Annotated in this window: 47 protein-coding genes, 5 tRNA genes and 3 pseudogenes (2 of these 55 cut by a window edge); 37 read left to right on the top strand and 18 right to left on the bottom strand. The window is 60.2% G+C overall.

Annotated features, from left to right (window positions below; all coding sequences use genetic code 11):
* The 3 genes from BBAG_RS05185 to BBAG_RS05175 all read right to left on the bottom strand — a co-directional run.
* Positions 1-642 carry the 5' portion of a metal ABC transporter permease gene (locus BBAG_RS05185; protein ID WP_003826765.1) on the bottom strand. 195 nt of this gene lie to the left of the window's left edge, so only the first 642 of its 837 coding nucleotides appear in the window; it begins with the start codon at positions 640-642; its stop codon lies beyond the left edge, outside the window.
* A gap of 85 nt (positions 643-727) precedes the next feature.
* Complete coding sequence (locus tag BBAG_RS05180; protein WP_033508388.1) at positions 728-1,579, bottom strand: ABC transporter ATP-binding protein; 852 nt, start codon at positions 1,577-1,579, stop codon at positions 728-730.
* Positions 1,580-1,780: 201 nt separating this feature from the next.
* Complete coding sequence (locus BBAG_RS05175; protein ID WP_033508386.1) at positions 1,781-2,929, bottom strand: metal ABC transporter solute-binding protein, Zn/Mn family; 1,149 nt, start codon at positions 2,927-2,929, stop codon at positions 1,781-1,783.
* 103 nt (positions 2,930-3,032) lie between these two features.
* On the opposite strand from BBAG_RS05175, the gene BBAG_RS05170 reads away from it, so the two are divergent.
* The 6 genes from BBAG_RS05170 (at position 3,033) to pyk (ending at position 11,632) form a co-directional block, all read left to right on the top strand.
* Positions 3,033-3,920, top strand: a complete 888-nt coding sequence (locus BBAG_RS05170; RefSeq protein ID WP_003826760.1) for a bifunctional methylenetetrahydrofolate dehydrogenase/methenyltetrahydrofolate cyclohydrolase — start codon at positions 3,033-3,035, stop codon at positions 3,918-3,920.
* A gap of 177 nt (positions 3,921-4,097) precedes the next feature.
* Positions 4,098-5,570: a 30S ribosomal protein S1 gene (gene rpsA, locus BBAG_RS05165; RefSeq protein WP_003826758.1), complete on the top strand. Its 1,473-nt coding sequence runs from the start codon at positions 4,098-4,100 to the stop codon at positions 5,568-5,570.
* A gap of 246 nt (positions 5,571-5,816) precedes the next feature.
* On the top strand, positions 5,817-6,431 hold the full coding sequence (coaE, locus tag BBAG_RS05160; RefSeq protein WP_003826755.1) for a dephospho-CoA kinase: 615 nt from the start codon (positions 5,817-5,819) through the stop codon (positions 6,429-6,431).
* 21 nt (positions 6,432-6,452) lie between these two features.
* Positions 6,453-8,564 carry an excinuclease ABC subunit UvrB gene (gene uvrB / locus BBAG_RS05155; RefSeq protein ID WP_003826753.1) on the top strand — a complete coding sequence of 704 codons (2,112 nt, stop codon included), beginning with the start codon at positions 6,453-6,455 and terminating at the stop codon, positions 8,562-8,564.
* Between the two features lie 91 nt (positions 8,565-8,655).
* Complete coding sequence (locus tag BBAG_RS05150; protein ID WP_033508384.1) at positions 8,656-9,639, top strand: TerC family protein; 984 nt, start codon at positions 8,656-8,658, stop codon at positions 9,637-9,639.
* 547 nt (positions 9,640-10,186) lie between these two features.
* On the top strand, positions 10,187-11,632 hold the full coding sequence (pyk, locus tag BBAG_RS05145) for a pyruvate kinase (RefSeq protein ID WP_003826750.1): 1,446 nt from the start codon (positions 10,187-10,189) through the stop codon (positions 11,630-11,632).
* A 205-nt stretch (positions 11,633-11,837) separates the two neighbouring features.
* Here the strand turns inward: pyk and BBAG_RS05140 are convergent, their stop codons facing one another.
* Positions 11,838-12,452: an NUDIX domain-containing protein gene (locus BBAG_RS05140; protein WP_033508382.1), complete on the bottom strand. Its 615-nt coding sequence runs from the start codon at positions 12,450-12,452 to the stop codon at positions 11,838-11,840.
* Between the two features lie 224 nt (positions 12,453-12,676).
* A tRNA-Leu gene (locus BBAG_RS05135) sits at positions 12,677-12,750 on the bottom strand.
* A 347-nt stretch (positions 12,751-13,097) separates the two neighbouring features.
* Here BBAG_RS05135 and BBAG_RS05130 point away from each other — a divergent pair.
* The 9 genes from BBAG_RS05130 to aroA all read left to right on the top strand — a co-directional run bounded on the left by BBAG_RS05130 (position 13,098) and on the right by aroA (position 27,022).
* Complete coding sequence (locus BBAG_RS05130; RefSeq protein WP_003826745.1) at positions 13,098-13,859, top strand: ANTAR domain-containing response regulator; 762 nt, start codon at positions 13,098-13,100, stop codon at positions 13,857-13,859.
* A 22-nt stretch (positions 13,860-13,881) separates the two neighbouring features.
* Complete coding sequence (gene polA, locus BBAG_RS05125; protein ID WP_003826744.1) at positions 13,882-16,830, top strand: DNA polymerase I; 2,949 nt, start codon at positions 13,882-13,884, stop codon at positions 16,828-16,830.
* Positions 16,831-16,959: 129 nt separating this feature from the next.
* Complete coding sequence (locus BBAG_RS05120; RefSeq protein WP_047750135.1) at positions 16,960-17,934, top strand: Nif3-like dinuclear metal center hexameric protein; 975 nt, start codon at positions 16,960-16,962, stop codon at positions 17,932-17,934.
* 128 nt (positions 17,935-18,062) lie between these two features.
* Complete coding sequence (locus BBAG_RS05115) at positions 18,063-18,632, top strand: NUDIX hydrolase (RefSeq protein ID WP_407921661.1); 570 nt, start codon at positions 18,063-18,065, stop codon at positions 18,630-18,632.
* 168 nt (positions 18,633-18,800) lie between these two features.
* Entirely contained in the window at positions 18,801-20,942 is a 2,142-nt protein-coding gene (glgX, locus tag BBAG_RS05110; RefSeq protein WP_156182685.1) for a glycogen debranching protein GlgX, read from the top strand.
* A gap of 521 nt (positions 20,943-21,463) precedes the next feature.
* Positions 21,464-22,627 carry a hypothetical protein gene (locus BBAG_RS05105; RefSeq protein WP_033508380.1) on the top strand — a complete coding sequence of 388 codons (1,164 nt, stop codon included), beginning with the start codon at positions 21,464-21,466 and terminating at the stop codon, positions 22,625-22,627.
* Between the two features lie 127 nt (positions 22,628-22,754).
* Positions 22,755-22,828, top strand: a tRNA-Pro gene (locus tag BBAG_RS05100).
* A gap of 165 nt (positions 22,829-22,993) precedes the next feature.
* Positions 22,994-25,156, top strand: a complete 2,163-nt coding sequence (locus tag BBAG_RS05095) for an elongation factor G (protein ID WP_033508451.1) — start codon at positions 22,994-22,996, stop codon at positions 25,154-25,156.
* A 525-nt stretch (positions 25,157-25,681) separates the two neighbouring features.
* On the top strand, positions 25,682-27,022 hold the full coding sequence (aroA, locus tag BBAG_RS05090) for a 3-phosphoshikimate 1-carboxyvinyltransferase (RefSeq protein ID WP_003826732.1): 1,341 nt from the start codon (positions 25,682-25,684) through the stop codon (positions 27,020-27,022).
* 526 nt (positions 27,023-27,548) lie between these two features.
* On the opposite strand, the gene BBAG_RS08485 is transcribed toward aroA, so the two are convergent.
* From BBAG_RS08485 to BBAG_RS08480, 3 genes are all read right to left on the bottom strand, one after another.
* Positions 27,549-27,845: a hypothetical protein gene (locus BBAG_RS08485; protein WP_152595294.1), complete on the bottom strand. Its 297-nt coding sequence runs from the start codon at positions 27,843-27,845 to the stop codon at positions 27,549-27,551.
* Between the two features lie 132 nt (positions 27,846-27,977).
* Positions 27,978-28,415, bottom strand: coding sequence for a restriction endonuclease subunit S (locus BBAG_RS05085; protein ID WP_003826730.1), 438 nt, complete (start codon positions 28,413-28,415; stop codon positions 27,978-27,980).
* Between the two features lie 54 nt (positions 28,416-28,469).
* Positions 28,470-28,571: a TetR family transcriptional regulator gene (locus BBAG_RS08480; protein ID WP_145885777.1), complete on the bottom strand. Its 102-nt coding sequence runs from the start codon at positions 28,569-28,571 to the stop codon at positions 28,470-28,472.
* 195 nt (positions 28,572-28,766) lie between these two features.
* Here BBAG_RS08480 and BBAG_RS05080 point away from each other — a divergent pair, with 195 nt between their 5' ends.
* The 6 genes from BBAG_RS05080 to BBAG_RS05055 are packed head-to-tail and all read left to right on the top strand — an operon-like array spanning position 28,767 to position 33,594.
* The gene (locus tag BBAG_RS05080) at positions 28,767-29,495 is read left to right on the top strand and encodes a lantibiotic protection ABC transporter ATP-binding protein (RefSeq protein WP_003826728.1); all 729 of its coding nucleotides are present in this window, start codon (positions 28,767-28,769) and stop codon (positions 29,493-29,495) included.
* Complete coding sequence (locus BBAG_RS05075; protein WP_003826727.1) at positions 29,492-30,262, top strand: ABC-2 family transporter permease; 771 nt, start codon at positions 29,492-29,494, stop codon at positions 30,260-30,262. Before BBAG_RS05080 ends, BBAG_RS05075 begins: the two co-directional genes overlap by 4 nt.
* Positions 30,262-31,077, top strand: coding sequence for an ABC-2 family transporter permease (locus tag BBAG_RS05070; RefSeq protein WP_047750127.1), 816 nt, complete (start codon positions 30,262-30,264; stop codon positions 31,075-31,077). Before BBAG_RS05075 ends, BBAG_RS05070 begins: the two co-directional genes overlap by 1 nt.
* 16 nt (positions 31,078-31,093) lie before the next feature.
* The gene (locus tag BBAG_RS05065) at positions 31,094-31,471 is read left to right on the top strand and encodes a hypothetical protein (RefSeq protein ID WP_152595267.1); all 378 of its coding nucleotides are present in this window, start codon (positions 31,094-31,096) and stop codon (positions 31,469-31,471) included.
* A 45-nt stretch (positions 31,472-31,516) separates the two neighbouring features.
* On the top strand, positions 31,517-32,179 hold the full coding sequence (locus BBAG_RS05060; protein WP_003826719.1) for a response regulator transcription factor: 663 nt from the start codon (positions 31,517-31,519) through the stop codon (positions 32,177-32,179).
* 26 nt (positions 32,180-32,205) lie between these two features.
* Positions 32,206-33,594 carry a sensor histidine kinase gene (locus BBAG_RS05055; protein ID WP_047750126.1) on the top strand — a complete coding sequence of 463 codons (1,389 nt, stop codon included), beginning with the start codon at positions 32,206-32,208 and terminating at the stop codon, positions 33,592-33,594.
* Between the two features lie 4 nt (positions 33,595-33,598).
* On the opposite strand, the gene BBAG_RS05050 is transcribed toward BBAG_RS05055, so the two are convergent.
* The 6 genes and pseudogenes from BBAG_RS05050 to guaA all read right to left on the bottom strand — a co-directional run bounded on the left by BBAG_RS05050 (position 33,599) and on the right by guaA (position 38,173).
* Positions 33,599-33,898 carry a hypothetical protein gene (locus BBAG_RS05050; RefSeq protein WP_033508078.1) on the bottom strand — a complete coding sequence of 100 codons (300 nt, stop codon included), beginning with the start codon at positions 33,896-33,898 and terminating at the stop codon, positions 33,599-33,601.
* An 80-nt stretch (positions 33,899-33,978) separates the two neighbouring features.
* Positions 33,979-34,614 carry a GyrI-like domain-containing protein gene (locus BBAG_RS05045; protein ID WP_003826709.1) on the bottom strand — a complete coding sequence of 212 codons (636 nt, stop codon included), beginning with the start codon at positions 34,612-34,614 and terminating at the stop codon, positions 33,979-33,981.
* A gap of 311 nt (positions 34,615-34,925) precedes the next feature.
* Complete coding sequence (locus BBAG_RS05040; RefSeq protein WP_275039870.1) at positions 34,926-35,471, bottom strand: IS3 family transposase; 546 nt, start codon at positions 35,469-35,471, stop codon at positions 34,926-34,928.
* A 41-nt stretch (positions 35,472-35,512) separates the two neighbouring features.
* Positions 35,513-35,791: pseudogene (locus BBAG_RS08855) on the bottom strand (IS3 family transposase); the annotation flags it as partial.
* Positions 35,792-35,820: 29 nt separating this feature from the next.
* The gene (locus BBAG_RS05035; protein WP_033508080.1) at positions 35,821-36,192 is read right to left on the bottom strand and encodes a hypothetical protein; all 372 of its coding nucleotides are present in this window, start codon (positions 36,190-36,192) and stop codon (positions 35,821-35,823) included.
* 418 nt (positions 36,193-36,610) lie between these two features.
* Positions 36,611-38,173 (bottom strand): glutamine-hydrolyzing GMP synthase, encoded by a 1,563-nt coding sequence (gene guaA / locus BBAG_RS05030; RefSeq protein WP_003826704.1) that lies wholly within the window; start codon positions 38,171-38,173, stop codon positions 36,611-36,613.
* Positions 38,174-38,808: 635 nt separating this feature from the next.
* On the opposite strand from guaA, the gene BBAG_RS05025 reads away from it, so the two are divergent.
* The 5 genes from BBAG_RS05025 (at position 38,809) to BBAG_RS05005 (ending at position 48,194) form a co-directional block, all read left to right on the top strand.
* A complete protein-coding gene (locus tag BBAG_RS05025; RefSeq protein WP_003826697.1) occupies positions 38,809-41,286 on the top strand; it encodes a phosphoketolase in 2,478 nt (825 codons plus the stop codon).
* Between the two features lie 176 nt (positions 41,287-41,462).
* Entirely contained in the window at positions 41,463-43,169 is a 1,707-nt protein-coding gene (gene pta / locus BBAG_RS05020; protein ID WP_003826696.1) for a phosphate acetyltransferase, read from the top strand.
* Between the two features lie 240 nt (positions 43,170-43,409).
* Positions 43,410-44,636: an acetate/propionate family kinase gene (locus BBAG_RS05015; protein WP_033508082.1), complete on the top strand. Its 1,227-nt coding sequence runs from the start codon at positions 43,410-43,412 to the stop codon at positions 44,634-44,636.
* A 380-nt stretch (positions 44,637-45,016) separates the two neighbouring features.
* A complete protein-coding gene (locus tag BBAG_RS05010) occupies positions 45,017-46,996 on the top strand; it encodes an acyltransferase family protein (RefSeq protein WP_282631456.1) in 1,980 nt (659 codons plus the stop codon).
* Positions 46,997-47,171: 175 nt separating this feature from the next.
* Positions 47,172-48,194, top strand: a complete 1,023-nt coding sequence (locus BBAG_RS05005) for a ribose-phosphate diphosphokinase (RefSeq protein ID WP_003826689.1) — start codon at positions 47,172-47,174, stop codon at positions 48,192-48,194.
* Positions 48,195-48,606: 412 nt separating this feature from the next.
* Here BBAG_RS05005 and BBAG_RS04995 read toward each other — a convergent pair.
* Positions 48,607-48,677: transfer RNA gene (locus tag BBAG_RS04995), tRNA-Gln, on the bottom strand.
* Between the two features lie 255 nt (positions 48,678-48,932).
* Between BBAG_RS04995 and BBAG_RS04990 the strand changes: the two genes are divergently transcribed.
* Entirely contained in the window at positions 48,933-49,538 is a 606-nt protein-coding gene (locus tag BBAG_RS04990) for an isochorismatase family protein (RefSeq protein ID WP_003826685.1), read from the top strand.
* A 22-nt stretch (positions 49,539-49,560) separates the two neighbouring features.
* Here the strand turns inward: BBAG_RS04990 and BBAG_RS04985 are convergent, their stop codons facing one another.
* The 3 genes from BBAG_RS04985 to BBAG_RS04975 all read right to left on the bottom strand — a co-directional run bounded on the left by BBAG_RS04985 (position 49,561) and on the right by BBAG_RS04975 (position 51,710).
* Positions 49,561-50,574, bottom strand: a complete 1,014-nt coding sequence (locus BBAG_RS04985; protein WP_033508084.1) for an aldo/keto reductase — start codon at positions 50,572-50,574, stop codon at positions 49,561-49,563.
* A 255-nt stretch (positions 50,575-50,829) separates the two neighbouring features.
* Positions 50,830-51,234: a GNAT family N-acetyltransferase gene (locus BBAG_RS04980; protein ID WP_003826681.1), complete on the bottom strand. Its 405-nt coding sequence runs from the start codon at positions 51,232-51,234 to the stop codon at positions 50,830-50,832.
* A 104-nt stretch (positions 51,235-51,338) separates the two neighbouring features.
* On the bottom strand, positions 51,339-51,710 hold the full coding sequence (locus tag BBAG_RS04975; RefSeq protein WP_003826679.1) for a hypothetical protein: 372 nt from the start codon (positions 51,708-51,710) through the stop codon (positions 51,339-51,341).
* 20 nt (positions 51,711-51,730) lie between these two features.
* Between BBAG_RS04975 and BBAG_RS08850 the strand changes: the two are divergent.
* From BBAG_RS08850 to BBAG_RS04930, 10 genes and pseudogenes are all read left to right on the top strand, one after another.
* Positions 51,731-51,853: pseudogene (locus BBAG_RS08850) on the top strand (hypothetical protein); the annotation flags it as partial.
* A 25-nt stretch (positions 51,854-51,878) separates the two neighbouring features.
* Positions 51,879-51,923 (top strand): annotated as a pseudogene (locus BBAG_RS08845) (hypothetical protein); the annotation flags it as partial.
* Between the two features lie 228 nt (positions 51,924-52,151).
* Positions 52,152-52,475: a uracil-DNA glycosylase family protein gene (locus BBAG_RS08655; protein ID WP_231855923.1), complete on the top strand. Its 324-nt coding sequence runs from the start codon at positions 52,152-52,154 to the stop codon at positions 52,473-52,475.
* Positions 52,476-52,626: 151 nt separating this feature from the next.
* Entirely contained in the window at positions 52,627-54,009 is a 1,383-nt protein-coding gene (gene glmU / locus BBAG_RS04965; RefSeq protein WP_003826675.1) for a bifunctional UDP-N-acetylglucosamine diphosphorylase/glucosamine-1-phosphate N-acetyltransferase GlmU, read from the top strand.
* A 103-nt stretch (positions 54,010-54,112) separates the two neighbouring features.
* The gene (gene rsfS, locus BBAG_RS04960; RefSeq protein ID WP_003826673.1) at positions 54,113-54,529 is read left to right on the top strand and encodes a ribosome silencing factor; all 417 of its coding nucleotides are present in this window, start codon (positions 54,113-54,115) and stop codon (positions 54,527-54,529) included.
* 142 nt (positions 54,530-54,671) lie between these two features.
* Positions 54,672-55,370 (top strand): histidine phosphatase family protein, encoded by a 699-nt coding sequence (locus tag BBAG_RS04955; RefSeq protein WP_003826671.1) that lies wholly within the window; start codon positions 54,672-54,674, stop codon positions 55,368-55,370.
* Positions 55,371-55,595: 225 nt separating this feature from the next.
* Positions 55,596-55,668 (top strand) — tRNA-Ala (locus BBAG_RS04950).
* Between the two features lie 76 nt (positions 55,669-55,744).
* Positions 55,745-55,817, top strand: a tRNA-Ala gene (locus tag BBAG_RS04945).
* A gap of 731 nt (positions 55,818-56,548) precedes the next feature.
* Positions 56,549-57,157 (top strand): ECF transporter S component, encoded by a 609-nt coding sequence (locus tag BBAG_RS04935; protein WP_003826667.1) that lies wholly within the window; start codon positions 56,549-56,551, stop codon positions 57,155-57,157.
* Positions 57,158-57,485: 328 nt separating this feature from the next.
* On the top strand, positions 57,486-57,671 hold the start of the coding sequence (locus BBAG_RS04930) for an ATP-dependent Clp protease proteolytic subunit (RefSeq protein WP_187128117.1). Its footprint extends 426 nt past the window's final position; only the first 186 of its 612 coding nucleotides appear in the window; it begins with the start codon at positions 57,486-57,488; its stop codon lies off the right edge, out of view.

Below are 57,671 nucleotides of genomic sequence, written 5' to 3'. Positions count from 1 at the left end.
CGGCGTAATCACCAACGCGAAGATGAGCAGCGTGCCCACGGCCGGTACCGCGATGGTGATCACGCCAGCCATGATGGCCATGAACGCGATGTTCATCATGCCAATCGGCACGCCCTTGGCCTGCGCCACCTGCTCGTCCAGCGAGCTGAACAGCAGCGGACGGTAGATTACGGCAAGCACTACAAGCAGCAGCACGTCGAAGATCGCGAAACCGACGATCTGCCCGGTGGTAATCGTCAGAATCGAACCGAACAGAATCGATTGCATCTGCGATGACGCCGATGACGACAGTCTTGCGAAGAACAGGCCCAGGCCGGTGGCGAACGCCAGAACCGTTCCCGTGGCGATTTCACGTTCCGATACGCGTTTGCCCAGCGCGCCGATCACCAGTGCGCCGCCCAACGCGAATGCACCTAGGCCGAGCGAAACCGGCAGTCCGAGCAGTACGGCTCCGGTCGCGCCCGGCAAACCGATATGCGCCAAGGCGTGCGCGGCGAACGTGGAATGGCGTGCAATGGTGAAATAACCCATCACTCCGGCCGCGAACGCGATGCATAGTCCTGCGATGAAGGCGTTCGTCATGAACGGGGTGGTGAGCGTCTCCATCCAGTTTGGGTCGAAGCTGAAATCGATGTTGGTCATGGAAGGTCCTTGCTCGGATGATTAGTGGAATGGGCGCGGCAGGCTGAGTTCGCAGTGTTGGCAAAACCGGCCCGAACGGTGAAAGTCAGTGTGAGGAATACCTATGCATGCGTGCAAGCTCGTCGGCGGTGTGCATGTCTTGGACGGCGTCGGCAGGCTCGTCCGCCGTGGGCGTGACGAACATATCGCCCTGAGGCGTGGTGACCACCTGCACGTTGGTGCCGTACAAGTGGGTGAGCAGGTCGGAGTCGAGCACTTGGCGCATATCCGCGTAATGCGGATGCCCGTCGAGCAGATACACCGCGCCGGTCAGAATCGGCAGCAGCATGTTGAGATCATGCGCCACTACCTGGATGGTCATGCCGAGATCGCGGTTGAGCTGGTTGAGCAGATGCACTACGGAACGTTGCGAGGCAAGATCGAGGTTGGCAAGCGGCTCGTCAAGCATGAGCAGCTTCGGGTCGCAGACGATGGCCTGTGCGATGGCCACACGCTGGCGCAGGCCTCCGGAAAGCTCGGACAAGCGGTATTTCGCCTTGTCTGCGATGCCGACGAACTCCATGGCCTGATAGGCCTTGGCGCGTTGGGTGCGCGTGGTGGGGTGCAGGCCGAACCGGGTGCCGTTGAGTCCCAACAGCACTGACTGCTCAGCGGTGAGGTTCGATTCGATGTCGGCGGCATAGTTCTGCGGCACATAGCCGATGGAAGCGTTGGCCTGGCCTGCCGGAGCGCCGAGGACGGTGGCGCTGCCATGGCTTAACGGCAGCAGACCGAGCTCGACTTTCATCATGGTGGTCTTGCCTGCGCCGTTCGTGCCGACAATTGCGGTCACCGAGCCGGTGGGGATGGCGAAGGTGCCATGCTGCCAGATGGCGCGTTCGCCGCGTCTGACTGCGGCGTCGTTCAGTTCGATGGCGTAACTGGGCTGGTTATGCACGGCCGTACCTCCTTGACTGCTCGGGCATATCCTGATGTATTCGATTATCACAAATGATGCTGACAATCGTTTTCAATAAGAAAAGTTGGCCTGAAATGGACATCGCCATGGACGCTCGCTTTTCCAGCCGGGGAAAATACATCGCCGGAGCCTACGGCAAGGCAGACTCCGGCGAAACAACATCCAACGGGAAAGGGGAATCTAGTTCTCGGTTCCGGATTTCGTGTTGCCGGACTGGGAAGCGTCATCGCCGTCGCCAGTAGTGTACTTCTTCTGCTTGGTGGACGTATCCGAATCCTTCGCATCGGCGCTCGCATCCGTCTTATCGGATTGCTCTGATTGTTCGGACTGCCCATCCTGCGAATCCTGGGCTTCACCAGAATCCTCGCCGTCCGCATCATCGCCATCCGACGTACACCCATACTCGGGATCGATCGCGGTGGTAATCGAATCCACCAACGCCGCAACCCAATCGGTCAACGAATCATACTGCTTCGGCATCTGTTCGGTCACATCGACCACCGGGACCTCGGACTTATTCGCCGTACCCGTCAACAGGTTCGTCATCTGCGACGACTCCTGCGGATTATTCACCAGCACATCCGCCTTCCGCGCCTCCAACAGTTCCTGGAACTCCTGAAGATCGGCCGGCGCCACCTCGCCGCCGTTCATCACCGCCTGCACATAACTCTGCGGCGTCACATCCTTCACACCCAAATCGGACATCAGATAATACGCCACCGATTCAGTCGCCGCATACGTAGTCTTCGCATGCCCCTGCGCAAACTTCTGCATCGACGCATCAAGCTGCTTCTCCTGACGCTGCCACTGTTGCAAACGCTTCTTGAAATACGCCTTCTTCGCCGGTCGCACCTTCGAAAACACGGCAGCCAACTCCTTGGCCATACCCGAACGCGCATCCTTCGAAAACCACAGATGCGGATTATCGCCCTTCGTGGCCCCCACAGTCTGCCCGGCCGAAACCACCGTCGCCTCGTGTGACAATGACTTCGTAGCCCACGAATCATAATCCACGCCATTGGCCACCACAACCTCCGCCTTGCCCAGCGCCGTCAAATCAGAGGTCTTCGGCTCGAAATCATGAGCATCCACACCAGTAGACGTCAAAATCGACGTCACCTTCACATCCTTGCCACCAATCTGCGCAGCTAACGAACCCCACTGGCCAACCGAAGCCACCACGTTGATCACACCGGTCTTCGCCACAACCTTAGACTGGGCGTCACCCCCGGCCTTACGACCGCCAATACCGCACGCAGCACTCGCCAGCATCATCGCCGAAGCAAGCAAAACAGCAACGCATCTACCCAATGCACGATTCGTTCGCATGTCACATTCCGCCTTTCTCGCGGCCGTACGTCGAAGCAACCGATACGATATCTTATCGTAGTGCTCGCGCTCGCGAGTGCAGGAACCGATAGAAGGGGATGGCATGTCCATAAAACTCGACGGCAAAGCCGTGTCCGCGCGGATTAAAGAGGACCTGCGCGAGCGGGTGGCGCGTTTGAAGGAACAGGGTGTGGTGCCTGGCTTGGGAACATTGCTGGTGGGCAGCGATCCCGGGTCGGTCAAATATGTTGCCGGAAAGCATGCCGACTGTGAAGAGGTGGGCATTCGCTCCATCAAGCGCGAGCTGCCGGAGAACGCGACCTTCGAACAGATCGCGCAGGCCGTGAGGGAACTGAACGACGATCCGGAGTGCACGGGATTCATCGTGCAGATGCCCCTGCCGAAGGGCGTCGACTCCAATGCGATCATCGGTATGATCGACCCCGCTAAGGATGCGGACGGCATGCATCCGTACAATCTGGGTGAGCTGGTGCTGCATGTGCGTGGCGACGTGATTACGCCGATGCCGTGTACGCCGCGAGGCATCATCGAGTTGCTGAAGGCGTACGGCATCGATTTGAACGGCAAGGAGGTGTGCGTGCTTGGCCGTGGCATCACCGTTGGGCGTACGATCGGCCTGCTGCTGGCTAGTCGCGGTGTGAACGCCACGGTGACGTTGTGCCATACCGGCACCAAGGACGTGCGCGACCATATGCGCAGGGCGGACGTGATCGTAGCGGCCATGGGTGTTGCCGGGTTCGTCAAGCCGGAAGATGTGAAGGAGGGCGCCGTGCTGGTCGATGTGGGTGTAAGCCGCGTGTTCGACGAGGAGGCCGGCCGCTACCGCATCAAGGGCGACATCGACAAGGACTGCCGGGAAAGGTGCGGCGCATATACGCCGAATCCGGGTGGTGTGGGGCCGATGACGCGAGCCATGCTGCTGGCTAATGTCGTGGAGGCCGCCGAACGCGGATTGCCTGCGGGGATGTAGGTCGTCAACAAGGCGCGACACGCCTAGAATTTTGGGGCTGGGTGCTTGTAAACTGAACAATTGTGTGTTTGCCGAAGGAGAGGCAGTATCCTACGTGGGTACCGCAGGTCTGTGGCAGCCGCACGGATAACTGAATATCGAGTAATATCCATCAACTATAAGAAACCATTTATTTATATGGCACAGAACAATAACGAAGTCGCCAAGGTCGCCATCAACGATATCGGCACCGAAGAGGACTTCATCAAGGCAGTCGATTCCACCATCAAGAACTTTGATGATGGTGATCTGGTCGAAGGTACCGTCGTTAAGATCGATCACGACGAGGTGCTCCTGGATATCGGCTACAAGACCGAAGGTGTGATTCCTTCCCGCGAGCTTTCCATCAAGAAGGACGTGGATCCGGACGAGGTCGTCGAAGTTGGCGACACCGTCGAGGCCCTTGTCGTCACCAAGGAGGACAAGGAAGGCCGTCTGATTCTTTCCAAGAAGCGTGCACAGTACGAGCGCGCCTGGGGCGACATCGAGAAGATCAAGGAAGCCGATGGCGTTGTCGAAGGTACCGTCATCGAAGCTGTCAAGGGCGGCCTGATCGTGGACATCGGTCTGCGTGGCTTCCTGCCGGCATCCCTGGTCGAAATGCGTCGCGTGCGCGATCTGTCCCCGTACATCGGCCAGAAGATCGAAGCCAAGATCCTCGAGCTCGACAAGAACCGCAACAACGTTGTGCTGTCCCGTCGTCAGTACCTGGAAGAGACCCAGTCCGAAGTTCGCGAGACCTTCCTCTCCCAGCTCAAGAAGGGCCAGATCCGCGAAGGCGTCGTGTCCTCCATCGTCAACTTCGGCGCATTCGTCGATCTCGGTGGTGTTGACGGCCTGATCCACGTTTCCGAGCTTTCCTGGAAGCACATCGATCACCCGTCCGAGGTTGTCAAGGTCGGCGACAAGGTCACCGTCGAGGTGCTCGACGTCGATCTCGACCGTGAGCGCATCTCCCTGTCCCTGAAGGCGACTCAGGAGGATCCGTGGCAGCGCTTCGCTCGCACCCACGTTCCTGGCCAGATCGTCAAGGGCAAGGTCACCAAGATCGTCCAGTTCGGCGTGTTCATCTCCGTCGAAGACGGCATCGAGGGCCTGGTGCACATCTCCGAGCTCGCCAACCGTCACGTCGAGAACCCGGAGACCGTGGTCAAGCCGGGCGAGACCGTGTTCGTCAAGGTGATCGACGTCGATCTCGATCGTCGCCGCATCTCCCTGTCCCTCAAGCAGGCCAACGATTCCGTTGACCCGGCTTCCGAGGACTTCGATCCGGCTCTGTACGGCATGCCGGCAGAGTACGACGAAGAGGGCAACTACAAGTACCCCGAAGGCTTCGACCCGAACACCAACGAGTGGCTCGCCGGTTACGAGAAGCAGCGCGAAGAGTGGGAATCCCAGTACGCTGCCGCTCACGACCTGTGGGAAGAGCACAAGGAGTTCGTGGCCAACGAGCTCGAGCACGCGGAGGAGTCCGCTGCTGCCGACGGTCAGGCCGCCAAGGAAGAGAAGGTCGAAGAGGTGTCCAACTACTCCTCCGAGAGCACTTCCAACGGCACCCTCGCCGACTCCGACCAGCTTGCCGCCCTGCGCGACCAGCTGCTCGGCGAGTGAGCCTGATCGCAGCCACTGCACGGTATTAACTGCAGAATAAGTTGCAACGCATTAGCTGTTAGCTGAGCGGAAAGCCCGACCGGTCATCCGGCCGGGCTTTCCGTTTTTTCAGAATGATATGCAAGCGTTCATCTCCGCATCGGATCATGGAGCCACGTCATGGCATTCCCTATAAGGCACCCTGCATGCCTTGCCATTGGTGTTGCTCGCCGATAGGGGAGGGATACGATACAGGATGTGAATGGTATGAGAATTGGGTTGACGGGTGGCATCGCGGCAGGGAAGAGCACGGTCTCGGCACGACTGGCCGAACTGGGGGCGTGCGTGATCGACTATGATATGTTGGCCCGTAAGGTGGTCGAACCCGGCGGCGCCGCGCTACCGCGGATTGTCGAGACATTCGGCGGCCAGGTGCTGCGTGCGGACGGTACGTTGGACCGTGCGTGGCTTGCCGAGCATGTATTCGGCCCCTTCGCCGAACCCGGATCGCGCGAACGCCTGGACAGCATAGAGCATCCGTTGATCTACCGAGAGGCTGAGCGGTTGGAACAAACGGAGCGTGCGTCCCGGCCGCATGCGGTTATCGTGCACGATATTCCGCTACTAGCCGAAGTCGTTGACGCGCTTCCGTTCCGATTCGATCACATCGCTACCGTCGAGGCGCCGGAGGAGGCGCGCATCGAACGCATGGTCGCGACGCGTGGCATGACGCGAGACCAGGCATGCGACCGCATCCGCCACCAGGCCAGTGCTGCGCAGCGGCTTGCCATTGCCGACACGATCATCGATTCCACTCAGCCATTGGAACAAATGTTCGAACAGGTTGATAGGCTGTATAGTCAATGGAACGAGGAAGCGTAGAAGCTCGGCAAAGGGGTTGCTATGGGATTCAACATCGAACGCACGAACAAGCCGTTTGTGGTCAAATCGCCATATAAGCCAAGCGGCGACCAGCCGAAGGCCATCGAGGAACTTGCCACGCGCATCGAAAACGGTGAGAACGACGTGGTGCTCATGGGCGCCACCGGCACCGGCAAAACCGCCACCACCGCATGGCTGATCGAGCGGCTGCAACGCCCCACGCTCATCATCGAGCCCAACAAGACGCTCGCCGCACAGCTATGCGCCGAATTCCGCGAGCTCATGCCCGACAACGCGGTAAGCTATTTCGTCTCCTACTACGACTACTACCAGCCGGAAGCCTATATTCCCCAAACCGACACGTACATCGAAAAGGACTCCAACATCAACGACGATGTGGAGCGCCTGCGCCACGCCGCCACCGCAAACCTGCTGACGCGCCGCGACTGCGTGGTGGTGGCCACCGTCTCATGCATCTACGGTCTGGGCACGCCCGAGGAATACGCGGGGCGCATGCTGTTTCTGCATGAGGGCGATCAGATCGAGCGCGACGATCTGCTGCGCACATTCGTCGACATGCAGTACAAACGCAACGATATCGCCTTCACCCGCGGCATCTTCCGCGTACGTGGCGACACCGTCGAGATCATTCCCGTATACGAGGAACTGGCCATCCGCATCGAATTCTTCGGCGACGAGATCGACCGCATCTCCACGCTGCATCCGCTGACGGGCGACGTGATCGCCCACGAGAGCGAAGTGCATATTTTCCCCGCGTCGCATTATGTCGCGGGCCCGGAGCGCATGGCCCGTGCGCTGAAAAGCATCCGCGCCGAACTTGACGACCGTGTGGCCGAATTGAAGAAGCAGGGCAAGGATCTGGAAGCCCAGCGTCTTTCCATGCGCACCACATACGACTTGGAAATGCTTACCCAGGTAGGCGTGTGCTCGGGCGTCGAGAACTATTCGCGGCATTTCGACGGGCGTGCGCCGGGTACACCGCCGCACACTCTGCTTGATTTCTTCCCCGACGATTTTCTGCTGGTCATCGACGAATCGCATGTCACCGTGCCGCAGATCGGTGCGATGTATGAGGGCGATGCCAGCCGTAAGCGTACGTTGGTCGAACATGGGTTCCGTCTGCCGTCGGCAATGGACAACAGGCCGTTGAAATGGCCGGAATTCCAGCGACGTATCGGCCAGACCGTATATCTTTCCGCAACTCCGGGCGACTATGAGCTGGGACTCTCCGATGGCGTGGTTGAACAGATCATCCGCCCGACGGGCTTGGTCGATCCGAAGATCGAAGTGCGGCCCATCGAAGGGCAGATCGACGATCTGCTGGGGGAGATCAAGGCCCGCGTGGCACGCAACGAGCGTGCCCTGGTCACCACGCTCACCAAGAAGATGGCTGAGGATCTGACCGATTATCTGCTGGAACACGGCATTAAAGTGGAGTACCTGCATTCGGACGTGGACACACTGCGCCGCGTGGAACTGCTGCGCATGCTGCGCGAGGGCAAGATCGACGTGATCGTCGGCATCAACCTGTTGCGCGAGGGCCTTGACCTGCCCGAGGTTTCGCTGGTGGCGATTCTGGACGCCGACAAGGAGGGATTCCTGCGCTCGTACCGTTCGCTTATCCAGACCATCGGACGCGCCGCGCGAAATGTGGACGGCACCGTGCTCATGTACGCGGATAACATCACCGAGGCCATGCACGAGGCCATCGACGAGACGAATCGCCGACGCGATATCCAGATCGCCTACAACAAGGAGCATGGCATCGACCCGAAGCCGTTGATCAAGAAGATCAGCGATGTGAACGACATGCTCGCCAAGGAGGATGTGGATACGCAGACCTTGCTTGAGGGCGGCTATCGCAATGCGGGCAAGGCCGGCAACACGCATCTGAGCGTGCCGACCCTGGATGAGGACGAGGCGAACAAGCGTCACGAGGAGATCCTCAAGGCAGGTCTGCCCGCGCAGGATCTGGCCGATCTGATTCGACAGCTTTCGGAACAGATGCATACCGCCGCCGAACAGCTGCAGTTCGAGCTGGCTGCGCGGCTGCGCGACGAGATCCGCGATCTGAAGAAGGAACTGCGCCAGATGACCGAAGCCAGCAAATAGCATGGAGGCGGGCGCAAGGCGAATGCCCTGGGCCCGTCTGCCTTTCGTGAAATCACCTGGACGGTCAGCGCCACTCCGTACCATGGTGTGTATGGCTGAAACCCCTCTTGCTTTTGAAATCACTACATTCGTAGTGCTTGCGCTGTTTTTCGTAGTCGATTTGTTCATCATCGGACGTAGGCCGCATGTCCCTTCCACCAAGGAATGCGTGCAGCATATTGTGTTCTTCGTCGTCATGGCGCTGATCTTCGGCGGCCTGATCTGGTTCTTCGCAGGGAGCAAACCGGCTATTGAGTTCTATTCCGGCTGGCTTACCGAATATTCGCTGTCCATCGACAATCTCTTTGTGTTCGTCATCATCATGTCGAATTTCGCGGTTCCCAAGCAGATCCAGAAATATGTGCTGAGCGTGGGCATCACATTCGCCCTGATTTTCCGAGGCGTGTTCATTCTTATCGGTTCTGCGCTGATCAGCCAGTTCACGTGGATCTTCTTCATCTTCGGCGCATTCCTCATCTATACCGCCGTCAAACTTGTTTTCGGCGGTGGTGACGATGACGAATACCATGAGAATGGTCTGATCCGCACATTGCGTAAAGTGGTGCCTATCACCGACGAATACGATGGCGAGAAGCTGCGTACCACTCGTGACGGCGTGCGCTATTGGACCCCGATGCTCATTGTGTTTCTTGCCATCGGCACTACCGATGTCATGTTCGCCTTCGACTCGATTCCTGCGATCTTCGGTCTGACCAAGGATCCGTTCATCGTGTTCACCTCCAATGTGTTCGCGCTGCTTGGGCTCCAGCAGCTGTACTTCCTGCTTGGCGCGCTGCTTGACAAGCTGGTCTATCTGCCGGCGGGCCTGTCCATCGTGCTTGGCTTTATCGGTGTGAAGCTGATTTTGGAAGCGCTGCATGAGAACACGCTGCCGTTCATCAACGGCGGCAATCCGGTTGCATGGGCGCCGGAAATCCCCACATGGCTGTCGCTGGCCGTAATCGTCGTGGCGATTGGAGGCGCGGCGCTGTTGTCCGTGCTGAAGATGCAAAAGGTGGATGCGGTGTCCAAGTAATGATGGCGTGTTCGCTTGGGGCGGGTCTGGGTTGCCGGACCCGCCTTTGTGCATGTGGGGGAGAGGTCGATCGGGGTTGATGCTTGACGCTGCTACTTGGGTGACCTGTGTAGTGGAGCAGATGTATATGGGTTTTATTAGCGGCCGGAATGCCGGTTGGTGACGGCATGGACAATAGCGGAAAACGATGCTATTGACATCGACCGGCAATAAAATAGACAAAGTAGATTTATTTGTACTATTGTTGCCGTGAATTGCGTATGCAAATACGCTGGAAATGCAGTGGAAATATATTTTCGCCTGCGTTTTCAAGTGCGGCGTTCGCTTCGTCTGATGGGCGAATCATATTGGGGGATTGGGGTGTAGATGCACTGGAAATACTGGGAAAACGCCGGGCGGTATTGAATATGAGATATAATTGTTAGCGCTCACATAAAAATTAAAGCAATCAGTGTTTGCCGCAAAACCCGCGAGTAAACTATCGGGTGGAAGACAAGGTTGTCCTTGTCCGTTTGCAGTAAACCGCAGTAGTTAAGGAATAGGCAATATGCGTAAAGCCAAGATCGTAGATACCATCGGTCCCGCCACCGAAACCCTCGAAGGTATCACCAGCCTTGTCGAAGCAGGCATGGACGTGGCTCGTCTGAACCGCTCCCACGGCACTCCGGAAGATCACCTCAAGGTGTACAACAACCTGCGTGAGGCTTCCAAGGCCACCGGTCGCAACGTTGCCGCCCTCGTCGACCTGCAGGGCCCGAAGATCCGCTGCGGCTGGTTCAAGAAGAACGCCGACGGCGAAGACAAGGTCCAGCTGACCGAAGGCCAGGAATTCATCATCACCACCGACGACATCGAGGGCGACGAGCACATCACCTCCACCACCTTCAAGGGTCTGCCGGGCGACTGCCACGCAGGCGATCCGATCCTGATCGACGACGGCAAGGTCCGTCTGGAGGTCACCAAGGTCGAGGGCAACAACGTGCACACCAAGGTTGTCGTGGCCGGCCCCGTGTCCAGCCACAAGGGCATCAACCTGCCGGGCGTCGCCGTGTCCCTGCCGGCTCTGACCGAGAAGGACGAAGAGGATCTGCGCTGGGCCATCCGCACCGGTGCCGACATCATCGCCATGTCCTTCGTGCGTTTCGCCACCGATATCGATCGCGCCCACGAGATCATGGACGAGGAAGGCCGCCGTATCCCGGTCGTCGCCAAGATCGAGAAGCCGCAGGCTCTTGAGAACCTCGAAGAGATCGTCAAGGCCTTCGACGGCATTATGGTCGCCCGTGGCGATATGGCCGTTGAGTGCCCGCTGGAAGAGGTGCCGCTGGCTACCAAGCGCTGCATCGAGCTGGCCCGCCAGTACGCCAAGCCGGTTATCGTGGCCACCGAAGTCCTGGGCTCCATGGTGAGCTCCCCGGTCCCGACCCGTGCAGAGGCCTCCGACTGCGCCAACGCCGTCCTCGACGGTGCCGACGCCACCATGACGTCCAACGAGACCGCCGTCGGCAAGTACCCGGCAGTCACCGTGAACACCATGTCCCGCATCTCCTCCTTCGCCACCGAGCACGGCTTCGACCGTATCCCGCAGCTGAAGAACCTCGACATGTCCTCCACTGGCGCTGTGTCCTCCGCTGCGGTCGACCTGGCCGAGAAGCTCAACGCCAAGGCCATCGTCGCCTACACCCAGACCGGTTCCACCGTGCACCGCGTGTCCCGCGAACGCCCGGCCGTCCCGATCTTCGGCATCACCAACAACGAGCATACCTACCACTGGCTGGCTTTGAGCTGGGGCACCGAATCCTTCCTGGTCGACGAGGACTACCACGACAAGTCCCGCCGCGACCTGATGGAATACACCGACAAGGTGCTGAAGGAAGCTGGCAAGGTTGCTGACGGCGACAAGATCGTCGTGCTGAGCTCCGCTCAGGGCGAACATCAGCCGGGCAGCACCGACAGCATCTACGTGCACACCGTTGGCTTCAGCCAGGAGTGATTGTCTGTGCCATGCCAGGGCAGCGGATATCGCTGCTGATTGGTGGCATGGCATAACGGCATAAATACCAGTGGGCGGTCATCCTCCGTGATGAGGATGACCGCCCACCTGCGTTTGAAAAGCAATGCGAAATAGCAATCGCAACATTCGGTGTTCCCGCCCGTCGCAGACCGCTATGACATGCTATCCGACGGCATGGCGGGGCTCAGTTGCCGTTGCCCTCTGCTGCGTAGTGATCCAGCAGGCCATTATGCAGGCTCAGCAGGGCGACCAGCGATTTCGCATCGAGAATCGTGCCGTTGAGCACCATCTGATATGCCTCTTCGGGTGTTACCAGACGCAGCGCGGGGCGTGGGGTCTCTGGGCCGAAGTCCGATGCCTGAGTCGCGGTCAGATTGGTCGCATAGAACAGCGATGTGTATTGGGTCGAATACCCAGGCATATCCATAATGCGCAGGAACTGCTTGATATCACCTGCCTGGAAGCCGGCCTCTTCCTCCAGCTTCCGGCGTGCTATATCCATGGGGCGATCCAGATGGGACGATCCGTGACCGCCTGGAATCTCCAACGTCCAACGATGCGCGGACAGACGGTATTGCTCGACCAGCGGAATCCTGCCATCGTCGGTGACGGCGAGAACGCCGACCGTATCCCCGTGCTTTACGTGGATGAAATCGCGTTCGAATGGTTCTCCTGCCAGTGAGTCGAATGCCACCTGGTCGATATTGAAGCAATGCGTCTGCAGAATCTCCCTGCGTGACATCTCCTGCACCGGCGCGGTGCGCCATGGGTCAAATCGCCTGTGTGTTGTGCTGCTCATACGATCCTCCTTGCGTGAGCGAACATCTCCATCTTAAGGCGAGTGGCCACGGATCATGGTGAACGATTACAGGGCATGCGGGCGAAACGAGCGATGCCGGGTGAGCGCGGGGTGCTGTGCGCTATGGGGCTGATGACGGTACGGCCGCTGCGTATATGTGAAATAGTGCGGATTGCAATGGGGGAGTACAGGAAAACCCGCTGTTTCCAGCGGGTTCCAGTCGGTGCCCCCGGTGGGACTCGAACCCACACTGCGCAGATTTTGAGGCTGCTTCCTCTACCAATTGGGATACAGGGGCGTATCCAAACCTTGAGTAGTGTACAACACAATCGCGACCGAGTCCAAATGCCGTGTTTCGCTGGACGGCTCCGACGTGTGTGTGGACGAGCGGGGCAGGTGAACGGGGGAGCCGTCTGCTGCGACGCGTTACGTCGCGATGGCATCTGCATGGGGAGCGAAGGAAACGTTTTTCAAATCATGACATGCTGGCGGCGTACGAGGCTTGCCCCATGTTGCGTATTCCCGTCTTGCAACACGAATCAATGGTTTGGCGCAACACCGTTTGCTGGCCTGTGCGTTGTGTTATTGTGGGTTGAGACTTACATTTGAAGCGTTTTGTTGACCCAAGGAAACGAGGTTGATGTAATGGTGTCCAGCAACAGCGAAAAGGGAATGGAACCCGTGCTGACCGAGGAGGAGCTGCAGGCCGCCGCCCGTGCCGAAGAAGCTCCTGAGGAAGAGAAGAATCGCAAGCGCACCGTCGTAGTCGCCGAAGACGAATCCGTGAATCGTATGGATCTTGTCGGCATGCTTGAAGATAACGGCTACGAGGTCGTAGGCGAGGCGGCCAACGGTGAAGAAGCCGTGGATCTGGCACGTGCCAAGCGCCCTGATGTGGTGTGCATGGATGTCAAGATGCCGCGGATGGATGGCATTACTGCTGCGGGCATCATCTGCGACGAGAACATCGCACCTGTGGTCATGCTGACCGCGTTCTCCCAGCCCGATCTGGTCAAGAAGTCCACCGGCGCAGGTGCCATGGCCTATGTGACCAAGCCGTACGAGGAGTCCAAGCTTATTCCGGCGCTCGAAGTCGCCATGGGACGTTTCGCGGAGATCAACGATCTGCTGGATAACGTGGAACGCTCCGAGGCCAAGCTCAAGGCCACGGAGGACGAGCTCGCCAAGGCCCAGGCCGATCTGCAGAAGGCTCAGGAGACGCTGGAGGAGCGCAAGCTCATCGACCGTGCCAAGGGTCTGCTGATGGACAAGGCCGATTTCTCCGAGCAGGGCGCATTCCGTTGGATTCAGAAGACCTCCATGGATCAGCGTATTCCGAAGAAGCGCCTGGCCCTAGCCATCATCGAGAAGTACGGCGATCCCAAGCCGGCGCGCGACGATCGCTGAACCGCATACCGATACCGAACCTATGATTGATACCGTATCCGACGAAACGCGCGGAACGCTGCTGGTCGTTGATGGCCATTCGCTGGCGTTCCGCGCGTTCTTCGCTCTTCCCGTAGAGAACTTCTCCACCTCGTCCGGCCAGGCCACCAACGCGGTCTGGGGCTTCGCGACCATGCTCGCCCAAGTGATTGATGCGGAGAAGCCCGATCACCTCGCCGTTGCATTCGACGTCAAAGGCGGCACCTTCCGCAACACCATGCTGCCGCAGTACAAAGGCACACGCGACGCCGCCCCGGAGGATCTGCTCAGCCAGCTGCCGCTTATCCAAAGCATGCTTGACGCGCTGGGCGTCACATATATCGAAAAACCCGGTTACGAGGGCGACGATGTGATCGGCACGCTTGCCACCATGGGTGAACAGGCGAAATACAAGACGCTCGTCCTGTCCGGCGACCGAGACGCGTTCCAGCTTGTGGACGATTGGGTGACCGTGCTGTACCCCGGTCACCACTTCAAAGACCTGAAGCATATGACGCCCGAAGCCGTATTCGCCAAATACAAGGTGACTCCGGCGCAGTACCCCGATCTGGCGGCATTGCGCGGCGAGACAGCGGACAATATCCCCGGTGTGCCCGGGGTCGGCGACGGATTCGCAGCCAAATGGATCAACCAGTACGGTTCACTTGAAGGCATCTGCGAGCACGCCGACGAGATCGGCGGCAAGAAGGGCGAGTCCTTGCGAGAAAACCTCGACCAGGTCAAGCTCAACCGCAAGGTCAACGCACTGGTACGAGACATCGACCTAGGCGTTACCGTGGACGACCTGACCTTCGGTCACTTCGACGCGGCGAAGATCGACGAACTGTTCACCTCACTGGAATTCGGTTCGCGTACCAAGACGCGTATCCTCAAAACCTTCAACGGCGGCGAGGCTCCGAAGCTGGAACAGAACGCCAAGGCCGAAGCAGGCAAGGAACGTTCGGCCATCGAAGTGTCGGACGTGCAGTATGCGGGCGATGCCGACACGTTGAACGCATGGGTGGAACACAACCTGCCCAAACCGGACGCCAGTGGTGCAAGCGTCAACGACGAATCGGATGATACCGGCACGCAATTCACCATCGACCATTCGATGCAGTGCAATGGCATCATCGAGCGTTCATGGGTCATCAACGCTGCCGGTAACGCCAAACCAGGCAAGGTCAAAGCGAACGCGATCACACTGCAATACGGCGGCAGTGCGCTGATCATCGAGATTCCCGCAGTCGATTCGGCGGACGATACGGGCAAGCAAACGGATGCCGCCACGGCCGATGCGACTGACGCCGCAACGGATGCGCCGCGGTTGGATCCGGGGATGCGGGACGCGCTCAACGTCATCCTCGCGCAGTACGCACCCACCCTGGTCGTGCATGGCTACAAGGAACAGCTTCACCTATTCGCATCCCTCGGCGTCGACCTGCCCAAGCCGTTGTTCGACACCAAACTCGCCGGCTACCTGGTGCAGCCCGACTTCCACGCGGATACGCTCGAACAGGCCGCCGCGCGTTTCCTTGACATCCATGTGGAGGAGAAGACCGAGGAGGCGACGCAGGGACTGCTCGACCTGGACGATGGTGCCGACGCGGATGCCGACGGCAATCAGACTTCGACACTGCTGCAGCATGCGGCCATCATCGCCGAGCTCGCCCGTGCCCTGGCACCACAGATCGACCAGCGCGAACAGTTCGGCCTGCTGCAGCGCATGGAACTGCCAGTCTCGCACGTGCTATACGGCATGGAGTCGCAGGGCGCGAAAGTCGATATGCAACGGCTCACCTCCATGCGCGACACCTTCGCCGCCGACGCGCGGCAGGCGCAGGAGATCGCCTGGGACTATGCCGGCACCACCGTGAATCTGCAAAGCCCCAAGCAGCTCGGCAAGGTGCTGTTCGAAGACATGGGTCTCAAGCCCACGAAACGCACCAAGACGGGCGGCTACACCACCAACGCCGACGCGTTGCAGAAACTCTACTTCACCTATGCCGACGACGAGCGCGCCAGCGGGTTCCTCGGTGCGCTGCTCAGGCATCGCGAGACCAACAAGCTCAAGCAGATCGTCGCCACGCTCATCGACGCCACCAATCCTGCCGACGAGCGCATCCACACCACGTTCGAACAGACGGTGGCGGCCACCGGCAGGTTGAGCTCCGTGGACCCCAACCTGCAGAACATTCCAAACCGCAACGCGGCCGGGCGCGAGATCCGCTCGGCGTTCGTGCCCGGTGAAGGCTTCGAATCGCTGATGAGCTGCGATTACTCGCAGGTGGAGCTGCGCATCATGGCGCATCTGTCCGGCGACGAGTCGCTGATCGAAGCATTCAAGAGCGGCGCCGACTTCCACAAGTACGTGGCGAGCCTGGTGCATGGCGTGCCGGTGGATCAGATCACACCGGATCAGCGCAGCCATGTGAAGGCCATGAGCTACGGACTGGCATATGGGTTGAGCTCGTATGGTTTGGCGCAGCAGCTCAAGATCCGCCCGAGCGAGGCCGAGGCGCTCAAAGCGAAGTATTTCGCCACATTCGGCAAAGTGCACGACTTCCTGGAATCCTGTGTGAGCGAGGCACGCAAACGTGGGTATACCGAAACGATGTTCGGCCGCAGGCGGTACTTCCCGGCACTGAAATCCACGAACCGTGCCGCTCGCGATGCGGCTGAACGAGCCGCGTTGAACGCGCCGATCCAGGGCAGTGCCGCGGACATCATGAAGATCGCGATGATCCGGGCGCGGCGTGCACTGGCCGAGGCCGGTATGAAGAGCCGCATCATTCTGCAGATCCACGACGAACTGGTGGTGGAGATCGCACCGGGGGAGCGCGAACAGGTGAGCGCTCTGGTGCGCGACGCCATGGAGAACGCCGTGCACTTGGACGTGCCGCTGGACGTGTCCACCGGCGTGGGTGCGGACTGGCAGCTCGCCGCGCACTGATTGCCGTGCCAATCGGGTGTGAGCCGCCCGCAAACGGCTTCGCTGAATGCGGGCGGCACCAGGAAGACGGGCATCTAGGACAGGTGTGTGGCGGTGAAGCAGCATGGAAACCATGAGAAAGGACAGGCTATGAGACTCAAGCAGGTTGTTGACGTACTGGAAACGCTTTACCCGCTGCGATACGCGGAAAGCTGGGATGAGCCGGGGCTTATCGTAGGCGACCTGCGGCAGCCGGTCACACGCATCGCGTTCGCCGCGGACCCATCCGACAGCATTGTCGATCAGGCTATCGCATGGGGTGCGGATCTGCTCATCACCCACCATCCTCTGTTCTTCCGCTCCGTCCACCAGGTGTCCGGTCTTGGATTCCGCGGTGGTCTTGTCACCAAACTCAACCAGGCCGGATGCGCCCTATGGGTGGGCCATACCAACGCCGATGCGGCATGGCGAGGCGTGGGCCATGCCGCCGCCGACTATTTCGGCCTTGTCGACCAGCAGCCGCTCGTCCCCATCAATGACCCCGACGCCGAACACCTGGTAGGACTCGGACGTATCGGACGCCTGCCTGAACCCACCACCCTAGGGGTGTTCGCGCAACGCGTCTACACCGAGGTCAACACCCAAGGCATGGCCACTGCACTGGGCATCCAAATGTGTGGCGATCCGAACACCACCATCTCCACCGTCGCGCTCCTGCCCGGTTCCGGCGACTCCATGTTCGACGAGGTACGCGCAGCCGGGGCGGACGTGTACGTAACCAGCGACCTGCGCCATCACCCCGTCACCGACGCCATCGAACAGGCGCGGTACGAGGCGGACATGCGTGCGGCAGGCATCACGCTCGGCCATGGCGAACCCGGCCAGCATGAGCCGCACGTGCGCCCATGCTTCATCAACACGCCCCACGCCGCCATCGAATCCATGTGGTTCAACTACGCCATCGAAGACATCCCCGCCGCCCTTGAATCGGCTACGGGCGAACACGTGGAAACGAACTGGATCCACACCACCACCGATCCATGGACATGGGTGATCAACAGCGCCGGCACAGCCAGCGCCGCAGGCCCGGTGGAACCGGAACAACAGGGAACCGACATTGCGTGAAAGCCGGGCAACAGCACAAGGAGAACACCATGCAGACGGACGGCGAACAGCGCCTAGGCGCAGCAGACAACGGCAATACGACGGAACGGATTAACGCGAGCCTCGCCTCCCACGGCGACGGTATCGACATGAACGTTCCGGCCAAACTGCTGGAAAGCCATGAAGTATACCGGGGTGCCATCTTCCGAGTGGAAGACACGCTCATAGGGCTTACCACCACTAGCGGTAGCATGGTCACCATCCGCCGCCAGGTACTACGCCATGCCCCCTGTGTGGTGATGCTCGTACACGACACGGCGACGGACAGATACCTGATCGAACGCGAATACCGTATTGGCAACGACTCCTTCGCCTATGGGCTGCCCGCTGGACTGATGGACAAGGGCGAGGACGTCCACGAGGCCGCACTGCGTGAACTGCGCGAGGAGACCGGCGTTACACCGATCTCCAACGACCGCATGCGCATCGACCAGGTGACGGACTGCTACTCCTCCGAAGGCATGACCGACGAGCTCGCCCACATCATGGTGATTCACCTGGACGGATTTCAGCAGGGGGAACGCCACTTCGACGCGGACGAACACGTGGAATCGGCATGGGTGAGCTGGCCCGACCTTCTGGCCACGCACATAACCGCCAGCAACTCCATCATCGCAATACAACACGAGCAAATCCGCAGACTCACCGCAGGCAAATAACTCGCTGGGCGCGCACGCCCAACCCCCAAGCCCGACACGTGCGCAGCAACCGTTTGCGGTATTTTGCGCGCCACAAGAAAACACGGCGACATAAAACGATTGAGGGCATCTTGTGGCGAAGCATCCCCAAGCGCGAAAAACGGTCGAGACGCGTGGAATAATGAAACTATGCATATACGACCGGGATCCATGTATCCGCTCGGTGCCAGCTACGACGGTGCCGGCGTGAATTTCGCCTTATTTTCCCAAGTGGCCGAAAAGGTCGAACTGTGTCTCTTCGATGAGGAAGACCACGAAACCCGTATCGAGATGACGGAGCAGAACTCCTACGTCTGGCACAACTACATACCCGGCTTGCAGCCGGGCCAACGCTACGGCTACCGCGTCTACGGGCCATACAATCCAGCCCTGGGCCAACGCTGCAACCCCTCCAAACTCCTGCTCGACCCATACGCCAAAGCCATCGAAGGCAACATCGACGACGACCCGAGCCTCTTCTCCTACGACATGTCCAACCCCGACGACATCAATGCCATCAACACGCAGGACTCTGCCGCACACACCATGAAATCCGTCGTCGTCAACCCCTACTTCGACTGGGGCAACGACCAACACCCCAACATCTCCTACCACGACTCCGTCATCTACGAAGCCCACGTACGCGGCATGACCAACCTCAACCAGGACGTGCCACCGGACATCCGCGGCACCTACGCCGGCCTCGCATACCCGGCAGTCATCGACTACCTCAAAAAACTCGGCATCACCGCCATCGAACTCATGCCCATCCACCAGTTCGTCAACGACTCCTTCCTCCAGCAGAAAGGCCTCAGCAACTACTGGGGATACAACACCATCGGATTCTTCGCGCCACACAACGCCTACTCCAGCGTGGGCGAACGCGGCCAGCAGGTCAACGAATTCAAATCCATGGTCAAGGCCTACCACCGCGCAGGCATAGAAGTCATCCTCGACGTGGTCTACAACCACACCGCCGAAGGCAACCACATGGGCCCCACCCTCAGCTTCAAAGGCATCGACAACCAGGCCTACTACCGCCTCGTCGACAACGACCCATACCACTACTTCGACACCACCGGCACCGGCAACTCGCTCCTCATGCGCTCGCCGCACGCCCTGCAACTCATCACCGATAGCCTGCGTTACTGGGTCACCGAAATGCACGTCGACGGATTCCGCTTCGACCTCGCAGCAACCCTCGCACGCCAATTCCAAGAAGTCGACAAACTCTCCGCCTTCTTCGACATCGTCGAACAAGATCCCGTCATCAGCCGCGTCAAACTCATCGCCGAACCATGGGACCTCGGCTCCGGCGGCTACCAAGTCGGAGGCTTCCCCTCCAGCTGGTCCGAATGGAACGGACGCTACCGCGACTGCGTCCGCGACTTCTGGCGCTCGCAACCGAGCACGTTGCCCGAATTCGCATCACGTCTGATGGGCAGCTCCGACCTGTATGAGGTGAACGGTCGTCGACCGGTCGCCTCGGTGAACTTCGTCACCGCGCATGATGGCTTCACCCTCAACGATCTGGTGAGCTACAACGAGAAGCACAACGACGCCAACGGCGAAGGCAACCGCGACGGCGAAAGCAATAACCGTTCGTGGAACTGCGGTGTGGAAGGGGAAACCACCATCCGCGACGTCAACGAACTGCGCCAGCGGCAGATGCGCAACATGTTCTCCACACTGCTGGTCAGCCAGGGCATCCCCATGATCTGCGGAGGCGACGAGGTTGCCCGCACCCAGCAGGGCAACAACAACGCCTACTGCCAAGACAACGAGATCTCCTGGACGCATTGGGATCTGGATGATGATCGCAAGAGCCTGCTCGCCTTCGTCTCGAAGCTGATCCACCTGCGTCTGAATCATCCGGTGCTGCACCGCCGCAGGTTCTTCACCGGGCGCAAAGCCGGAGACGACCCAAACACCATCCCCGAAGTCGAATGGTTCGACCACACCGGTTCCATCATGGATATGAACGACTGGCAGAACACGCATGCGTTCTCGATGATGGTATACCTCAACGGTGCCGATATCCCCGAAATGGACTACTACGGCAACCCGACCGTCGACAACGACTTCATCCTGATCTTCAACGCCCACTACGAGCCGATTCAATTCACGCTGCCGGACGAAAACTACGGCAGCAAATGGAAACTGGTAGTAGACACCTACAATCCGGACGGGCCCGAACTCAACTACGAAGCCGGATTCGCCATTACCGCGCAATCGAGAAGCTTCATGCTGCTGATGAGCGAAGACAAACCGGAACAACGGCACCTGTTCTAAGACTTGATTCCCAAGGCTCGGTGCCAAAACCGACAGGACTCGCCGGAACACACCGGGCTCATGTCACACCAGGCATAAGCCGCACATAAGCCGTCTGGCAACAGGCCGAACAACAGGTTCCAGCGGCAGCGCAACGATTTGGTTGGTTGGACGTTGCGCTCGCCGCTGGAACCGCTTTTATACTGTGGGAATTTCCATATACTGCGACGCCCATGGCGAGTTTTTTTATGTTGCCTTGTGTGAACATTGGGAAACGACGAGGCAAAGAAATAGGGTTGCACAGGGCGTTGTATGGAGCGATATGTCAGAAATGACGCAGTTTTTGGTAAAACCGCAGAAGAGGGATCGGCGTTAATGGGCGCCGCCAGTGGCAACGGGGCGCCGGACAATAACGCTGCAAACGTACGCTATGAACGTAGAATCACAGAAACAAAGCCTTATATTGCGATGACCATGCTATGAACAGTGATATGAGCGCGAAACACGAATACGCGGAAAAACAAGCGAGAGAGGGGAGCGTCATGAGACAGGGAAGCCACCAGCGAGCGGAAACCGGCGGCCTGATCTCGTTCATCATTTGCGCAGTGATCGGCGCCGCCGCCATGAACATCTACCTTGAATACGCTTCCGCCATCTGGCAGCTCATGCTCCGTCGCTTCATCGTCTGCTCAGGTATCGCAGCCGCCTGCGCAATCGTGTCCTTTCTCATCGGCTACCTGAGCCAGTCGCGCTCCATGAACCTCAAACACGGTTGGCTCGTCATGCTGCGCAGACTCGTCGAATCACTCGCACTATCCGCCGTATATGCGGCCACCACATTCCTGATGTCGTTCGCACTGCTCAGCATGGTGAACGAGGTGATGGGGCCGAAAGTCTTCGTGGGCTACATGGCCGCCATCTGCGCCACGGTCTCCGGCATATTCGGGTACATGACCTTCGTGCAGGCGCGTATGATGAACGCAAAGACGCTGGCCTCGCTGCTGCCGTTCTTCATCGTCTCCGGCGTCTGCGTGGCCGGACTCACCACAGACGACCCATACTGGTACCACAACAACTTCTCGCAGCTGGGCGACCGCACCACATTCGCCGCCACCATGTTCAACTCCACACTCATGCTGGGCGGACTATGCATCATCATTATCAGCTACTTCGCCATCTCCGAACTCGTAACCACCGAACGGCTTACGCGATTACGCCACAACCGATCCGCCAACGACCCGAACCACGGCTACGATATCGCGCACTATCGCCTGCGCACCACCATCCTGGGCGTGATGCTCACCATGTCCGGCATCGCCTTCATCGGCATCGGCGCGTTCCGCTACACGCCGCATCCGATTCTGCACAACGTATTCGCGCGAGGCCTGCCGGTGCTCATGCTCGTGCTGTTCCTGCTACTGCCCTGGGTGGCACCACGCCTGAGCCGTACAGTGATGGTGATCTCCGACCTGATGCTGCTGGTATGCGCGGCATTCGGCGTGGAATGGCTGCTAGGCAAGATCACCCTGACCAACGTGGAAGCGCTGGCCTGCATGGTGTACCTAGGATGGTTCATCGTGTTCTCACGGCAGATCGCAGCCCTCGAAGCGGACCGCATCACGCTGCAGCTCGCACAGGCACAGGTGCAGCCCTCGGCAAGCGAACAACTCAAACAACTCGAATCACGCATCGCTTCCGACCGGTGACCTGCGGCAGACCTGGCGGAAGCACATGGAACGCAACAGAAATCATACGGAAGACATAATGCGCGAGTGTCGCGTGTTCAATAGGTCGAACGCTCATGTACAATAGCTGATGTTGCCTTTCAGGTAACGGGCTGTAGCGCAGCTTGGTAGCGCGTCTGCTTTGGGAGCAGAATGTCGCAGGTTCAAATCCTGTCAGCCCGACCGGAAGCCCGGAATCCCAATGATTTCAACATCTTGGATTCCGGGCTTTTCCATTCTTGGACACAATGGGACACAATGACCGCGCAACCTCCACAGCCACTACAACCCCTCACCAGCACACACCACCCTCACAACACAGGAACACACACTGGTATGGTGACAACCATGAAGCGCATCGTAACCGGAATCCTCGCACACGTCGACGCAGGCAAAACCACACTCTCCGAAGCCGTCCTCTACACCACCGGCCAACTGCGTAAACCCGGCCGCGTAGACCACGGCGACGCCTTCCTCGACACCAACGCCATGGAACGCGCACGCGGCATCACCATCTTCACCGAACCCGCCATCATCCACACCACCAACACCACCATCACCCTCCTCGACACCCCCGGCCACGTCGACTTCTCCGCCGAAACCGAACGCACCCTACGCGTCCTCGACTACGCCATCCTCGTCATCTCCGGCACCGACGGCATCCAAGGCCACACCGAAACCCTCTGGAGACTCCTCGCACGCTACCACGTACCCACCATCCTCTTCATCAACAAAATGGACGCCCCCGGCGCCAGCAAAACACACATCCTCAGCCAACTCAAACACCGATTCAACGACGCCTGCATCGACTTCACCACCACGACCAACGAAACCACCAACACTCCAGCACTCGCCGGTGTGATGGAAGAAATCGCCATGCAAACGGAACACGCCATGAACGAATACCTCGAAACTGAACAGGTAAGCGTCGCCACCATCCAAACCATGATCGAACACCGTGAACTTTTCCCCTGCTTCTTCGGCTCAGCACTCAAAATGGAAGGCATCAACGAATTCATCAACGGCTTCGAAACATACACCCAAGAACCCAACCACACCAAAGAATTCGGCGCCCGCGTGTACAAGATCTCACACGATGCACAGGGCAACCGCCTCACATGGCTGAAAGTGACCGGAGGAGAGCTCCACGCAAAAGCCCTGCTGAACGGCGGCAACGATGAAACCACATGGAGCGAGAAAGCCGACCAGGTACGCGTGTATTCCGGCGCAAAATACACCACAGTCGAATCCGTCCCCGCAGGCGCAGTATGCGCAGTGACAGGCCTAACCCACACCTTCCCCGGCGAAGGACTCGGCATCGACCAATCCGCCGAAAACCCCATCCTGCAACCGGTACTCACCTACACACTGCTGCCAGGCAGCAACGACACCCACAAATGCCTGATGGCCCTACGCGAACTGGAAGACGAGGACCCACTACTGCACGTCGTCTGGCATGCACGACTACAGGAAATACACCTACAACTCATGGGCGCGGTACAGCTGGAAATCATCCAACAAATGATGCACGACCGCTTCGGACTGGACGTGGAATTCGGCCCAGGCGCAATCCTATATAAGGAAACCATCACAACACCCGTTGAAGGCGCCGGACATTTCGAACCACTACGCCACTACGCGGAAGCACACGTACTCCTCGAACCACTACCAGAAGGCAGCGGCATGCAATACGCCACCACATGCAGCGAAGACATACTCGACCGCAACTGGCAACGTCTGATCATCTCCCACTTCAAAGAAAAAGAACACCTGGGCGTACTCACAGGCTCCCCAATCACTGACATCAGACTCACACTCCTGGTCGGGCGCTCGCACCTGAAACACACGGAAGGCGGCGATTTCCGCCAGGCAACGTACCGTGCGATCCGCCAAGGGCTGATGGAAGCGCGTGCCGGCGTACCCAACGATGCCAGCGCGTTCGACATCGCGCAACGATTCGCCGGCGATGACACTGATCACGATACGGACGATGCCAATACGAAGAAGAACACGAACGGCGATACCCCCACAGGGGAGAACGCCACGACGGAAGCCATGCCATGCCGCATCACAGGCATGGGCAATTGCAGACTGCTGGAACCCTGGTACCGATTCCGCCTGGAAATTCCGCAGGACATGCTCGGCCGTGCCATGAGCGATATTCAACGCATGAGCGGCGATTTCGACACGCCACAACCCACCGGTGCGAGCGGCAGCGAATACGCCGTACTCAACGGCACCGCACCAGTCAGCGAGATGCAGGACTACGCCATGGACGTGAACGCATACACCCACGGGCGCGGGCGCCTCAGCTGCGTATTCGCAGGATACAAGCCCTGCCATAACACCGAAGAAGTAATGAAACACACGAACTACAACCCGGAATCCGACCTGGAAAACACACCGGACTCGGTATTCTGCGCACATGGCGCAGGCTACCCGGTGAAATGGTACAAAGTACCCGAATTCATGCACCTGGACTACGCATGGAACGGCATGCAGACGCAATGAGAGCGCCGAAGCAGCAGAATAAGCCAGCGGCCGGCGCGGGCAAACAATCCAACACGATGCCACGCAACAGCCGCACGGTCTATCACCGGCATTGCATGGCCACAGAATGATTCCGTAGGTGGTTTACATGTTCCGTAGGTGGTTGAGATCGGTAATCCGCAACAGAAACAGCTGAAATTAAGCCCTTTCCTGAATGCGATATTACGGCCAACCACCTACGGAAGCGAAAAACCACCTACGGAACCAGCAGAACAAGGCTGCGAACCAATCCCAAAGACCAAGCAATATCATCCTCGACGCCCAACCACCTATGACGCAGAAGCCCCACATCGCAAAACGCAAGAAAACCCTGCAAACCATCCAAACCACAGCTGACTAGTGAACAAACAAGAGAAATTATCGCAAGCAGGCAATAATGTGAACAGCTATACACCGCTACCGCGCACATCACCCCATGACACCGCCGAAAACCATGGAACACGAAATCACGGCACGCGAATACCGCACAACAAGGAACAACACACCATGAGCGACAGCAACACCACAATCTGGCCCGCCCCCACGACCCGCCAGCCACTCGACGCCACAGTCGAAATCCCCGGCAGCAAATCCCTATCGAACCGCTACCTCATCCTCGCAGCCCTCGGCACACAACCAGTACGACTGGTGGGACTGCTGCGCTCGCGAGACACCGAACTGATGATGAATGCGCTGCGTACGCTCGGTGTGCGCTGTGATGTTGACGAGCAATCCGCCACTACGGTGACGGTAACGCCACCGGCAAACGGTCGCTTCCGTGGCAATACGAAGGTGTTCTGCGGCCTGGCGGGCACGGTGATGCGTTTTGTGCCGGGGCTTGCGATGTTCGCCGACGGCCCCGTCGAATTTGATGGTGATGAACAGGCATACGCCCGACCGATGAAGCCGGTTTTGGATGGTCTTGCACAACTGGGTGCCGTCATCGAATACCACGGCGAGAATGGGCGTTTGCCGTTCACCATAACGCCTCCGACGCCGGTGGAGGAACGTACCTCGCCAAGCGTGGTGAAGATCGATTCCTCCGGCTCCTCCCAGTTCATTTCCGGCCTGCTGCTCATCGGCTCGCGCATACCGGGTGGTCTCGAGCTGCGCCATACGGGGGAGAAAACACCAAGCCTGCCGCATATTCGCATGACCGTGGCGGACCTACAGGGAGCGGGCGTGGATGCTATTGCTGACGAGCAGGTGCACGTCTGGCAGGTGAAGCCGGGAACGGTGCAATTGCCGGAGTCCGTAACGGTGGAGCCGGATCTGTCGAACGCGGCGCCTTTCCTGGGAGCGGCGCTTATCACAGGCGGCAGTGTGCGTGTCCCGAACTGGCCTCAAAGTACCACGCAGCCTGGTGGGTTGCTGCCGGGCTACTTGGAGCGCATGGGGGCTGAAGTGACATTCCCCGAATCAGACGGCATCCGCTACTGCAAGGTCAGCGGTGACGGCAATATCAACGGGCTCGGCGACTTCGACCTGACTGCGGCCGGCGAAATCGCGCCGTCGCTTGCGGCGATCCTGGTGTTCGCCGACAAACCGACCAACATGACCGGCATCGGCCATTTGCGCGGGCATGAGACGAACCGCCTGGAGGCACTGGTCAACGAGATCACGCGCGTGGGGGGCAAGGCTCATGAGTTGACGGACGGCATCGCCATCGAACCGGTGAAGAGCGGCGCATTGCATGGCGCAGAGATGGAGACCTACGCCGACCATCGCATGGCCACGTTCGCGGCGATGCTTGGTCTGCGCATCGAAGGCGTAACGGTGCGCAACGTGGAGACCACACGCAAGACGCTGCCTGATTTCGTGGGCATGTGGACCGGCATGTTGGGCTGATAATGTTCGAGCCAGTCGACGGTCTTTTGACGGTCTGAATGGTATCCGATATGAAATGGCCTCTCTGGGTGGTTCGCCCAGAGAGGCCATTTCATATGCGGCTAGCGGATGTTAAGGAAACCGTCACTCCCACTCTTTCACGCTCGTTTGACGTGGTGCCATTCCAATTGGGTCTAGTTTGGTTGTCGGTTTTGTCCACTTTGCCGCCGAATCCCTCCGCGTGTCCTCGCGTAGGCATTTGGGACAAATTCTGGGACAAAACCGCAAACTATTTCGAAACCACGAGCCCGCAGTTTCATTTTTGTCCCGGGGACAAAAACGGGTTGGTTTTGAGGCCCTGAAACGTCCGATATGAACGCCAAAACAGCCGACTATCCTCTTCGACACCCGTTTGGCAAAGTGAATCGTAGCCAGTGGCTTTAACGTCTTGCATTTCCGCGGGTCATGAGGGATGCACAAGAGCGATGACTGAAAGAATCGTCACGGGTGGCTTTGTTTTCGCCCTTATGAGCCGGCTCTAAGCGCCTTAGGAACCGAGCGGGAAATCCGAGTTAGAAGATCCCGATCGTCGCCTTATTTCAGGCTGATCGCAAATCAGTTGGCAACCGAAAGCCAAGGTATAGAGACGGGCCGCACCTATGCGCACATATTTCGGTACGTTTCGTGCGGCATCGGCCATAACAAAACAAACCGCCGAACGATTCAGATTGCAGACGGCCAACTCGACGCGACAAATCCGGCCTGTTGTCCTCCCAATATCCGCCTTCGCGTCATCAGCGCCCCGCGAAATCGGTGAGTTTTCCAGCGCTTTTTCGGCTGCCATTGCTCCGATTCGGCGTGCTCAGCCTCCGCTCGATCTTACGCATGTTTTTTGGGAGGGCATGAGTCGTCGCCCGCCACGGCGGCTTATACAGCCTCTCGGCATGGAGGGAAACGCCATGGTCACGCTCAACGTCTACGCCGACATCGAGCCGATGTCCAAGATCCAGAACATGCTGCGCGTGGCGCCTGCCTTGCGCGGGAAGTCGAGTAGGCGGTCGCCGTAATATTCGTATTGCTGACGTCGCGCCTCGATCTCGGTGGGGATACCGTCGGTGAGCGATTTCGTTAGGGTGTCGAAGCGGTCGAGGATATCGACGACCTTCCGCTGGGTGGCGGGGCACGGGACGGGGATCTCGACCCTCGATAAGTCTACAGGCGCGACTTCGATTACCTTTGTCCCTTTCGCCACCTTTCGTTTGGATATCTGAAAGTCCTGAGCAGTAGCTAAATATGCTAGGTGTCTCGGGATAATGCTTTTAGTCGCATACGCGCAAGAGTGTCCGCTGATTGCAACCGGCTGTTCGCCTTCCCACGCCAATGGTGTGCAGACATCTTCGATATTCTCGCTCATATGGCAAAAATCACGTCTCCAGGGTTTGCCTTTTTTGATTTAGCGTATTGCTCTTCAGATCGTCGTGGTGTGCTCGTAGCCGCGCTCCACGAAGAGCCGCTCGGCAACATCGAGAATCTTCTCGACCGTCTCCTCCGGGTACTTATTGCGTGCCACGGGCGCCTCCGTCCTTATTATCGCGATAAACATACTATGAGTGGCGTGCGGGTCGAGAAGGGCTGGCACCAAAAGAGCCCAACGGCCGTTATGGCTTCGTTAGAAACGCGCCCTACCGTGGATGGTGAACCCGAAAGGTAAGGCGCGCGGGTACGGCGACTCGGCCCGCGCGCCCGGGAGAGAAAGGACGAACCCATGGGTTACATGCTCGAGACGCGCGGGCTCACCAAGCGCTTCGGCCGCGGCGACCAGGCGCAGGACGCCGTGGCCGACGTGAGCCTTCATATCCGCGAGGGCGAGGTGTACGGGCTGCTCGGCCCCAACGGCGCCGGCAAGTCGACAACGCTCAAGATGATCTGCGGGATGCTGCGGCCGACGGCCGGGGAGATTCTCTTTGCCGGGCACGCCTGGCGCCGCGAGGACCTCTACGCAATCGGCAGCCTCATCGAGGAGGCGCCGCTCTACCCCAACCTCACCGCGCGCGAGAACCTGCGCGTGCGTACCACGCTGCTGGGCCTTCCCGAGAGCCGCGTAGATGAGGTGCTCGCCGCCGTGGGCCTCGCGGACACCGGGAAGAAGCGCGCTGGGCGCTTCTCGATGGGCATGCGGCAGCGCCTGGGGCTCGCACTGGCGCTGATCGCCCGGCCACGCCTGCTCGTGCTCGACGAGCCCACCAACGGCCTCGACCCCATCGGCATCGAGGAGCTGCGCGACCAGATCCGCGGCTTCGCGGCGGCGGGTACGACGGTAATCGTCTCGAGCCACATCCTCTCCGAGGTGCAGCAGATGGCGGACACCATCGGCATCATCTACGGGGGGCGCCTCGCCTACGAGGATGCGCTTCGGTCCGGGCAGGACCTCGAGGAACTCTTCATGAGCGTCTGCCGGGAAGGGCGACGAGCGCGCGGGGAGGTGGCGGCATGACGGGCGAGAAAGGCGGCCTGCTCGCGGGCCTGCGCGCCGAGGCCCTGAAGTCGCGCCACGCAGCACCGGTTCGCCTGGCCGTGCTCATGGCACTGCCGATGCCGCTGCTCGGCGCGATGCCCTACCGGGGCGTGCAGATCTTCAGCGCGTGGAACTACTGGTACGCGCTCTTCCTGCCCGTGGCTCTCTCGCTCGTGGTGGCGTGCGTCGCGCGGGCGGATGCGCGCACGCGGATGCGGGGGCTTTTGGGCCTGGGCTTCCCGCTTAGGCGCGCCTGGTGGGCCAAGGCGCTCTGGTGCCTCGCGCTCTGCGCGCTCTCGAACCTCGTGGTCTTCGGCATCTACCTCGCGGGATCGGCGTTCTCCTCGCAGGGCCTCACGGTCGCGGGCACGCTCACGATGCTCCTCTGCGCGCTCGTTAACACGGTGACCGCGGCGTGGATGATCCCCGCAGGGCTCTTCCTCACGGCGCGGCTCGGCATGCTCGCGGGCATCTTCTGCCCGCTCGCCGCGCAGCTCGTGGGTGGGTTCGCCTGGTCGCTGGTGCCGCTGCCGCAGCTCTTTCCGCCGTCGGCGAGCATGGTCATCCCTACGAGCTTCATTCCCGTGCTGCCGAGCGGCGAGCCACTCGCGGCGGACATGGCGCTCGGCGGGGCGCTCGCGGCGGACGGCATGCTCACACTGGTGGGCCTTGCGGTCTGCGCGCTCGCGTTCGCCGCGCTCACGGCGGCGGGCGCGGCCTGGTTCGCGCGCTCCGAGGAGAGGTGATGGCCGTGACACGACTCTCCGACCCGACGCCACGCATGACTCTCTCGCGGGCCCTGCTCTCCGAGGCCCTGCGCCTGGCGCGTTCCCCGCTCGCAGTGGTGCACCTCGTCTGCGGCCTGGCAGCCGGTCTTGCCTGCGGCGAGTACTTCTCCGTAGCCCGATGGGACCCGGCGCTGGGCGCGGACGCCTACGCCCAGTTCCTCGGCGCCCTCATGCCGCTCATGTCCGCCATCGTCTGCGGGCTCGCCGTGGACGAGGAGCGCGCTGCCGGGCGCCTCGCCAACCTCACGGCGGTCCCCTCGCGCGGGCGCGCCGTCGCGGCGAAGCTACTCGCCCTTGCGGCGCTCGGCGCGGGCGCGCTGGCCGTGGCGCTCGGCGTGTTCGGTGCCGTGCTCGCCGTCGCCGGGCGCCTGCCGCTCGGGCCCGCTCCGCTTGCGGCCTCCTGGGCGGGCATCGTGCTGGGCAGCCTGCCCCTCTACGCGCTGGGGCTCGGCGTGGCCCTGCGCCTCGGCCGCAACGCCGCCATCGGCGCCGGCGCGGCGGGGATGCTCCTCGCGTTCTTCTCAGTGGGCGGACTTGCGCACGGCCTCATGACCGGCGAGCTCACCGGTGCCCTGGCGACGCCCCTGAGCTGGGTGCCGCTCGCCTGGCCTGCGCGCCTAGGGTCGCTCGGGGTGGAGGTCTTCATCGACGCCGCACGTGCGGCGGGCCCTCTCCTCACGACTGCGCTCGCTAGCCTCGTGCTCACCCTGGCAGCCGCCGCCGTCCTTCTCGCCTGGTTCTGCCGATTCGAGGACGGGAGGGCAGATGCGTAGGGTGCCGCTCGCAGCCATGCTCGCCATTCTCTCCGCAGCGCTCGTCCTGGGTGGGAATGCCCTGCTCGACGCCGGCTGGGGGTCGGCGCTGCGCTCGATTGCCGACCGCGTGCTGCCCAACCCTGAGATCGCCATGTGGGCGCCCGCGCCCGAGCCCGGCAGCCACGCGAGCTCCTACGCCGACGCCACCGGGGCGGGGGCGAACTACGTCTACCTGGTGGACGCGGCGGACGACAGAGGCAATGTCCGAGAGCTCCAGCTCATCTTCTTCGGACGGGAGTCGAACGGCGAGGGCTGGCTCGAGATCGAGGCGCGCGGCGGCTCGGGCGTGCGCTACCGCGCGTGCGATGCGGCCGAGGCGCCCGCGGCTGCGCGCGAGGCTCTGGACCGCTGAGCGCGGCGCTAGTACAATGCCGACGGGAGTTTCAGGAGGTCGAACATGGCGAGGATACTGGCAGTGGATGATGAACGGGCGATCCTCGACGCGCTCGCGCGCGTCCTCGGCCGCGACGGCCATGAGGTCGTCAGGGCGGCGGATCCGACGGCGGTCCCGGGGATGGACCTCTCTCGCTTCGACCTCGTGCTCTGCGACGTCATGATGCCGGGGCTCGACGGCTTCGAGCTCGTGCGGCAGATCCGCCCGGACTTCGACGGGCCCATCGTCTTCCTGACCGCGCGCGTGGCCGAGGAGGACGCCGTGGCCGGCTACGGCCTGGGCGCCGACGACTACGTCCGCAAGCCCTTCGGGGCCGCGGAGCTGCGCGCCAAGGTCGCGGCCCATCTACGCCGTGAGCGCCGGCCGCACTCGCACGCCCTCTCCTTCGGGGAGGTGCGGATCGACCTCGGGGCGCGCGGCCTCGCCGTGGGCGGCGAGGCCGTGCCGCTCACGCCCACCGAGTACGCCATCTGCGAGTACCTCGCCCGCCACCCCGGGCAGGTCATGAGCCGCGCGCAGATACGCGAGGCGGTGCTCGGCTGGGAGAGCGACGTCGACGACGCGGCCATATCCATGCAGGTCAGCCGCGCCCGGAGGAAACTCTCCGAGGCCGGCGCCGATCCGATCGCGACCGTCTGGGGGATGGGGTACAAGTGGCAGCTTTGAGGACCGGGGCGCGAGGTCGCGGGGGCATGCCGCTCTCCTTCGTCATCGCGCGCTACTTCGCCTACGCGTTCGCGGCGGTCGCCACGGCGTGGCTCGCCTCGTTCATGGCGCTCTCCGCGGCGATCAACGCGGGCTTCGTCTACGAGGCAAGCTGGGGGCCGGCCAATGTGCGCGAGGTCGCGGAGGGTCTGGCACGTGACGGCGTCTGCGGGCAGCAGGACGTGCCGACGGCGTACCGCTACCTCATCCTGAACAAGGACGGATACGTGCTGATGACAGACCTCGAAGGCACGCGGCTCGAGGGCGCGGCGGAAATGGCCCGTGCGGCACTCGCCGCGGATCCGGGCACAGTGGAGATCGAGGGCGGGGGCTCGGGCCTCACCTACGCCGCGTTCCCGCTCAAGGGCGGCGGGGCCTGCGCACTCGTCAGCGAGTACCTGCCGCAGTGGGTCTCGCGCGACCTCGCCGGCCTGCTTCCCAACCCGCAGAACCTCATGCTCGTCGGCGCCGCGGCGGGAAGCGCGCTCGCGCTCGCGCTCGTGGCGCGCCGCGCGAGCCGCGTGATCTCGCGCAAGATGGCGCCGCTCGCGGAGGCGGCGGGGCGCGTCGGCGCGGGGGAGCTCGACTTCGCGGTCGGCAGCACCAACGTGCGCGAGGTGAACGACGTCCTCGCCGCGATGGACGCCATGCGGGCCTCCCTCGCCGAGTCGCTCGAGGCCCGCTGGGCCGCGGAGCGGGGGCAGCGCGAGCAGGTGGCGTCGCTCGCCCACGACCTCAAGACGCCGCTTACCGTGCTGCGCGCCAACGCCGACTTCGTGGCGGAGGAGCTGGAAGACGAGAAAGACGCCGACCTCGCGGCCGCCGCGCGCGACATAGCCGGTGGTGTCGAAAGGCTCGACGGCTACGTGCGCCTGCTCATCGAGGCCTCGCGCGGGTCCGGCGGGGCGGAGAGGGCCCCCATGCGGCCGGCCGAGCTCTGCGAACAGGTCCTCGCCGAGGCCGCCCAGATCGCCCGGGCGCGAGGCGTGACGCTCGACGCGGCCACGGGCCCTGCTGTCGCGGGCGCGCCCGAGGCCCCGCTCGACCGAACCGCTCTGGCGCGAGCCGCCGCGAACCTCGTGGCCAACGCCGCCGAGCACGCGCGCTCGCGCGTGGCGGTCTCCTGCGACGTCGAGGGCGGCCACCTCGTCATCGAGGTGGCCGACGACGGACCGGGCTTCTCTCCCGCCGCCCTCGAACGCGGCTGTGAGCGCCTCTTCACAGACGACTCCTCCCGCTCCTCGCGCGACGGAGGCCGCCACTACGGGCTCGGCCTCCACGCCGCCTCCGAGGCCGCGAGCGCCCACGGGGGCTCCGTCTCGCTCGCCAACAGCCCCTCGGGCGGCGCGGTGGTCACCATCGCGGTCCCCCTGTGAGGGCCTAACGACTCAGGCCCCGCACACCGGCGTGGCTCGCAACCAAACGCTTCCCGGATAATAATGCCCGTTGCGGGGATCGCCCTGGCTGGTCGCCGCCCATGTGCATGAGCATGTCGGCGATGTGAGTCGCCATCTCGTCCGCCGCTGGACGGATGTTGGCGACCCAGGACACAAGGCCGGCCTGATCGGATGCCTCCGCCTCAAACACGTCGCAGTTCGCGGTCACCGCCATGAGCGGGGTGACGAGGTCGTGCGAGGCGGTGCAAACGAACGCGCGCTCCCGCGCCTCGGCCTCCGCCACCGGTCGCAGGGCACGTCCCGTTGCCGACCACGCCACGGCGAGCCCCCAAAAAGCCGAAGCGATCGGCGTCACTCGCTTCGCTAAATCAACTTTATGGGATGACGGATCACGGTCTTGAGCTTCTCCGGCGCGCACTTGCGCGGGTCGGAGAGGTAAATCTCGTGATGCTGACGGGCTTCGGAGAAGTCGGGGGCGTAACCCCGTTCCGCTGCAAATGTGCGCATGCCGTCTATGGTCGCCGGCTCGTCGTCGTAAGGCCCGGTATGCATGCACTGAACGCAAAGACCCTCGTCGACCCTCAGCAGCTCGACCGCCGAGAAGTCCAGCTTCTTCTTGACGGCAGCTTCCGAAACTGCCCAGTCGAAGTCCTCGCGAGTGACGAAATCGGGCAGACGGATGCACGAGATGAAGTTGAAGTCGTCCTTCCGCGCATAATCAATCTCGCCATCGGCGCGGTCTTGCCACCAGAAGCCCTCGAGCGGAGGCACGACGAAGTCGAAATAGCCTTCGATCTCTCGCGGGGCCTTTTTCGACATCTTGATGGTATAGGCGACGCCGTAGAGCAGCGGTAACGCGTTCTGGTACTCGCCGCCTTCGGCATTGGGATCGCCCTTGCCCCGCACGGCAACGTAGCTCATAGGCGGAACGGTTACGACGCCCGGCTTACCCGACGGCCTGTAGAGCTCCCTGAACTCCTTCTTGAAATCGTATGCCATCGCAACAAACCTCCCTGAGCTTGGGTTTCCGTCGATATCCGACCAAATATAGCAATGGGCGCGGCCTCGGAAGAGGCCGCGCCCATTGCAGGATATTATAACACAGAATCGAACGTCTGTTCTACTCCCACTCGATGGCATCGATTCTGCCGTCCCGTCATTCCAGTTGCGCCCAGTTTTCGCTGCCGTCTCGAGCCGAGTGCCGCCAAGTAACACCGTGTCGTGTTTCATCGGCTTCGGGGACAAAAGTCGGGACAACTTCAAAAACTTTTTTCAAACTCAGGGGGGTGCGGACAATTCCTTGGACCAGCCTAAGCGGCTAGTCCCTTGCTTATCCGGTACTGCATGGGGCTCATCCAGCCGAGCGACTGCTTCTTGCGGCGCTCGTTGTAGAAGCGGATGTACTCGTCCAGCAGCTCCATGAACGACTCCATGGTGACGCCGCTCCAGTCCCGATGGTAGAAGAACTCGTTCTTCAGGCGGCCGAAGAAGCCCTCGCATGCCGAGTTGTCCGGGCTGCAGCCCTTCCTCGACGTGGAGCGGACCAGGCCGTTTCCCTCGCATATGCCGATCCACCCGGGCCATCTGTAATGGCACCCCCTGTCCGAGTGGCAGACCGGGCGCTGGCCCGGCGCGAGCGTCCTGCACGCGTCCTCCAGCGAGCCGTTGGCGAGGGCCGCGTTCGGGCGCCTCCCTATGCGCCACGAGACGACGAGGCCGTCGAAGCAGTCGATGACCGGGCTGAGGTACGCCTTCTCCTCGCTCGGCAGTTTGAACTCGGTGATGTCGGTGAGCCACAGCTCGTTCGGGCCGCCCGCACGGAAGTCGCGCTCCACCAAGTTGGGGGCGCGTCCGATATCTCGCCTCTGTAGGATCTGTATCGCCGCCTCCTCTTCAGGTAGGCGACCCGGCAGCCCTCCTCGGCCATCAGCCTGCGAACGACCTTCTCGCTGACGACGGCGCCCTCCTCCCGCAGCTCGTTGTGCACGTACCGGTAGCCGCGCCTGCCGCCGGCACCGTCGAATATCCTCCTGATGTCGGCCCTGAGCTGGGCGTGCCTGTCCTTCGCGCGGCAGTACTCATAGGAGCTCTTCGAGATCCTCAAGGAACCGGTGAGCTCTCTTAAGGGGCGGTCGGTCTCCAGCCTCAACTTGTCGATCAGCACGGTCTTCTCCATGTTGCTCATCGCGTCGAGGCTCCCTGCTTTTAAAAGGTCGATGGCCCCCTCAGGATGTCGTTCTCCAGCTCGAGCTGCCGGATCCTCTCTTCGGGGCCGCCCCCGAAGCCGGTGTACGCCGGCTCGTCGCCCTCGGGCTTTTTCGAGCGACCGCCCATCCGCGCCTCCGCGATTTCCCTGCAAGACGCGCCGCCCCGAGCCATCTCCATCGCCTTGCCCCGGACCTCGTCGCCGTAGGGCTCGAACTTGGCCCCGCGGGACCTCTGTCGCGGCTTGGCCGCGGCTGCCGCCCAGCGGCGCAGGGTTCTGCCGGGCACGCCTGACATCCTGGCGGTCTTCTCGACGTCGCCGGTGAGCCTCAGCATGATGAGGGCTTTGTTCTTTGAGTCGTGGCTGTACATACGGACTCCTGACTGGACCAAACGGTCCAACTATTCGTCCGCACCCCCAAACGCCGTGCGGAGACCGTTAAAAAGCCTATTGGGTTCGATTTGAGTTTCACGGGCCCAGAAACGGCCCCGTTCCGTCCTCGGGGACAAAAACCGAGCGCCTACTCACTTGGAATAAATCCTTACTCCCATTCTTCCGAATACCGCCCCGTGCCTTGTTGTCTTGAAACACGGGGGGAGTAAATGGCGAAATCGCAGGTAAAAGGGAGTAAAACGGCAAAGAAAAAGCCTCCGTCCCAACATGGGAACGGAGGCTAGATTATCGTATTTACTCACCGCTGTTGCTGGCGGCTTTGCCGTGAGTCGCATACGAAACGAAACTCAACGGCACAGTGCAGCACTCAAAAGAGCAAGCCAAAGCCCTGTCGGCTTACTCCCACTCGATGGTTGCCGGCGGCTTGGAGGTGCAGTCGAGCACCACGCGGTTGATCTGGCGGCATTCGTTGGTGATGCGCGTCGAGATGGTGGCCAGCACGTCGTACGGAATGCGGGACCAATCGGCGGTCATGGCATCTTCGGAGGACACCGGACGCAGCACGATGGGGGAGCCATAGGTGCGTTCGTCGCCCTGCACGCCTACGGAGTGCACGTCGGCGAGCAGTACGACAGGGCACTGCCAGATGTCGCGGTCGAGACCGGCCTTGGACAGTTCCTCGCGGGCGATGGCATCGGCCTCGCGCAGCACATCCAGACGTTCCTTGGTGATATCGCCGATGATGCGGATGCCCAGGCCCGGGCCCGGGAACGGCTGACGCCACACGATCTCATCCGGCAGTCCGAGCTCGGTGCCGATGGCGCGGACCTCGTCCTTGAACAGGGTACGCAGCGGCTCGATGAGCTGGAACTTGATGTCCTTCGGCAAGCCGCCCACGTTGTGGTGCGACTTGATGTTGGCCGCGCCATCGCCGCCGCCGGATTCCACCACATCCGGGTACAGGGTGCCCTGCACGAGGAACTTGACTTCCTTGCCGGAAGCGCCGGCTTCCTCGATGACCTGGCGTTGTGCCTTCTCGAAGGTGCGGATGAACTTCTCGCCGATGATCTTGCGTTTCTTCTCCGGCTCGCTCACGCCCTTGAGCGCGGTGAGGAAGTCCTCGGAAGCATCCACGGCGATGAGCTTGATGCCGGTGGCCTTGACGAAGTCATGCTTGACCTGCTCGGCCTCGCCCTTACGCAACAGACCGTGGTCCACGAACACGCAGGTCAGCTGGTCGCCGATGGCCTTGTGCACCAGCGCGGCGGCGACGGCGGAGTCAACGCCGCCGGACAGGCCGCAGATCACCTGTGCATCGCCGACCTGTTCACGGATCTTCGCCACCTGATCATCGATGATGCTGGAAGCGTCCCAATCGGAACCAAGGCCGGCGCATTCATGCAGGAAGGTTTCGATGAGCTGCTGGCCCATCGGCGTGTGCTTGACCTCCGGATGCCACTGCACGCCGTACAGTTTGCGTGCCGGATCCTGCATGGCGGCCACAGGTGCGCCTTCGGTGTGCGCAAGCACTTCGAAGCCTTCCGGGGCCTTTTTCACGGCGACGCCATGGCTCATCCATGTGTTCTGCTCGGCGGGGGAGCCCGCGAGCAGGCCTTCTGCGTGATCGATTACGGTATCGGTCTTGCCGTATTCGCCCAAAGCTGCCTTGTCGACGTCACCGCCGAGCTCGTGGGCCATCACCTGGAAGCCGTAGCAGATACCAAGCACCGGAACGCCGGCATCGAACACCTTCGGGTCGATGGTGGGGGCGCCGGGCTCGAATACGGAAGCCGGGCCACCGGACAGGATGATGGCCTTCGGGTCCTTGGCGAGCATCTCGTCGGCCGGCATGGAATGCGGTACGAGCTCCGAATAGACGTTCGCTTCGCGTACGCGGCGGGCGATGAGCTGTGCGTACTGGGCTCCGAAATCAACTACGAGCACAGGGCCTTTTGCCATTGGTTGTCTCCCTTGAATTTATGGGTAGCGGACTGGATCTCCTCGTATAGCCGTGGCGGTTGCGCGTTGGCCGGGCGCAGTGCGCATCCGTATACCTCTTGTATACGGTTGCGCATTGCGATCCGGTGTGTGCTGACGTATGCATGCCGCATACACATGCCTGCACAGCATACGGGAAAACAATACCTACGATTATGGCCGTGTTCGCAGACATTGGGGCATGCTGGGCATCTTGCTGGAATTGCAGGCGCATGATGATCGGAGGATATGCAAACGTATCGTGCCAAAAGAAAACATTTCCTCTCATATTCAGGACAACACGCCGATTGTAGATATGCACAAAACGAACGTGGCATATGTTCTCTTTAGCTAAGAAAACACTGGAATTTAGCCATTTATGAGAGGTAATGTTCGATTAACGCGATTCACAAATCACACAGCAAAACATTACAAAATGCATCATTTAGCTTACTTTTACGAACACACACGAAAAAAACCGTCCAAAACGTCAAACGTTGCTCGTACCATAAAAACCGATTGGACGCGAGGGTCCAGGGGTTGAGAGGCCTGCGGAAACCACGCGACCGAATGTAATAATCAATCGCACAACTTGTGCAGGAGTTACAGGAGTATACATGACGAATCCTGTTATTGGCACCCCTTGGAAGAAGCTCGACGCTCCCGTTTCTGAGGAAGCCCTTGAAGGCGTTGACAAGTACTGGCGTACTGCTAACTACCTGTCCATCGGCCAGATCTACCTTCGCAGCAACCCGCTGATGAAGGCTCCGTTCACCCGCGAAGATGTCAAGCATCGTCTCGTGGGCCACTGGGGCACCACCCCTGGCCTGAACTTCCTCATCGGCCACATCAACCGCTTCATCGCTGATCACCAGCAGAACACCGTGATCATCATGGGCCCGGGCCACGGCGGCCCGGCCGGTACCGCTCAGTCCTACCTGGACGGCACCTACACCGAGACTTTCCCGAAGATCACCAAGGATGAAGCTGGCCTGCAGAAGTTCTTCCGCCAGTTCTCCTACCCGGGCGGCATCCCGTCCCACTACGCTCCGGAGACCCCGGGCTCCATCCACGAGGGTGGCGAGCTGGGTTACGCTCTGTCCCACGCTTACGGCGCTGTGATGAACAACCCGTCCCTCTTCGTCCCGGCCATCGTCGGCGACGGCGAAGCTGAGACCGGCCCGCTGGCTACCGGCTGGCAGTCCAACAAGCTCATCAACCCGCGCACCGACGGTATCGTGCTGCCGATCCTGCACCTCAACGGCTACAAGATCGCCAACCCGACCATCCTGTCCCGCATCTCCGACGAAGAGCTGCACGAGTTCTTCCACGGCATGGGTTACGAGCCGTACGAGTTCGTCGCTGGCTTCGACGATGAGGACCACATGTCCATCCACCGTCGTTTCGCCGAGCTCTTCGAGTCCATCTTCGACGAGATCTGCGAGATCAAGGCCACCGCTCAGACCGACGATGTGCATCGTCCGTTCTACCCGATGATCATCTTCCGCACCCCGAAGGGCTGGACCTGCCCGAAGTTCATCGACGGCAAGAAGACCGAGGGTTCCTGGCGTTCCCACCAGGTGCCGCTGGCTTCCGCCCGCGATACCGAGGCTCACTTCGAGGTCCTCAAGAACTGGCTCGAGTCCTACAAGCCGGAAGAGCTGTTCGACGAGAACGGTGCTGTGAAGGCTGACGTCACCGCCTTCATGCCGGAAGGCGAGCTGCGCATCGGCGCCAACCCGAACGCCAACGGTGGTGTGATCCGCAAGGACCTCAAGCTCCCGAAGCTCGAGGACTACGAGGTCAAGGAAGTCCAGGAGTACGGCCACGGCTGGGGCCAGCTGGAAGCTACCCGCCGCCTGGGCGTCTACACCCGCGACATCATCAAGAACAACCCGGACGACTTCCGTATCTTCGGACCGGACGAGACCGCTTCCAACCGTCTGCAGGCCGCTTACGAAGTGACCAACAAGCAGTGGGACGCCGGCTACCTGTCCGAGCAGGTCGATGAGCACATGGCTGTCACCGGCCAGGTCACCGAGCAGCTGTCCGAGCACCAGATGGAAGGCTTCCTCGAGGGCTACCTGCTGACCGGTCGTCACGGCATCTGGAGCTCCTACGAGTCCTTCGTCCACGTGATCGACTCCATGCTGAACCAGCACGCCAAGTGGCTGGAGGCTACTGTCCGCGAGATCCCGTGGCGTAAGCCGATCTCCTCCATGAACCTGCTTGTGTCCTCCCACGTGTGGCGTCAGGATCACAACGGCTTCTCCCACCAGGATCCGGGTGTCACCTCCGTCCTGCTGAACAAGTGCTTCAACAACGACCACGTGATCGGCATCTACTTCCCGGTGGATTCCAACATGCTGCTGGCCGTCGCCGAGAAGTGCTACAAGTCCACCAACAAGATCAACGCCATCATCGCCGGCAAGCAGCCGGCCGCCACCTGGCTGACCCTGGACGAGGCTCGCGCCGAGCTCGAGAAGGGTGCTGCCGAGTGGGAGTGGGCTTCCACCGCGAAGTCCAACGACGAGGCTCAGATCGTGCTCGCCGCCACCGGTGATGTTCCGACTCAGGAAATCATGGCCGCTGCCGACAAGCTGGACGCCATGGGCATCAAGTTCAAGGTCGTCAACGTTGTGGATCTGGTCAAGCTGCAGTCCGCCAAGGAGAACAACGAGGCCCTCTCCGACGAGGAGTTCGCTGAGCTGTTCACCGAGGACAAGCCGGTCCTGTTCGCTTACCACTCCTACGCTCGCGACGTGCGTGGTCTGATCTACGATCGCCCGAACCACGACAACTTCAACGTCCACGGCTACGAGGAGCAGGGCTCCACCACCACCCCGTACGACATGGTGCGCGTCAACAACATCGATCGCTACGAGCTCGTTGCCGAAGCTCTGCGCATGATCGACGCTGACAAGTACGCCGACAAGATCAACGAGCTCGAGGCCTTCCGTACCGAAGCCTTCCAGTTCGCTGTCGACAACGGCTACGATCACCCGGATTACACCGATTGGGTCTACTCCGGCGTGAACACCAACAAGCAGGGTGCTGTCTCCGCTACCGCCGCAACCGCTGGCGATAACGAGTGAGCCTAGAAGCCTAGCGCTTGTCTCACACCGAACAACGCGGTGCTGAGTAGAAAAGGTCCGAGGAATATTCCTCGGACCTTTTTGGTATTGGAGGAAACGCGGGATATGCGCGGAAAACACGGTGTTCACCGAACCGGCATTACAATTGGTAGCGATTACAGCGGCGTGGCAACGCGATGCCGAAACCAATTCAGTGCATAGGAGACAACGTGAGTCTTACTACCGTAACCATCATCAGTCCCGAAGCAGCCAATGGCCGCAATGTCGCGGCGCTTGGCGTTGTCAGGGCTTTGGCATCCACACAGAAGACCGGCGTATTCCGCCCGGCCGTGTGCAAGAAAGAGACCTTCACCCAAACCCTGCTTGATGCCGCCAACGTCGGCGAAACCATCGAACAGGCCAGGGGAGTGTGCCCGAAACGTGCGCGACATGACAAGAACGGTTCTCGTGCCGATATCGTCGCAGCATATGAAACCACCGTCGCAGCCATCGACACCGAAGCCATGGTGATAGTCGGCACAGATCACAGCTGTGTCAACGACCCTGAGACCTTTGCCTTCAACGCCGATGTCGCCGCTGATTTGCAAAGCCCAGTATTCCTTGCGGTATGCACCATCAATCGCACGCCCGAGCAGGTGCGGGAAACCATTAAGGCATGCACTGCGACAGTGGAGGAGCACGGCAGCGCAGTGCTCGGCGTCTTCGTTACCGGAGCGGACGAGGAGCAGATCCCGGATCTGAAGGCGTTCTTCGCCGATGCCGATGTGCCGACGTGGGTATTGCCCAAGGTCGATTTCGAAGAGGATGATGCTGCTGAAAAGGCTGCTGAAGCCTTCGCCAGAAACGTTCCTGCAAGCGAGGTTCATGCCGCGCTTGAGGCGCCTTTTAAGGCCCCGGTTACTCCGTATGCCTTCCAATATGGCTTGTTGGGCAAGGCCAAAGCCGTCAGGAAAACCATCGTGCTGCCCGAAGGCGCCGAAGATCGCATTATCGCGGCCGCCGATTACCTGCTTGAGCGTGACATCGTGGATCTCATTATCGTCGGTGATAAAGAGGCGATTCTGGCACGGGGCGAGGAACTTGGACTCAACTCGTTGGGCAAGGCGAAGTTCCAGGCCATGGATGATGAGACGGTGCTTGCGCCCATGGTCGCCAAACTATGCGAGCTGCGAGCCAAGAAGGGCATGACCGAGGAACAGGCGCGCAAACAGCTTACCGATGCCAGTTATTTCGGCACCATGCTGGTGGTGCTCGGCAAAGCCGACGGTCTGGTCTCCGGTTCCGTCAATTCCACGGCCAATACCGTGCGCCCCGCATTGCAGGTCATTAAGACCAAGCCGGGTGCATCGTTGGTTTCTGGCTCGTTCCTCATGTGTTTCAAGGATCATATTGCCGTGTTCGCCGATTGCGCCATCAACCTCAATCCGAATGCCGAGCAACTGGCCGATATCGCCATTCAGTCCGCTGAAACCGCTGCGGCATTTGGTCTCGAGCCGAAGGTCGGTATGCTGTCGTATTCGACCTTGGGCTCTGGCAGAGGTCCGGATGTCGATCTGGTCGAGGAAGCTACCGATTTGGTCCGTCAGAAGGCTCCGGATCTGCAGGTGGTTGGTTCCGTGCAGTTCGATGCCGCTTGGTCACCGACCGTCGCAGCGACCAAGGCGAAAGGCAACGATGTGGCCGGTCACGTGAATGTATTCGTGTTCCCGGATTTGTGCGCCGGCAATATCGCATACAAGGCGGTGCAGCGTTCCTCCGGCGCGGTTGCCATTGGGCCGGTGCTTCAGGGCCTGAACAAGCCAGTGAACGATTTGTCCCGTGGCGCTACGGTACAGGACATTATCAACACTGTGGCTTTGACGGCAGTGGAGGCGCAGCGATAGCAGGACCAGACAAAGCGTTAGTCTGCCGCTGACCGTTCGACGAGGCCGGAATCGGTTGCGCATCCCCAATTCGACAGGATGCGTCATCGACCCGGCCTCGCTGGCGTCTGTGGGGCATGCCGATGTGCCGGATGGCTCGAGCCGGCGGTGAAGAGAGGGGATTTTGTAGGATGCGAAGAGTAATCTGAGCAGTGGAAATCCGTGTGTGCGGAACAGTACAACAATTGGAGGATGCCCACAATGGCAAAAACCGTCCTTGTTATCAATTCCGGCTCCAGCTCGATCAAGTACCAGCTGGTCGACCTTGAATCCGGTGAAGGTATCGCTTCCGGTCTCGTCGAAAAGATCGGTGAGCCTGTCGACGGCCACTACAAGCACGAGTACAACGGCGAAAAGCATGAGCTTGAAGAGCCGATTCACGATCACGAGCAGGGTCTGAAGCGCGTTCTTGGCTTCTTCGATGAGTTCGGCCCGAAGCTGTCCGACGCAGGCATCGTCGCCGTCGGTCACCGCGTGGTTCAGGGTGGTTCCATCTTCCCGCAGCCGGCTCTCGTCACCGACAAGACCATCAACCAGGTCAAGGATCTGGCTGTGCTCGCCCCGCTGCACAACGGCCCGGAGGCCAAGGGCGCTGAAGTCATGCGTGCCCTGCTGCCGGATGTTCCGCAGGTCTTCGTGTTCGATTCCTCCTTCTTCTTCCAGCTGCCGAAGGCATCCAGCACCTACGCGCTGAACAAGGAAGTCGCCGATCAGTACCACATCCGTCGTTACGGCGCTCACGGCACCTCCCACGAGTTCATCTCCTCCGTGGTGCCGTCCGTCATCGGCAAGCCGGCCGAAGGCCTCAAGCAGATTGTGCTGCACGTCGGCAACGGTGCTTCCGCCTCCGCTGAAATCTCCGGCAAGCCGATCGAGACCTCCATGGGCCTGACCCCGCTGGAAGGCCTGGTAATGGGCGGCCGTACCGGCGACATCGACCCGGCAGTCGTGTTCCACCTGATCCGCAACGCCCACATGAGCGTTGATGAGCTGGACACCCTGTTCAACAAGCGTTCCGGCATGATGGGCATGACCGGTTACGGCGATCTGCGTGAAGTGCATCGCCTGGTCGCGGAAGGCAATGAGGACGCCAAGCTGGCCCTCGACGTCTACGTGCACCGCATCGTCGGCTACATCGGCAACTACACCGCCCAGCTGGGTGGTGTCGACGTGATCACCTTCACCGCAGGCGTCGGCGAGAACGATGACGTGGTCCGCAAGATGGTGTGCGATAAGCTCGCTCCGTTCGGCGTCAAGCTGGACGAGGAGAAGAACGCCACCCGTTCCAAGGAGCCGCGCATCATTTCCACTCCGGATTCCTCGGTCACCATCTGCGTCATCCCGACCAACGAGGAGCTGGCCATCGCCCGCAAGTCCGCAGCCATCGCGGAGGCCGGCGAAGACTACTACGGCGCCAAGGTCGCCTGAATCATACCGCAATAAGCGACACGGCTTAAGAGGGGTCTTACGGCAATGACATATTGTTTGTGAGACTTTAGCAAGTCAGGGGTTCCGACACATACCAATGTGCCGGAACCCTTTTCTTTTGCTCTGCCTGCCTATGTGCCAGGTTCCGTCAAAGAGCGCAGGCAAACAGGCTGATATGCGGTGGGACAAGACCTGGCAAAGGCAAATGAATGGCAGCTTGAATGGGTGGGAAACGGGGGTACCGAATTAGGGGATGCCAACAGTATGATTAACCCTGTTTGCATAACGCATGAATACGACCACCGCTCTGCAGCACGGAAGAGACAAACGGTATTCGTAGCGCCATGTTCCATATAAATGGAGAGAAGAGGACACCGCGCATGATGAGGAAATTCGTCGGACTGGATGGCATCAAGGGCTTGGCATTGGTGGCCATTGTCGCCTACCACTGCACGCAGGGCAGGCTTCCGGGCGGCTTCTACGGCGTCGATGTGTTTTTTACCGTGGCGGGCTTCGTTATGGCGGCGAGCATGTTCCGCAAACTGTTTCGTAAGGGCAAGCTGAACTACGTCCGATATGCGCAGCGTCGATTGGCGCGACTGTACCCGGCCTTGCTGCTTGCCGTTACCGCGATGGTGACGTTCGCCGGCCTGCTCGACAGGGACGCATTGGTGAATATCTTCGGCCAGGTGCTCAGCTCGTTGACCGGCTGGTACAACTGGCATGCCATTATCGGCGGGCAAAGCTACTTCGACCAGCTGACCCCTCAGCTTTTACGCCACCTGTGGTTCGTGGGGGTGCTATTGCAGTTCTATGTGGTGCTGCCATTCGTGGTATGGGTCATGTGGCGTTTACGCGCCACAAGGTTTTCGGTCGCGGTTCCTCTTGTACTTGCCGCAGTCAGCGGCACGCTGATGTGGGTGCTATACCAACCGGGCGGCGATCCCACGCGTGTGTATTTTGGTACGGACACGCACTCCACTGGCCTGATGCTGGGTGTGGCATTCGCATGGTGCGTGTGCACCTATGAATATAACCATTACCGACCGGTGTCCCAGCCCGTCAATGCATCGGCTAACCTGACGAGCCCTGCGCGGCAGACCGCCCAGAGTATGCAGCCGTTGCCTGCCGCGCAGTCGCATCTGCAACCGCCACAACCGCCATCCGGCATGAGCGTCGCAGTGGCCCCGGCTCTGGGCTTCATTGCGCTTATGATGCTCTGCACCCTGTGTTTTTGCGGCAAACAGGACGATTTTGCGTTCCGCGGCGGTATTATTCTCGCCAGCATCTGTTCAGTAGTGCTTATTGCGGGGACGATCAGCGTGAACTCCTGGATGCGCGATCTGATGCTGTTCAAACCGTTGGCCGCTCTCGGCCGTCATTCCTACGGCGTGTACCTGTGGCACTGGCCGATATGGATTATCGTTTCGGCGTTATTGGGCAAGGGCAATCCGCGCAACAACGGTTGGGTGCTTGCGGTGACGTTGGTTCTGACCGCACTGTGCTCCGCCATCTCGTGGTACCTGCTTGAACAGCCCATTGCACGCCATTCCACATCCTATGCGATCTTCCCATACCCGGTCAGCCCCGAAGAGAACAAGATTCTGCAGATTCTGCGTGCAGTGCTTGTCGATGTGCTTGTCGTGGTCGCCATGATCGGCTGCGCGCGCGCCATCAATGACGCCCCGGGGAAAACACAGATGCAGATTCAGCTTGAACAGCAGTCGCACAAGCTCGAACGTGGCCGGAAGCAGACGCAAGGAGGCCAGCCAGCCAAGCCCGTCCAACCGGCAAAACCTGAGCAGGCCAAGCCGGCCGAGCAGAAGAGCGCCGGCAAGGTACAGCCGAAACATCCCAAGCATGTTGCGCCGACAGGCAACCAGATGACCGCCATAGGCGACTCCGTCATGCTGGCCAGCGCCGACGGGCTCGGCGCGGTATTCCCCGGCATCGATATCAATGCCGAAGTCTCGCGCTCCATGGCTGTGGCGTCACAGATCGCCCAAGCGGATGCCGCAGCGAACAACCTGCGTCAATGGGTGGTGGTCGGCCTGAGCACCAACGGCTATGTCACCGTCGAACAACTGGACCAGCTGCACCAGCAACTTGGCGATGATCGGGTGATGGTACTGGTCAACGCGCATGGCAATCGGGCGTGGATCGGCGTGAACAACCAGATGTTCGCCGATTACGTCAATAGTCATGCAGGCAATACGGTGCTGGTGGATTGGGACGCCATGGCCAATCAGCATTTGGACCAGATATCGTTTGGTGACGGCATCCACCCGGTTATCGGCAGCGATATCTACGCGCAAGCGGTGAAGCAGGCAATTGATGGCTGGATCGCCGCCGGCCATTGAGTTCGGGCCTGCCGTTGAGATCGGTCGCGGCTTTCCGAGCTCTTCGCCTGCCGGTATGGCGATATTGCTAGGGCGGGGGTGAGCAGGGGGATAATCGCCGGGGAGTGTTGCCGTCGGTGTTGGTCGCTACACTGGGGGCTTACAAGCCCATGACTAACAAAACTTTTGGGAGATAATGGTGAGCGCAATCCTTGAAGGGAAGCCAGATAAAAACCTCATTCTCGTAACGGGAAGAGTTCATCCGAAACTTGCTCAGGATGTCGCCGATCAACTCGGCATTGATGTACTCGAAACCACTGCATACGATTTCGCCAACGGCGAGATGTATGTGCGCTACACCGAATCCGTGCGTGGCGCCGACGTCTTCGTACTGCAAAGCCATTACCAGCCAATCAACAAGGCGATTATGGAACAGCTCATCATGATCGATGCGCTCAAGCGTGCCTCCGCCCGCTCCATTACCGCCGTATGCCCGCTGCTGGGCTACTCCCGCCAGGATAAGAAGCACCGCGGCCGCGAACCCATCTCCTGCCGTCTCGTCTTCGACCTGCTGAAAACAGCAGGCGCGGACCGCATCATGTCCGTCGACCTGCACGCCGCACAATCCCAGGGCTTCTTCGACGGCCCGGTCGACCATCTTATCGCCATGCCGGTGCTCGTTGACTACATTCGCGATCGTTTCCAAGGCCAGCTCGACAACGTCGCCGTCGTCTCCCCAGACGCCGGCCGTATCCGCGTGGCCGAACAGTGGGCGCAGCGTCTTGGCGGCGGCCCGCTCGCCTTCGTGCACAAGACCCGCGACATCACCCGTCCGAACCAGGCGGTCGCCAACCGCGTCGTCGGCGACGTGGAAGGCAAGGACTGCGTGCTCGTCGACGATCTGATCGACACCGCAGGCACCATCGCCGGCGCATGCAACGTGTTGAAGAACGCTGGTGCCAAGTCCGTGACCGTGGTCGCCACGCATGGCGTGCTCTCCGGCCCGGCCGTGGAACGCCTCAAGAATTGCGGTGCACGCGAGGTCGTACTCACTGATACCGTTCCGATTCCGGAAGAGAAGCGCTGGGACGGCCTGACCGTCCTTTCCATCGCGCCGCTGCTAGCCAGCGCCATCCGCGCCGTGTTCGAAGACGGTTCCGTCGCGGAACTGTTCGACACCTACCCGGAGCATCACGGCCAGGGATTCCTGTTCGCCTGATTTTGTGATTTTCAACAGCAGCGTTGTGATGTTTGCCGATACCGCATTGCAGGTGTGGGCATATCCCGATTGCGGGGGAGCAGGTTATGCAGGCTTCCACGCAATCGGGATATGAACCGAAGCGCGCGCGAACAGAATGCCATCGATTTTGATCTGCAAGCGGGGGATCCTCGTAAGCGGAGACATGCTGGAAAGCCGGTATGCCGGCATAACCGCCACGGCGAACGTAACCGAAGAACACCGCATTCGCTTGGCCAACGGCGAGATATTCGACAGTCCATCCGACACAGGTTCCATACGGCCGATGAAATGTTCGACGCCTTGGAAATCTGATTATGCTCAATACGGCCGAGCGTATTTGGTAAAAAATATGCGGAGGCATAACTACATGCCTCCGCATATCTCCCTCAAGCTCCCCCACCTGGACTCGAACCAAGACAAAGGGTTCCAAAGACCCGTGTGCTGCCATTACACCATGGGGGAACGGCGTTAAAAACCGTAAGGCTTTCCGCCAAATGTCAATTATGCCATATGTTGCCAATGCTTGATACCGCGTGTCGGAAAAGCGTTTCACGAGACTCGCACCAAAGAATCGGTAGAAGCGCCATTTCTTCGAGATTCGCGTCATAGGAACTTCACCATGGCATTAGAGCGTGGAAGAACGTATACTGGCAGGAATTCCGCCGGCTCGGACGGGCCGATGCGGAAACGAATCGCGAAAGCAGCAAGGAGAAGACCATGTCGAAGGCGTTGATCATCGTGGATGTGCAGCCGACGTTCTGCGAGGGCGGAGAACTCGGCGTGGAAGGCGGTAACGCGGTCGCCGAGCGTATCGCGGAATATGTGGAGACTCATCGCAACGAATACTCGTATGTCGCCACCACACAGGACTGGCATGTCGAACCCGGCAGGCACTGGTCGGACGATCCCGATTACGTGGACACGTGGCCGGTGCACGGCAAGGCCGGCACCGCGAACGCCGGACTGCATCCCGCGATCGCGGCTTTGGGAATCGGGCATCATTTCAAGAAGGGCCAGTATTCGCCATCGTATTCCGGCTTCGAAGGTCTGGAGGACAACACCGACCGTATCCCCACGCGCGAGGAGGTCGCCGCCGACCTGACCGCCGGCAGGACGCTGGCGAACGCGTTGGAAGCCGCTGGCATCACTCGTGTGGACGTGGTCGGATTGGCGGAATCGCATTGCGTGAAGGAAACCGCGTTGGATGCGAGGAAGCTCGGTTACGAGACACATGTCATCGAGGAACTGACCGAGCCTGTCAGTGAGGAACTTGGCGTTGACGCCCGCCGGCAGATGCGTGAGGCGGGTGTCGTACTCGACTGATTGTTTGCCGGCTCCGTAAGGGTTATCGGAGCTTGGAGATTTCGTTGATGCGGCGAAGTTCCTCATCGCTGAATGTGGTGTTTCTGAGCGCGCCGATATTGTCGAGGAGCTGCTGCGGACGGGACGCGCCGACCAGCACCGATGTGACCATGCCATCGTGCAGCAGCCAGGCCAACGCCATTTCGGCCAAGGTCTGCCCACGCTCGGCAGCCAGATCGTTCAGATCGCGAATCTGCTGCAGCTTTTCCGGCGTCAGCGCGCTTTCCTGCAGGAATCGTCCATCATGGGCGATTCTGCTGTCCGCCGGGACGCCGTTCAGATACCGATCGGTCAGCAGCCCCTGGGCGAGCGGAGAAAAGGTGATCAGCCCTTTGCCAAGACGGTGCGAGGCTTCTTTGAGCCCGTTGTTCTCGACCGTGCGGTCGAAGATGTTGTAACGGTTCTGGTTGATGATGAAGGGCGCATGCAGCTCGTCCAAGATGGCGGCGGCTTTTTCGAGTGTCGGACCGTCATAGTTGGACAGACCCACGTACAGCGCCTTGCCGCTGCTCACGGCCGTGGCGAGTGCTCCCATGGTCTCCTCGAGCGGAGTTGAGGAATCCATGTGGTGGTGGTAGAAGACATCAACGTAGTCGAGGCCGAGACGCTCGAGGCTTTGGTCGAGCGAGGCGAGCAGGTATTTGCGGCTACCGAGGTCGCCGTATGGGCCTGGCCACATTTCGTAGCCGGCTTTGGTGCTGATGATGAGTTCGTCGCGGTGGTGTTGGAAGTATTCGTGCAGGAGTCGTCCGCAGTTCTTTTCGGCTGCTCCTGGTTCGGGGCCGTAGTTGTTGGCCAGGTCGAAGTGGGTGATGCCGTTGTCGAATGCGGTGAACACGATTCGGCGCATGGTGCCGTACGGGGTGATGTCGCCGAAGTTATGCCAGAAACCGAGGGATATGGCGGGGAGTTTGAGGCCGCTTGTTCCCGAGTGGTTGTAGGTCATGCTGTCGTATCGGGTCGGCGACGGCGTGTAGACGGTGGTTGTTTCGAGCATGGTTCTCCTTTGAATGCTGTTTGTGGTTATCCGCCAATCAAAATACTCATTTGTCTGACCATATCGCAACATGTGGCATTGCAGTCGCAGTGGGCGCGCATCGTGGCGTGCCGGCTCGATGGCAGGGGAAGGTGGCCTTGCGCATGTGGAACGTGGATAAGGCATTCCATCGCCGTGATGCGTCTTCTTGTCCGGTTGCAACGATGGGTGGTTGGAATATTCGACCGCCCGGAACGGTTCAGTTCAGCCGAATCCCTAGAGCGGTAGTTCGCGGTAGACCAGATCGTCGCGCACTTGGAACCCCTGACGTTCCCAGAATTCGTTGCCGGCTTCATTATCCGCATATACGCCTACGGCGACCTTCGGCAGTCCAAGCGTCCGAAGAGCTTCGATCACATGTCCGACCAGCAGCGAGCCGATCCCCATGCCGCGCGCGTCCGGGTTTACCGCGGTGTGGTAGATGCGCGAGCGTCTGCCGTCGTGCCCGGAGAGAATGGCCCCGATGATTTCCCCGGTGCTATCCTCGGCCACGAAGCAAGTGTCCGGATTGCGTTCGAGGAACCTGCGGATCGCGGCCTCGCAGTCGTCTGCATCCTTCATGGAGAAGCCCGCGCACCGGGACCACAATGCGTATACCTGCGGGTAGTCGCTGATAATCATGGGGCGGATGCGCGGCAATGTTGAAACCTGTTCTTCCATCAATGGTTTTCCTCCATCATTATGATTACCGGAATCGGTATTCGCTTTCATCATCGTTGTCCTTCTCAGGCCTGCACGCCTGCGAGCTTCAGGAACTTCTTGTCGGACTGGATGCACGGTCCCTTTCGTCCTCGCTCCTTCGCATCTTTTACGCACTCTCTCAGCAGGTCGTTAGAGCATCCGTGTCCTTTCATGGCGCCGGCGATCCACAGGCAGTTGATATGGAGGTACCCGTCCGCTTGGATGGGAACCCACGCGTTTTCCGCGGGGATGTATTCGATGAAGCATTTTCCACGTTCCGCGCTTCGATAGAAGACCAGTCCCTCATCGAAACGCCGTTTGAGCCATTCTTTCTTCGCCAGGGCCTGTTTGCCGGACATGGCGCAGCAGATGTGCTCCGCGTCGATGCTGTCCTTGGTGATTCGAATGTATTCCATCCGTCAGGCCCCTGTCTTCTATGGTTGCCCATGCTGCCCGTGGCATGGAACCGTTCTCAAGTCTACTGGAAAATGCTGTTTTCGACATTGGTGTTGCCTTCCCCACGAGAAGGCGCATTCTCGAGTTGCTACGCGCGGGGGACATGACCGCGGGGGAGCTCGCGGAGCATTTTCGACATCAGCAAACCATCGCTCAGCCATCATCTGGCGACGCTCAGGAACGCCGGTCTTGTAACGGACGAACGGCATGGGCAGAACATCGTGTATAGCCTCAACACCACGGTCATGCAAGACTTGGTCGGATGGTTCAACTATGGCCATCCGCGCAATCGTTTCTGGCCCGTCATGGCGGCCGTGTTCCACGACGATAGCTGCCTCTGCGAAAATACGGATCCCATACAAACAGTACGGACATGTAAGGGTTTCGCATTGCGTCACCATATGGCGTTATGGGATGTGATTGTATCCTGCGATATCGAAGGCGCAAGCGATGCCAGCATCCGTAACGCCGTGCCCAACGATTTCTCCGATATGCTCCGGCAGTCGCAAATCTCCCATATATTTACCACTGGCGCGAAGGCTGCGCAGCTGTACCAGCGACTCTGCATTCCGTTATTACAGACGCATGGGTCGGACAATGTGCCGATGACTCGACTACCGTCCACCAATCCGACGAACGCCGGCGCCAAGCTGCCAGAGCTTGTAGAGGCGTACAGCTGCGTCGGCCGAGTGGCTTCCGGCAAAGCCGTAATGCAGCCCGAATAATATGGTCAAAACGTTGCCGGTATTGTCCTAACCCTATCTATACAATCGCGTGTGCGTTGAAGGCGTTACTCCTCAAGGGTTTTCAAGGAATTTGCCCCATACATGGAGAAACAGACGTTTTCGAAGACATGAACGAAACGGAAGGCGAAAGATGGCACTAAGCGCCGCAATTATCCTTGCCGCGGGCGAAGGAACCCGCATGCGTTCCAACAAGCCAAAGGTGCTGCACACTTTGGCGGGCAAGACATTCCTGAATCGTGTGATGGACTCGGTGTCCGCGCTTGATCCGGACACTCTTGCCGTCGTGGTGCATTACCAGGCGGATCGCGTGACTGAAGCGGCACGGTCCTACAATGAGCGCGTCACCATCGTCAATCAGGACGACATTCCCGGCACCGGGCGCGCCGTGCAGTGTGCTATGGCGCAGCTGACCCAACAGGGCGAATTGGAGGGCTCCGTGCTGATCGCAGCCTCCGACATGCCGTTACTTGATTCCGACACGTTGAGCCAGCTGCTCGCCTTCCACAATGCCAGCGGCAACGGCGCCACTGTGCTCACCACTGTGCTCGACGACCCGACCGGGTATGGCCGCATCATCCGCGATAGCGAAGGCAACGTGCTGCGCATCGTGGAACAGAAGGACGCCAACAGCAGCGAGCTGGCCGTGCATGAGGTGAACACTTCCGTATACGTGTTCGACGCCGCCGTGCTGAGCAAGGCGATCGCCGACCTGAAATCCGATAATGCGCAGGGTGAGTTCTACCTGACCGATGCGTTGGAGACAGCCAAGCAGGACGGTGCTGTCGGCGCATTCGCGGCTCCCGACCCCTTAAGCGTGGAGGGTGTGAATGACCGTGTGCAGCTTGCCGCACTTGCCAAAGCACACAACATCCGCGTGTGCGAGCAGTGGATGCGCGCCGGCGTCGACATTCTCGACCCGCAGACCACGTGGATCGAGGATGACGTTGAGATCGGCCGTGACGCGGTGATTCTGCCGGGCAGCTTCCTGCAGGGGCATACCGTTATCGGTGAGAATGCCGTTGTGGGCCCGTACACCACGCTGATCGACGCCGTGGTGGACGACGAGGCCGTGGTGGAGCGTTCCCGTGTGCAGGAGTCCCATATCGGACGTGGCACGAATATCGGCCCGTGGACGTATCTGCGTCCGGGCAATGAGTTCGGCGAAGGTGCGAAGGCCGGAGCCTTCGTGGAAATGAAGAAGGCGCATATCGGCAATGGCACCAAGGTGCCGCATCTGAGCTATGTGGGCGATGCCGAACTGGGCGATCACACCAATATCGGCGGTGGTACCATCACCGCCAACTATGACGGCGTGCACAAGAACCGCACCAAGATCGGAGCCGGTTGCCATGTGGGTGCCGGCAACCTGTTCGTGGCTCCGGTCGAGGTCGGCGACAATGTGACCACCGGAGCCGGTTCCGTGGTGCGCCATGAGGTGCCGAGCGACTCCATGGTGTACTCCGAGAACACGCAGCACAATGTCGAAGGCTGGAAGCCCGCCTGGGAACGCTGAGCTTTCGACTAGACATGTAGGGCCCGCAAGGTCCGCTGATTCATTCGCCTCACCATATACACTGCTGCATACAGCAGGAATCGAATAAACGGGAAGGATACCCATGCCAGCTTTGCAATCTTCCATCGACGATATCCGTGTTGCCGCGGCTGCCGCCGACCGTATGAAGGCCACCGACATCGTTGCATTCGACGTGACCGTGCCTCTCGGTATCACCGACATCATGATGGTCGCCACCGCGTCCAACGAACGCCAGGTGCTTGCGGTCGCCGAAGAGATCGAACGCGATCTGTATCTGAAGTGCGGCAAGCGCCAGCCGCGTGAACGCGAGGGTCTGACGGAAGGCCAGTGGGTGCTGCTCGACTACGGCGACTATGTGATTCATGTGATGCACACTGAGTCTCGTGGGTTCTATAACCTGGAACGACTCTGGCGCGACTGCCCGCAGATCGACCTGCAGCTTGAACATCCGGAAACCAGCGCCGTCGATGCCGGTACGGATGATTCCAACGCCGAATGAGCCATAGCCGTGTGACTTCATGATGGAACAGGGGCCTGCGGGCGTGAACCAATAGCATGCGTATCGTGCGCAGCGGGTTCGCACCCGCAGGCCCCTTACTGTGTATATTTTGTTACCGAACCATACGATAAGAAGGATTTTCATGCCACAACACGTTCGTTCCATTTTCCTTGTCCGTCATGGGCGTACCTCCTACAATGCGGCGCATCGTTTGCAGGGCCAGGTGGATATTCCGCTGGATGCCGTAGGCCAGTGGCAGGTCAAGCAAACGGCTCTTGCCCTGAAGGACCTGTATGTGGACAGACGTCCTCAGGTAAGTCGCCAGCTGATCGTCTGCTCCGATCTCGGGCGTGCGCGCGCCACCGCGCAGGCGTTTGCCGACGTGCTGGGCGGGGCCGAATTGCATCCGGATCCTCGTGTGCGTGAGCGCAGCTTCGGCGAATGGGATGGGCATGCGGTCGACGAGCTGGCTGAACGTTACCCCGAGGATTTCAAACTCTGGGTCGACCATAAGGACGGCGAAATGAAGTACGGTGCCGAAGCGAAAAGCGCCGTGGGGGAGCGTGGCGTTGCAGCGATCAACGACTGGTCAACGCGTGCGGGGGATGACACCGATTTGTACATCTTCTCCCATGGTGCGTGGATTTCCCAGACGTTGCAGACCTTATTGGGGCTTGATCGTGTGGATCCGACCTTCGCCAGTGTGCTCTCGATGAATAACGCGCACTGGGTGAGGCTGCTTCCGATGGATACCGCCGATGGCGGCTTGCGATGGCGCTTGATGGATTACAACCATGGGCCGGCCATTGCCGACACAGACGAGTGGGAGCGCGAACGCTGAGATGCCTGGCATGGCGTTATGCCATGGCAGGACAATCGAGTGCTGGATACAGGGCTGACGAGTGTGTATCGTCAGCCTTTGTCATATACTCGGCGTGTCGCGTGAAAACGGCGGAATTCCAACGAAAATTTGCCTCTTATTGGGGCTTGTGACACGCCTTGCTTGCATATTCAGACATTCCGTCGTATTGTGTACGAGGTTCGCAAAGAACGGATAAATGAAAACGGGGCTATGGCGCAGCTGGTAGCGCATCTCCATGGCATGGAGAGGGTCAGGGGTTCGAATCCCCTTAGCTCCACGATGAGGTGCTTGATTGAGTATCTCTCCCTGATTCGGTCGGGCGTGTTCGCTCGCCGGGTCAGATAAATGAAAACGGGGCTATGGCGCAGCTGGTAGCGCATCTCCATGGCATGGAGAGGGTCAGGGGTTCGAATCCCCTTAGCTCCACAGATTATGAATGAAGGCCTCTTGCATTGCAAGGGGTCTTATTTGTATGTATTGCATTGGAAATTCCAAGTGATTGCAGTATTTGCTTACGATTGCAAAACATTCCCCCTATGCCCCATTTCTTGGTGAGCTGAATTTTATCGTTGGTGCAAACAGGTTCGGAGGCCTGTACCCGATAAGCCGCATGATCACAAGCCGGAGGCAATCGCCGATTCCGATGCCGGCGATCCCCGTGACATGCTTATTGTCTCGCAGGCACTTCGCATCGTTCGACTTGAGCAGCGTGTGCGTGAACTTGAACAGTGCGTATGTAAGCTCACCAAGCATGAACAAGTGGGCGATTGCGATGATTCGCCACAAAACGCGACGATATGAATCGGTAAGTTATTGAACACAAACCGGTATCGGCGGGCGTCGGCGGAAATGGACGGTTGTGTTGAACCGGTGTGTATAGTGGTCGGCGGTGCTCCCGCCCGTGCCACGCAGGTCAAGGGGCACTGGGGAAACGGACATTCGCGTATGCCGAGTGTGGCTTGTGCCTGTTCGTATCAACCCATGGATCACTGCTGTGCGTGGCCGACATCAGGAACGGGGAGTGCCGTATGTCTGCACAATCGTCCAACACATCATCGAGTTATCAAGGAACACCGGCGAGCGGAAACAGCCCTGCGGCACGCGGAGACGACGGTCGCGGGAACAGGCGTGGTGACGATCGGAAAAATCGTGGCGCTGTGGGCGGTGCGTACCTGCGTTGGACTCCAGCCGATATTGCCGTCGGTGCGGCCGTTGGCGTGGCCTGCGGTGTGATTTTCCAAGGCTTCAACTTTATATATCCCGTGCTCTCCTCGCTGCTGGGCGCGATCCTACCGGGATTGGCCAGCCTGTTCCACGCAATCTGGTATGCCTCGGGCGTGTTTGCGGTGCTGGTGATTCGCAAACCCGGCGCCGCCATCTATGTCAATCTGGTCGGCTCGTTCGCGGAAATGGTGATCGGCAATCAGTACGCATTCGGATTCGTGGTGATTTCCGCGATGCTGCAGGGGGCATGTTCGGAGATTCCCTTTGCCGTTGCACGCTACCGTAGCTTCACGCTGCCGCTCGCCATTGCGGGAGGGGCGCTTACCGGCGTGGAATACGGCATATACCTGCTGCTGTTCCGGTATGCGGGTGTCTCGCTGTTGAGCCCACGCGGCATCACGCATATGATCTGCGAGGTGATCGGCGGCATGGTGATCGCCGGCATGGCAAGCTGGTTCCTGTATGTGGCGCTCGCCAAAACCGGCGCATTGGACAGATTGGCATCCGGCCGCGCGGCACGCGGCGATACGTCGGCCGCGTAAAAGCTCGACGCTCATCACCGTGCGGGAGAAGGTGGCCTCCTCCTGGATCTGCACCATCGGCTTCAACTGGTCGATGAAGCTCATCGTGTTGCTGGGGGTTTCCTGCTGTGCCATGCCGGCTCCTTTGTTTCGGCGTTTTCGATACTGCCTGCTGCACAGGCTCGGGGTACGGGATTGGCCTTTGTTCGTGTGAATATTGGTGAATATGGCCGCATAGGGTACGCGGGGAGCTGAAATAAGGGCAAAAGGGCGAAAAAATAGCCGTCCGTCTCTTCGGGGCGGTAGTCTGAGAAATGTTGAAGAATATGTAATTCGAATGGAGAGCATGGTGAACAACACTTTTGCAACCCTTCCGGTCATGGCTGGTGAGGATGCGCCTTCCGGGCCGGTCGATCCGATTTTCAATCGACTCCTCAAAGACCGCATCATCTGGATGGGCGAGGAAGTCAAGGATGAAATGGCCAATCGCATCAGCGCACAGATGCTGATGCTTGCCGCCGAAGATCCGAAGAAG

This window comes from Bifidobacterium angulatum DSM 20098 = JCM 7096 (assembly GCF_001025155.1).
Lineage (GTDB): Bacteria > Actinomycetota > Actinomycetes > Actinomycetales > Bifidobacteriaceae > Bifidobacterium > Bifidobacterium angulatum.
The sequence above is the reverse complement of the archived record's forward strand: the minus strand, read 5'-3'. Positions and strand labels throughout refer to the sequence as shown.

Coding starts and splice junctions, on each gene's coding strand:
- BBAG_RS05175 (WP_033508386.1), bottom strand. CDS start 2,929: ATGCGAACGAATCGTGCATTGGGTAGATGCGTTGCTGTTTTGCTTGCT.
- BBAG_RS05170 (WP_003826760.1), top strand. CDS start 3,033: ATGTCCATAAAACTCGACGGCAAAGCCGTGTCCGCGCGGATTAAAGAG.
- rpsA (WP_003826758.1), top strand. CDS start 4,098: ATGGCACAGAACAATAACGAAGTCGCCAAGGTCGCCATCAACGATATC.
- coaE (WP_003826755.1), top strand. CDS start 5,817: ATGAGAATTGGGTTGACGGGTGGCATCGCGGCAGGGAAGAGCACGGTC.
- uvrB (WP_003826753.1), top strand. CDS start 6,453: ATGGGATTCAACATCGAACGCACGAACAAGCCGTTTGTGGTCAAATCG.
- BBAG_RS05150 (WP_033508384.1), top strand. CDS start 8,656: ATGGCTGAAACCCCTCTTGCTTTTGAAATCACTACATTCGTAGTGCTT.
- pyk (WP_003826750.1), top strand. CDS start 10,187: ATGCGTAAAGCCAAGATCGTAGATACCATCGGTCCCGCCACCGAAACC.
- BBAG_RS05140 (WP_033508382.1), bottom strand. CDS start 12,452: ATGAGCAGCACAACACACAGGCGATTTGACCCATGGCGCACCGCGCCG.
- BBAG_RS05130 (WP_003826745.1), top strand. CDS start 13,098: ATGGTGTCCAGCAACAGCGAAAAGGGAATGGAACCCGTGCTGACCGAG.
- polA (WP_003826744.1), top strand. CDS start 13,882: ATGATTGATACCGTATCCGACGAAACGCGCGGAACGCTGCTGGTCGTT.
- BBAG_RS05120 (WP_047750135.1), top strand. CDS start 16,960: ATGAGACTCAAGCAGGTTGTTGACGTACTGGAAACGCTTTACCCGCTG.
- BBAG_RS05115 (WP_407921661.1), top strand. CDS start 18,063: ATGAACGTTCCGGCCAAACTGCTGGAAAGCCATGAAGTATACCGGGGT.
- glgX (WP_156182685.1), top strand. CDS start 18,801: ATGCATATACGACCGGGATCCATGTATCCGCTCGGTGCCAGCTACGAC.
- BBAG_RS05105 (WP_033508380.1), top strand. CDS start 21,464: ATGAGACAGGGAAGCCACCAGCGAGCGGAAACCGGCGGCCTGATCTCG.
- BBAG_RS05095 (WP_033508451.1), top strand. CDS start 22,994: ATGAAGCGCATCGTAACCGGAATCCTCGCACACGTCGACGCAGGCAAA.
- aroA (WP_003826732.1), top strand. CDS start 25,682: ATGAGCGACAGCAACACCACAATCTGGCCCGCCCCCACGACCCGCCAG.
- BBAG_RS08485 (WP_152595294.1), bottom strand. CDS start 27,845: ATGGCAGCCGAAAAAGCGCTGGAAAACTCACCGATTTCGCGGGGCGCT.
- BBAG_RS05085 (WP_003826730.1), bottom strand. CDS start 28,415: ATGAGCGAGAATATCGAAGATGTCTGCACACCATTGGCGTGGGAAGGC.
- BBAG_RS05080 (WP_003826728.1), top strand. CDS start 28,767: ATGGGTTACATGCTCGAGACGCGCGGGCTCACCAAGCGCTTCGGCCGC.
- BBAG_RS05075 (WP_003826727.1), top strand. CDS start 29,492: ATGACGGGCGAGAAAGGCGGCCTGCTCGCGGGCCTGCGCGCCGAGGCC.
- BBAG_RS05070 (WP_047750127.1), top strand. CDS start 30,262: ATGGCCGTGACACGACTCTCCGACCCGACGCCACGCATGACTCTCTCG.
- BBAG_RS05065 (WP_152595267.1), top strand. CDS start 31,094: ATGCTCGCCATTCTCTCCGCAGCGCTCGTCCTGGGTGGGAATGCCCTG.
- BBAG_RS05060 (WP_003826719.1), top strand. CDS start 31,517: ATGGCGAGGATACTGGCAGTGGATGATGAACGGGCGATCCTCGACGCG.
- BBAG_RS05055 (WP_047750126.1), top strand. CDS start 32,206: ATGCCGCTCTCCTTCGTCATCGCGCGCTACTTCGCCTACGCGTTCGCG.
- BBAG_RS05045 (WP_003826709.1), bottom strand. CDS start 34,614: ATGGCATACGATTTCAAGAAGGAGTTCAGGGAGCTCTACAGGCCGTCG.
- BBAG_RS05035 (WP_033508080.1), bottom strand. CDS start 36,192: ATGTACAGCCACGACTCAAAGAACAAAGCCCTCATCATGCTGAGGCTC.
- guaA (WP_003826704.1), bottom strand. CDS start 38,173: ATGGCAAAAGGCCCTGTGCTCGTAGTTGATTTCGGAGCCCAGTACGCA.
- BBAG_RS05025 (WP_003826697.1), top strand. CDS start 38,809: ATGACGAATCCTGTTATTGGCACCCCTTGGAAGAAGCTCGACGCTCCC.
- pta (WP_003826696.1), top strand. CDS start 41,463: ATGCCGAAACCAATTCAGTGCATAGGAGACAACGTGAGTCTTACTACC.
- BBAG_RS05015 (WP_033508082.1), top strand. CDS start 43,410: ATGGCAAAAACCGTCCTTGTTATCAATTCCGGCTCCAGCTCGATCAAG.
- BBAG_RS05010 (WP_282631456.1), top strand. CDS start 45,017: ATGATGAGGAAATTCGTCGGACTGGATGGCATCAAGGGCTTGGCATTG.
- BBAG_RS05005 (WP_003826689.1), top strand. CDS start 47,172: ATGGTGAGCGCAATCCTTGAAGGGAAGCCAGATAAAAACCTCATTCTC.
- BBAG_RS04990 (WP_003826685.1), top strand. CDS start 48,933: ATGTCGAAGGCGTTGATCATCGTGGATGTGCAGCCGACGTTCTGCGAG.
- BBAG_RS04985 (WP_033508084.1), bottom strand. CDS start 50,574: ATGCTCGAAACAACCACCGTCTACACGCCGTCGCCGACCCGATACGAC.
- BBAG_RS04980 (WP_003826681.1), bottom strand. CDS start 51,234: ATGATTATCAGCGACTACCCGCAGGTATACGCATTGTGGTCCCGGTGC.
- BBAG_RS04975 (WP_003826679.1), bottom strand. CDS start 51,710: ATGGAATACATTCGAATCACCAAGGACAGCATCGACGCGGAGCACATC.
- BBAG_RS08655 (WP_231855923.1), top strand. CDS start 52,152: ATGGCGTTATGGGATGTGATTGTATCCTGCGATATCGAAGGCGCAAGC.
- glmU (WP_003826675.1), top strand. CDS start 52,627: ATGGCACTAAGCGCCGCAATTATCCTTGCCGCGGGCGAAGGAACCCGC.
- rsfS (WP_003826673.1), top strand. CDS start 54,113: ATGCCAGCTTTGCAATCTTCCATCGACGATATCCGTGTTGCCGCGGCT.
- BBAG_RS04955 (WP_003826671.1), top strand. CDS start 54,672: ATGCCACAACACGTTCGTTCCATTTTCCTTGTCCGTCATGGGCGTACC.